The 55,825-nt window shown below is 71.5% G+C and carries 50 protein-coding genes (2 of these 50 running past the window's edge); 31 read left to right on the top strand and 19 right to left on the bottom strand.

The genetic code is table 11. The features are described from left to right. On the bottom strand, positions 1–502 hold the 5' portion of the coding sequence (locus ACZ4IF_RS26505; RefSeq protein ID WP_359499480.1) for a hypothetical protein. It extends 2 nt beyond the left edge of the window; the window shows 502 of its 504 coding nt (coding positions 1–502); it begins with the start codon at positions 500–502; its stop codon straddles the left edge of the window (only 1 of its three bases is visible, at position 1). 136 nt (positions 503–638) lie between these two features. Between ACZ4IF_RS26505 and ACZ4IF_RS26500 the strand changes: the two genes are divergently transcribed. Next, the gene (locus ACZ4IF_RS26500) at positions 639–1,193 is read left to right on the top strand and encodes a SigE family RNA polymerase sigma factor (protein WP_467567276.1); all 555 of its coding nucleotides are present in this window, start codon (positions 639–641) and stop codon (positions 1,191–1,193) included. Continuing rightward, positions 1,190–2,392, top strand: a complete 1,203-nt coding sequence (locus ACZ4IF_RS26495; protein WP_467567050.1) for a WD40 repeat domain-containing protein — start codon at positions 1,190–1,192, stop codon at positions 2,390–2,392. Before ACZ4IF_RS26500 ends, ACZ4IF_RS26495 begins: the two co-directional genes overlap by 4 nt. A 1-nt stretch (position 2,393) precedes the next feature. On the opposite strand, the gene dapA is transcribed toward ACZ4IF_RS26495, so the two are convergent. After that, positions 2,394–3,320 (bottom strand): 4-hydroxy-tetrahydrodipicolinate synthase, encoded by a 927-nt coding sequence (gene dapA / locus ACZ4IF_RS26490; protein WP_467567047.1) that lies wholly within the window; start codon positions 3,318–3,320, stop codon positions 2,394–2,396. 192 nt (positions 3,321–3,512) lie between these two features. On the opposite strand from dapA, the gene ACZ4IF_RS26485 reads away from it, so the two are divergent. The 5 genes from ACZ4IF_RS26485 (at position 3,513) to ACZ4IF_RS26465 (ending at position 6,718) form a co-directional block, all read left to right on the top strand. Beyond that, a complete protein-coding gene (locus ACZ4IF_RS26485; protein ID WP_467567044.1) occupies positions 3,513–3,647 on the top strand; it encodes a hypothetical protein in 135 nt (44 codons plus the stop codon). Continuing rightward, positions 3,644–4,321 (top strand): hypothetical protein, encoded by a 678-nt coding sequence (locus ACZ4IF_RS26480; RefSeq protein ID WP_467567041.1) that lies wholly within the window; start codon positions 3,644–3,646, stop codon positions 4,319–4,321. The genes ACZ4IF_RS26485 and ACZ4IF_RS26480 overlap by 4 nt, the downstream gene beginning before the upstream one ends. A gap of 89 nt (positions 4,322–4,410) precedes the next feature. Next, on the top strand, positions 4,411–5,115 hold the full coding sequence (locus ACZ4IF_RS26475; RefSeq protein ID WP_467567038.1) for an antibiotic biosynthesis monooxygenase: 705 nt from the start codon (positions 4,411–4,413) through the stop codon (positions 5,113–5,115). A gap of 151 nt (positions 5,116–5,266) precedes the next feature. Then, the gene (locus ACZ4IF_RS26470) at positions 5,267–5,974 is read left to right on the top strand and encodes an ArsR/SmtB family transcription factor (protein WP_467567035.1); all 708 of its coding nucleotides are present in this window, start codon (positions 5,267–5,269) and stop codon (positions 5,972–5,974) included. 12 nt (positions 5,975–5,986) lie between these two features. Beyond that, entirely contained in the window at positions 5,987–6,718 is a 732-nt protein-coding gene (locus ACZ4IF_RS26465; RefSeq protein WP_467567032.1) for an SRPBCC family protein, read from the top strand. Between the two features lie 118 nt (positions 6,719–6,836). On the opposite strand, the gene ACZ4IF_RS26460 is transcribed toward ACZ4IF_RS26465, so the two are convergent. Next, positions 6,837–8,663 carry an endonuclease/exonuclease/phosphatase family protein gene (locus tag ACZ4IF_RS26460; RefSeq protein WP_467567029.1) on the bottom strand — a complete coding sequence of 609 codons (1,827 nt, stop codon included), beginning with the start codon at positions 8,661–8,663 and terminating at the stop codon, positions 6,837–6,839. A gap of 417 nt (positions 8,664–9,080) precedes the next feature. Between ACZ4IF_RS26460 and ACZ4IF_RS26455 the strand changes: the two genes are divergently transcribed. The 5 genes from ACZ4IF_RS26455 to ACZ4IF_RS26435 all read left to right on the top strand — a co-directional run bounded on the left by ACZ4IF_RS26455 (position 9,081) and on the right by ACZ4IF_RS26435 (position 16,106). Next, a complete protein-coding gene (locus tag ACZ4IF_RS26455) occupies positions 9,081–10,502 on the top strand; it encodes a hypothetical protein (RefSeq protein ID WP_467567026.1) in 1,422 nt (473 codons plus the stop codon). A 272-nt stretch (positions 10,503–10,774) separates the two neighbouring features. Continuing rightward, the gene (locus ACZ4IF_RS26450) at positions 10,775–12,226 is read left to right on the top strand and encodes an alkaline phosphatase PhoX (RefSeq protein WP_467567023.1); all 1,452 of its coding nucleotides are present in this window, start codon (positions 10,775–10,777) and stop codon (positions 12,224–12,226) included. A gap of 512 nt (positions 12,227–12,738) precedes the next feature. Then, the gene (locus ACZ4IF_RS26445; RefSeq protein ID WP_467567020.1) at positions 12,739–14,319 is read left to right on the top strand and encodes a TROVE domain-containing protein; all 1,581 of its coding nucleotides are present in this window, start codon (positions 12,739–12,741) and stop codon (positions 14,317–14,319) included. A gap of 103 nt (positions 14,320–14,422) precedes the next feature. Further along, entirely contained in the window at positions 14,423–15,076 is a 654-nt protein-coding gene (locus tag ACZ4IF_RS26440) for a GntR family transcriptional regulator (protein ID WP_467567017.1), read from the top strand. Positions 15,077–15,089: 13 nt separating this feature from the next. Beyond that, the gene (locus tag ACZ4IF_RS26435) at positions 15,090–16,106 is read left to right on the top strand and encodes a 1-aminocyclopropane-1-carboxylate deaminase (protein WP_467567014.1); all 1,017 of its coding nucleotides are present in this window, start codon (positions 15,090–15,092) and stop codon (positions 16,104–16,106) included. Here the strand turns inward: ACZ4IF_RS26435 and ACZ4IF_RS26430 are convergent. Then, positions 16,103–17,539 carry an MFS transporter gene (locus ACZ4IF_RS26430; RefSeq protein WP_467567011.1) on the bottom strand — a complete coding sequence of 479 codons (1,437 nt, stop codon included), beginning with the start codon at positions 17,537–17,539 and terminating at the stop codon, positions 16,103–16,105. The two genes, ACZ4IF_RS26435 and ACZ4IF_RS26430, sit on opposite strands and share 4 nt — an antisense overlap. 135 nt (positions 17,540–17,674) lie before the next feature. Here ACZ4IF_RS26430 and ACZ4IF_RS26425 point away from each other — a divergent pair, with 135 nt between their 5' ends. Beyond that, complete coding sequence (locus ACZ4IF_RS26425; RefSeq protein WP_467567008.1) at positions 17,675–18,241, top strand: TetR/AcrR family transcriptional regulator; 567 nt, start codon at positions 17,675–17,677, stop codon at positions 18,239–18,241. On the opposite strand, the gene ACZ4IF_RS26420 is transcribed toward ACZ4IF_RS26425, so the two are convergent. The 8 genes from ACZ4IF_RS26420 to ACZ4IF_RS26385 all read right to left on the bottom strand — a co-directional run bounded on the left by ACZ4IF_RS26420 (position 18,238) and on the right by ACZ4IF_RS26385 (position 28,574). Then, positions 18,238–20,865, bottom strand: a complete 2,628-nt coding sequence (locus ACZ4IF_RS26420; protein WP_467567005.1) for an NACHT domain-containing protein — start codon at positions 20,863–20,865, stop codon at positions 18,238–18,240. The two genes, ACZ4IF_RS26425 and ACZ4IF_RS26420, sit on opposite strands and share 4 nt — an antisense overlap. Before the next feature lie 219 nt (positions 20,866–21,084). Further along, a complete protein-coding gene (locus ACZ4IF_RS26415) occupies positions 21,085–22,290 on the bottom strand; it encodes a TerD family protein (protein WP_467567273.1) in 1,206 nt (401 codons plus the stop codon). Positions 22,291–22,411: 121 nt separating this feature from the next. After that, positions 22,412–23,401, bottom strand: coding sequence for a zinc-dependent alcohol dehydrogenase family protein (locus ACZ4IF_RS26410; protein ID WP_467567002.1), 990 nt, complete (start codon positions 23,399–23,401; stop codon positions 22,412–22,414). Continuing rightward, a complete protein-coding gene (locus tag ACZ4IF_RS26405; protein WP_359499438.1) occupies positions 23,398–24,276 on the bottom strand; it encodes a carbohydrate ABC transporter permease in 879 nt (292 codons plus the stop codon). The genes ACZ4IF_RS26410 and ACZ4IF_RS26405 overlap by 4 nt, the downstream gene beginning before the upstream one ends. Next, complete coding sequence (locus ACZ4IF_RS26400) at positions 24,273–25,211, bottom strand: carbohydrate ABC transporter permease (protein WP_467566998.1); 939 nt, start codon at positions 25,209–25,211, stop codon at positions 24,273–24,275. Before ACZ4IF_RS26400 ends, ACZ4IF_RS26405 begins: the two co-directional genes overlap by 4 nt. Then, positions 25,208–26,578, bottom strand: coding sequence for an ABC transporter substrate-binding protein (locus ACZ4IF_RS26395; RefSeq protein WP_467566994.1), 1,371 nt, complete (start codon positions 26,576–26,578; stop codon positions 25,208–25,210). Before ACZ4IF_RS26395 ends, ACZ4IF_RS26400 begins: the two co-directional genes overlap by 4 nt. Before the next feature lie 120 nt (positions 26,579–26,698). After that, positions 26,699–27,469 (bottom strand): DeoR/GlpR family DNA-binding transcription regulator, encoded by a 771-nt coding sequence (locus ACZ4IF_RS26390; RefSeq protein WP_467566991.1) that lies wholly within the window; start codon positions 27,467–27,469, stop codon positions 26,699–26,701. 295 nt (positions 27,470–27,764) lie between these two features. Next, positions 27,765–28,574: an NAD-dependent epimerase/dehydratase family protein gene (locus ACZ4IF_RS26385; protein ID WP_467566987.1), complete on the bottom strand. Its 810-nt coding sequence runs from the start codon at positions 28,572–28,574 to the stop codon at positions 27,765–27,767. A gap of 253 nt (positions 28,575–28,827) precedes the next feature. Here ACZ4IF_RS26385 and ACZ4IF_RS26380 point away from each other — a divergent pair, with 253 nt between their 5' ends. Together ACZ4IF_RS26380 and ACZ4IF_RS26375 are read left to right on the top strand one after the other, a co-directional pair. Then, complete coding sequence (locus tag ACZ4IF_RS26380) at positions 28,828–29,769, top strand: 5-dehydro-4-deoxyglucarate dehydratase (RefSeq protein WP_467566984.1); 942 nt, start codon at positions 28,828–28,830, stop codon at positions 29,767–29,769. Then, on the top strand, positions 29,766–30,941 hold the full coding sequence (locus ACZ4IF_RS26375) for a hypothetical protein (protein WP_467566981.1): 1,176 nt from the start codon (positions 29,766–29,768) through the stop codon (positions 30,939–30,941). The genes ACZ4IF_RS26380 and ACZ4IF_RS26375 overlap by 4 nt, the downstream gene beginning before the upstream one ends. 160 nt (positions 30,942–31,101) lie before the next feature. Here the strand turns inward: ACZ4IF_RS26375 and ACZ4IF_RS26370 are convergent, their stop codons facing one another. Then, on the bottom strand, positions 31,102–32,298 hold the full coding sequence (locus ACZ4IF_RS26370; RefSeq protein ID WP_467566979.1) for an MFS transporter: 1,197 nt from the start codon (positions 32,296–32,298) through the stop codon (positions 31,102–31,104). 151 nt (positions 32,299–32,449) lie between these two features. Here ACZ4IF_RS26370 and ACZ4IF_RS26365 point away from each other — a divergent pair, with 151 nt between their 5' ends. From ACZ4IF_RS26365 to ACZ4IF_RS26295, 15 genes are all read left to right on the top strand, one after another. Further along, on the top strand, positions 32,450–33,037 hold the full coding sequence (locus ACZ4IF_RS26365) for a TIGR03086 family metal-binding protein (RefSeq protein ID WP_467566976.1): 588 nt from the start codon (positions 32,450–32,452) through the stop codon (positions 33,035–33,037). A gap of 100 nt (positions 33,038–33,137) precedes the next feature. Beyond that, on the top strand, positions 33,138–33,893 hold the full coding sequence (locus tag ACZ4IF_RS26360; protein ID WP_467566973.1) for an MBL fold metallo-hydrolase: 756 nt from the start codon (positions 33,138–33,140) through the stop codon (positions 33,891–33,893). Between the two features lie 331 nt (positions 33,894–34,224). Then, positions 34,225–34,881 (top strand): GntR family transcriptional regulator, encoded by a 657-nt coding sequence (locus tag ACZ4IF_RS26355; protein WP_467566970.1) that lies wholly within the window; start codon positions 34,225–34,227, stop codon positions 34,879–34,881. Then, positions 34,878–35,786 carry a dihydrodipicolinate synthase family protein gene (locus ACZ4IF_RS26350; RefSeq protein ID WP_467566967.1) on the top strand — a complete coding sequence of 303 codons (909 nt, stop codon included), beginning with the start codon at positions 34,878–34,880 and terminating at the stop codon, positions 35,784–35,786. The genes ACZ4IF_RS26355 and ACZ4IF_RS26350 overlap by 4 nt, the downstream gene beginning before the upstream one ends. Beyond that, positions 35,783–37,504, top strand: coding sequence for an L-arabinonate dehydratase (araD, locus tag ACZ4IF_RS26345; protein WP_467566964.1), 1,722 nt, complete (start codon positions 35,783–35,785; stop codon positions 37,502–37,504). The genes ACZ4IF_RS26350 and araD overlap by 4 nt, the downstream gene beginning before the upstream one ends. A 238-nt stretch (positions 37,505–37,742) precedes the next feature. Continuing rightward, positions 37,743–38,678: a carbohydrate ABC transporter permease gene (locus ACZ4IF_RS26340; RefSeq protein WP_467566961.1), complete on the top strand. Its 936-nt coding sequence runs from the start codon at positions 37,743–37,745 to the stop codon at positions 38,676–38,678. After that, positions 38,675–39,577: a carbohydrate ABC transporter permease gene (locus ACZ4IF_RS26335; protein ID WP_467566958.1), complete on the top strand. Its 903-nt coding sequence runs from the start codon at positions 38,675–38,677 to the stop codon at positions 39,575–39,577. Before ACZ4IF_RS26340 ends, ACZ4IF_RS26335 begins: the two co-directional genes overlap by 4 nt. Beyond that, complete coding sequence (locus tag ACZ4IF_RS26330) at positions 39,574–40,770, top strand: Gfo/Idh/MocA family protein (protein WP_467566955.1); 1,197 nt, start codon at positions 39,574–39,576, stop codon at positions 40,768–40,770. The genes ACZ4IF_RS26335 and ACZ4IF_RS26330 overlap by 4 nt, the downstream gene beginning before the upstream one ends. Then, a complete protein-coding gene (locus tag ACZ4IF_RS26325; protein ID WP_467566952.1) occupies positions 40,767–41,609 on the top strand; it encodes a DUF6807 domain-containing protein in 843 nt (280 codons plus the stop codon). Before ACZ4IF_RS26330 ends, ACZ4IF_RS26325 begins: the two co-directional genes overlap by 4 nt. Further along, entirely contained in the window at positions 41,609–43,237 is a 1,629-nt protein-coding gene (locus tag ACZ4IF_RS26320) for a glycoside hydrolase family 43 protein (protein ID WP_467566949.1), read from the top strand. The genes ACZ4IF_RS26325 and ACZ4IF_RS26320 overlap by 1 nt, the downstream gene beginning before the upstream one ends. A gap of 23 nt (positions 43,238–43,260) precedes the next feature. Next, a complete protein-coding gene (locus ACZ4IF_RS26315) occupies positions 43,261–44,601 on the top strand; it encodes an ABC transporter substrate-binding protein (RefSeq protein WP_467566946.1) in 1,341 nt (446 codons plus the stop codon). A gap of 125 nt (positions 44,602–44,726) precedes the next feature. Further along, positions 44,727–45,515 (top strand): rhamnogalacturonan acetylesterase, encoded by a 789-nt coding sequence (locus ACZ4IF_RS26310; RefSeq protein WP_467566943.1) that lies wholly within the window; start codon positions 44,727–44,729, stop codon positions 45,513–45,515. 45 nt (positions 45,516–45,560) lie between these two features. Continuing rightward, entirely contained in the window at positions 45,561–46,895 is a 1,335-nt protein-coding gene (locus ACZ4IF_RS26305) for a pectate lyase family protein (protein ID WP_467566941.1), read from the top strand. A 1-nt stretch (position 46,896) separates the two neighbouring features. Next, positions 46,897–48,060, top strand: a complete 1,164-nt coding sequence (locus ACZ4IF_RS26300; RefSeq protein ID WP_467566938.1) for a pectinesterase family protein — start codon at positions 46,897–46,899, stop codon at positions 48,058–48,060. Positions 48,061–48,189: 129 nt separating this feature from the next. Further along, positions 48,190–48,981, top strand: a complete 792-nt coding sequence (locus ACZ4IF_RS26295; RefSeq protein WP_467566935.1) for an HAD family acid phosphatase — start codon at positions 48,190–48,192, stop codon at positions 48,979–48,981. A gap of 165 nt (positions 48,982–49,146) precedes the next feature. On the opposite strand, the gene ACZ4IF_RS26290 is transcribed toward ACZ4IF_RS26295, so the two are convergent. After that, the gene (locus ACZ4IF_RS26290) at positions 49,147–49,896 is read right to left on the bottom strand and encodes a hypothetical protein (RefSeq protein WP_467566932.1); all 750 of its coding nucleotides are present in this window, start codon (positions 49,894–49,896) and stop codon (positions 49,147–49,149) included. Further along, positions 49,893–50,459 (bottom strand): SigE family RNA polymerase sigma factor, encoded by a 567-nt coding sequence (locus tag ACZ4IF_RS26285; RefSeq protein WP_467566929.1) that lies wholly within the window; start codon positions 50,457–50,459, stop codon positions 49,893–49,895. Before ACZ4IF_RS26285 ends, ACZ4IF_RS26290 begins: the two co-directional genes overlap by 4 nt. Positions 50,460–50,715: 256 nt before the next feature. Here ACZ4IF_RS26285 and ACZ4IF_RS26280 point away from each other — a divergent pair, with 256 nt between their 5' ends. Beyond that, positions 50,716–52,167, top strand: a complete 1,452-nt coding sequence (locus tag ACZ4IF_RS26280) for an NCS2 family permease (RefSeq protein WP_467566926.1) — start codon at positions 50,716–50,718, stop codon at positions 52,165–52,167. Positions 52,168–52,219: 52 nt separating this feature from the next. Here the strand turns inward: ACZ4IF_RS26280 and ACZ4IF_RS26275 are convergent, their stop codons facing one another. The 4 genes in view from ACZ4IF_RS26275 to ACZ4IF_RS26260 are tightly spaced (at most 55 nt apart) and all read right to left on the bottom strand, a layout consistent with a single transcriptional unit that may run on beyond the window. After that, on the bottom strand, positions 52,220–53,671 hold the full coding sequence (locus ACZ4IF_RS26275) for a peptidoglycan D,D-transpeptidase FtsI family protein (RefSeq protein ID WP_467566923.1): 1,452 nt from the start codon (positions 53,669–53,671) through the stop codon (positions 52,220–52,222). A 55-nt stretch (positions 53,672–53,726) separates the two neighbouring features. After that, on the bottom strand, positions 53,727–54,401 hold the full coding sequence (locus ACZ4IF_RS26270) for a response regulator transcription factor (RefSeq protein WP_467566920.1): 675 nt from the start codon (positions 54,399–54,401) through the stop codon (positions 53,727–53,729). After that, positions 54,398–55,726: a sensor histidine kinase gene (locus ACZ4IF_RS26265; protein WP_467566917.1), complete on the bottom strand. Its 1,329-nt coding sequence runs from the start codon at positions 55,724–55,726 to the stop codon at positions 54,398–54,400. The genes ACZ4IF_RS26270 and ACZ4IF_RS26265 overlap by 4 nt, the downstream gene beginning before the upstream one ends. A 10-nt stretch (positions 55,727–55,736) precedes the next feature. Continuing rightward, positions 55,737–55,825: the final stretch of a hypothetical protein gene (locus tag ACZ4IF_RS26260; RefSeq protein WP_467566914.1), read on the bottom strand. 943 nt of this gene lie beyond the right edge of the window; 89 of the gene's 1,032 nt are visible here — the last part of the coding sequence; the start codon falls outside the window, past its right edge; the stop codon is at positions 55,737–55,739.

Genomic DNA, 55,825 nt, shown 5'->3' with positions numbered 1-55,825 from the left:
ATCGGGGCAGGCCCGCGGTGAACTCGGCCAGCGCCGTGAAGTCGTCCTCGCCGAGACCCAGCCGGGGACTGACGTGGCGCAGCAGCGCGGGCGCGGGGTGGCGGGCGGCGACGTACGCGTCGTCGGCCGGGCTCTGTTCGTCGTCCACCCACGCGAAGGGGCGGTCCTGCGCGTACGCGACGATCCGCTCCGTCTTCCAGTGCACTCCGTCGGGCCGCTCGGCGAACAGGGCGCCGGTGAAGTCGACGTACGGGATCTCGGGCAGCCCGATGACGGGACCGATCCAGCGGTTCGCCGCGTCCATCCAGGTGCTCGCCCAGCACAGGTCGTAGTCGAGGGCGAGGAGCGCCCGGCCGTGGTCGGGGTGCAGCCACACCCGCAGCGGCCTGCCCGGAGTCAGAGCCACCCGGATCGTCGTGTAGCCCGCGGGACGGCGCTCCGGCTGGGCCGCGTACGGGTTGAGGGGCCCGTCGACGTCGAGGAACAGCAGTGGTCGGCTCACCTCGTCACGGTAAGGGACACCCGCCGGGAGCTGCTCCGAAATTCTTCCCGGGGCCAGGCATAGCGGCGGCCGGGCCGGGGCGTCACAAGGGGCACAGGGGCGGTTCACCGGGGCCGCCGGGGAAGAGAAGGTGACGATGGATGCCGAGGCGCAGGAGAGCTTCCGACAGTTCGTGGCCAACCGGTCGTCGGCTCTGCTGAAGACCGCGGTGCTGCTCAGCGGCGGGGACCGGCACGCGGCCGAGGACCTGCTGCAGAACGCCCTGATCAAGGCCGCGGGACGCTGGCGGCAGATCGACGAACCCGAGGCGTACGTACGGCAGATCCTGTACCGGCAGCAGGTGAGCCGGTGGCGGCTGAAGTGGCCGCGACGCGAACTGAGCGTCGCGGAACCGCCCGAGACCGCGCCGGGTGCGGACCTCTCCGCCGCCGCCGAACTGCGCGTCGTGATGCGTGGGGCGCTGGCCCGGCTGACCGCACGCCAGCGCACCGTGCTGGTGCTGCGCTACTTCGAGGACCTGCCCGAGGCCGATGTGGCCCGCGTGCTGGGCTGCTCGGTCGGCACCGTGCGCTCCACGACCCACCGCTCCCTCGCCCGACTGCGCACGCTCGCGCCGGAACTGGCCGCCCTGGGCCCGGCCGGTTCCGAGCCGCCGTCCCGTGACTACCTGCCCGTGGAGGTCCGTCCATGAACGTCGAGGAACTGGTGCGCGACTCCCTGCGGGAGCAGGCCACCGAACAGCCGCCGGCCGCACCGGGGTTCGCCGACCGGGTGCTCTCGGTCCGTCGGCGCCGCCGTGTCCGCAGGCTCGCCTCCGTCGCCGCCGCCACGGCGGCCGTGGTCGCGATCGCGGTCGGGGTGCCGCTGCTGGACTCCGGCAAGAGCGATGTACGGCCGTCCGGGGATGTGGAGCAGCACTCCGATCAGTCGCCACCGCGGCAGGAGATCGCGGTGGGGCAGACGGCGCTCGCCGCGTACTACACCTGGCGGACCGTGCCGCAGACCCGCGACCGGGGCATCGGCGTCCGCACGTACTGGCTGCTCGACCCGTCGACCGGCAGGTATGTGAAGGACTCCCGGTGGGCCTATGTCGCCGTCGCACCGGGTCTGCGGACGGCCGCAGTGCTGGAGCAGACCCTGCCCGTCCGCCGGATCGGCCTGCTCGACCTCGCGACGGGGGAGGTCGAGCGGTGGATCCCGGTCGAGCACCGGGTCGGCGCACTCGACTTCTCCTACGACGGGACCAGGCTCCTGGCCACGACGTACGACGAGAACCCCGATGTGCGCGGCAAGGTCGAGAACGCCAAGGGCGGCCAGGACTGGGGACCCGCGTTCGCCCAGTCGAGCCGGACCGGCTTCTACGACCTCGACGTGGCCTCCGGCGAGGGCGCCTGGACCGGGGTCGCGTCCGACCGCAACGACCTCGCGCGCGGGGACTTCTGCTACAGCCGCACCGGCGATCAGGTGTACGCGCGCGTCATCGGCGAGCGGGACGGGATGCAGCAGTTCTACGACCTCGACGGCGGCAAGATCGCTGCCCCGGCGGACGAGAAGTACCTGCGGGCGGACGTCGGCGCCCGGCTGTCCCCGAACGGCCGGCTCGCCGCGCTCGGTCTGGCGAAGGAGGTCGCCCCCGGGAAGTCGTACTCCTCGATCCGCGATCCCCGCACCGGCAAGGAGATCACCAAGGTCCGCGGCGGCGACCTGCTCGCCTGGGTTGACGACCGGCGGCTCATCGCCTGGGAGCGGGTGACCGGCCTGGACGAGCCGTACCGGGCCCGGCTGGTGCTGGTGACGATCGGCAGCGACAGGATCGTGCCGTTGAGCGGGGTCCAGAAGAAGATGTACGACGAGCTGAAGGCGTGGCAGCCCGTCTTCGCCCGCCGCTGAATCAACCCGCCGTGAGCTCGTCGTACACCGCGCGCAGTCCGTCGGCCGCCTCCCGGCCGGCGGGCCGCAGTGGCGGCCTGACCGGCCCCGCGGGCAGACCCAGTGCGCCGAGCAGCGCCTTGGCGGTGACCGCGCCGGGCAGGCCGGCCGCCATCATCGCCTCGACCAGCGGGACGGCCCGGCGCTGGAGGCGGCCCGCCTCCGCCGTGTCGCCCGCGTCGAACGCGTCGAGGATCGCCCGGAACTGACGGGGCGCCGCGTTCGCGACGGTGCTGATGTACCCGCTCGCGCCGATCGCGCGCAGCGCGAGGACGTACTCGTCGCAGCCGGCGTAGTACGCCAGCCCGGTGCGGGCCAGCACCTTCTGGGTGCCCAGCAGGTCGTACGCGCAGTCCTTGACCGCCACGATCCTCGGGTGCCGGGCGAGCCGGATCATGGTGTCCGGCTCGATCCGGGTGCCGGTGCGTCCTGGGATGTCGTACAGCGCGAGGGGCAGCCCGACGGCGTCCGCGATGTCCAGGAAGTGGGCCTCCAACGCGTCCTGCGGGGGCCTGCTGTAGTAGGGGGAGACCACCAACAGGCCGTCCGCTCCTGCCTTTTCGGCCTGATGCGACAGTTCGACCGTGTGCCGCGTGTCGGCGGTCCCCACCCCCGCCACGAGCGCCGCCCGGTCGCCCACCGCCTCGCGCACCGCCCGCACCAGCGAGGCCTTCTCCGCATCCGTCGTGGTCGGGGACTCACCGGTGGTGCCGGACAGCACCAGCCCGTCGCAGCCCTCGGTGACCAGCCGGTCGGCGAGCCGCTGGGCGCCGTCGAGGTCGAGCGTGCCGCTGTCCGTGAAGGGCGTGATCATGGCGCACAGAGCGCGGCCGAACGGTGCGGCGCGCGCCGGTGCCGGCGTCGTGGAGTCGGTCGTGGCAGTGGTCATGACGGTAGTCTCGGCACCTCGACCGTGAAGCTCCACTTAATTCTTCTACGAAGTACATGCAACAGACGCTAAGGAGTGTCGGATCCGTCCGCCGGGCGTGCGCCCGCGAGAAGCAGCGGCCCTGGTGCCAACTCGCCCTGTTGTGGGTCACTATGGCCGGACGGCAGTCGTCGGCAGATCGCGGGAGGCGTCATGAGGCTGGGCAAGGCACTCGCCACCGGAGTCGCGGAAGAACAGGACCGGACGCAGGAGGACGGACTGCGGCTGCGCGAGGCGGTCGAGGAGCCGGAGACGTCCGTGCCCGAAGAGGTCACGGCCGGCCGATGAGGCTGCGGCTCCCCGAGGAACGCCCGACGGAGCCGCCGACCGGATACAAGATCGCCCACCCGATGCTGTCCCAGGACGGCACCCGGGCCGGGTTCACCGGTGTGTCGCTGGGCGGTGCGCTGCCGTACGGAGTGCTGGACGAGGCGCGCTGCGTCTACGGACGGAGGCACCGGGCACCGCACCGCCGCTGTGACTGCGGTTTCCACTGTGTGCACGACCGGGCCGCCGCCGAGGCGCTGTCGTGCACCGCCGAGCACCGGGCGGCCGTGCTTCTCGAAGTCGCCGTCCTGGGCGCCTACATCCGCTTCGAGCGGGGTTTCCGCTACGCCCGCCAGCGGGTACGGACCGCGACCGTCGGCCCGTGCGCCTGCGGTGCGGTGGCCGGTGCCCTCGCCGACGCCGGCTGGGGGAGGCCGGGCTGGCGCGCGCTCGCGGCGGCGTGCGCGGGCTGTGTGCGCGGGCGTACGTCCGTGTCGCTCGCCGCCTTCGCCCGGCTGGCCGGGGACGGGCTGCGGGTCGTGGCGGGTCGCGGTGTGCAGCCCGCCACGGAGCTGCCCGAGGGGCTCGGTGTCCCCGAACTCGTGGCGGAGGCCGCCCTGTTGCAGGCCCGGCTCGACTGGTTCCAGACGCAGTTGACCCGGCTCGACGAACGGCCGGCCGGCGGGGAGGAGTGAGGGAGGCTCCGGGACGGGCTTGACCTCGACCATGGTCGAGGTCGAAGGGTGGTCGGTACGTCCTTGACGGCCGACCACCGGAGGCCCGTATGACCCGTCGTACCCACACACACCCCGACCCCGCCGACCCGCGCGTCGGCGCGCCCTTCTTCAGCGTCTGGAGGCTGGGCACGCCGCTGCGCCGGCAGCAGGCGGCCGAAGCCGTCGCCCGGGCCTGGGAGCGCCGCCCCTGGCCCGCCGACGGGCTGCTCGGTCACCATGTGTACGCCGGGCACGACGCCTCCGGTCTGCTGCACTACGCGCAGTGGACGAGCGAACAGGCCCACGAGGCCTATGTGAAGACGCACCGTCAGGAGCGCTTCGACGAGATCGACATCTCCGTCCCCGGCATCGAACGGCTGGGGCCCGGCCGTTTCCGGCGCTACCGCAGTGTCGGTCCGGCGGACCGTGACGGACGTGTCCCCGGCTGCCTCGTGATCGTCGACGTGGAGTTCGAGAGCCCGGACCCAGTCCGGCAGCGTGCCTGGGTCGACGCCGTCCTCGAAGCGCTGGAGGGCGAGCCGAACCCGCATCCCGGCGGCATCGGCGCCCACTTCCACCTCGGCGCCGACGGCACCCGGGTCCTCAACTACGCCGAGTGGGAGAGCGCCGAGGCCCACATCGAGGCCCTCGCCGCGCCCGGCGACGGGATCGGCTCGGCGACGGCCCTGTGGGAGCGGGTCCAGGCCTGGCCGGGGCTGAGGAGCAGCACGGTCACCCGGTACGAGCACCTCTTCGGGCTCGTACCGGACTGACCTCCACGCCGTCGGCCCACGGCTCGACCGGCCGTGCCGGCGCGGGGCGCCGCCGGAGGCCCACGGCTCGCCTCGCCCGCGCGGTCACCGCCGACTCACCGAACATTTCATCCGTCTGGACAAAAAAAGTTTTCGGTGAGACGGTGGGGTCATGTTGGACGTGACCGTGATCGAGGACGCAGAGGCCGCCGCCGTCTCGCTGGACCCCGTACGGGCCCGGCTGCTGGCCGAGCTGGCCGCCGGGCCCGCGTCGGCAGCCATGCTGGCCGGCAAAGTCGGACTGCCCCGGCAGAAGGTGAACTACCACCTCAAGGCGCTGGAGCGGCACGGCCTGGTCGAGCTGGCGGGGGAGCGCCGCAAGGGCAACGTCACCGAGCGGCTCATGCGCGCGACCGCCGCCTCGTACGTCATCTCACCCCTCGCCCTGTCCGCCGTGCAGCCCGATCCGGACCGCTTCCGCGACCAGCTGTCCGCACGCTGGCTGCTCGCCCTCGGCGCCCGGCTGGTCCGGGACGTCGGCTCACTGATCACCGGCGCGGCGAAGGCCCGCAAACGGCTGGCGACCTACGCGCTGGACGGCGAGGTCCGCTTCGCCTCGGCCGCCGACCGCGCGGCCTTCGTCCAGGAGCTGACGGCCGGAGTGAGCGCCCTGATCCGCAAGTACGACGTTCCCGGCGCCGACGGCGGACGGGACCACCGGATCGTCGTCGCCCTCCATCCCACGGTCAAGGACCCCGCCGAGACCGGCACCGCCACGACGGACCCCGCGGTGACGGAGGCGGCGGTCGCGGAGACCGCGATCGCCGAGGCCGCCGACACCGGCCGGCCCACCTCCGAGAACGACCCCAAGACCCACTGAGCAGGAGCCCCCATGTCCAAGGAATTCGAGATCGCCCGCGAGTACGAGGTCGACGCCACGCCCGAGCAGGTGTGGGACGCCCTCACCACCGGTACCGGGGGCTGGCTGTGGCCCATGGAGTTCGACGGCGAGCGTCGTGTCGGCCCCTTCGGTTCCACCCTCACCAACTGGGACCCGCCGCACCGGCTGACCTCCCGCAGCGAGGACGTCGGGTTCCCCACCCAGAGCCTCAACCAGCTGGACAACACCATCGAGCCGCGCGACGAGGGCCGCCGGGCCTGGGTGCGCTACGTGCACAGCGGGATCTTCACCGACGACTGGGACAACCAGTACGACGGCGCGAGCAAGCACACCGACTTCTACCTGCACACCCTGCGCCAGTACCTCACGCACTTCGCGCCCCGGCCGGTCGCGTTCACGACGCTCAACGGGCCCGAGGCCTCGCAGGCGTCCGACGCGTTCACCGCCGTGGGCCGGGCCCTGGGGCTGTCCGACGACACGGCCGAGGGGGCCAAGGTGACCGCCCGGGGGCCCGGCGGCCGGGCCCTGGACGCGGTGGTCGACTACCGCAACCCGTACTTCATCGGCCTGCGCACCGACGACGCCCTCATCCGCTTCTTCGGACGCAACCACTGGGGCGCGCCGGTCGGCATCAGCGTCCACGACTTCGCGGCGGACGCCGACGCCGGGCGCGACGAAGCCGCCTGGCAGGGCTGGCTGAACGGCGTGTTCGACACCCCGTAGACGCGCCGGGGCCGGCCCCCGCGGGGAACCGGCCCGTGCCGCGGTGTCGCCACCGTGAGCGGACAGGGCAGGAGCCCGGCCCCCCGGACGACGGGGCCGGGCTCCTGCCCGCGCCGGACTACGGCCGGAACCGCAGCACCTGCGGGTCGTGGTCGCTGATCTGGTCGTGGAACTCCGAGTTGATGTGCACGCTGTCGTACTCGAAGTCGCAGTCCCGGCGGATCGAGGGGCTGACCAGGATCTGGTCGAGGACCTGGCTGTTGCCCTGGTAGTCGTAGGTGTAACGCTCGCTCTTCGGCAGCGACTTGATCGCCGACCAGAGCTCGCCGTCACCCTCCAGGATCTTCACGGTGTCCGAGAACTCGAAGTCGTTCATGTCGCCGAGGGCGATGACGTCCGCGTTCTTCTGCGCCTTCAGGATCTCGTCCACGAAGGTGTTCACCAGCGTCGCCTGCGCGTGGCGCTGGGTCTCCGAGCTGCGCGTCGGCGGCTGGTACTGCGAGGTCAGACCCTGGTCGCCGCCCTTGGAGTTGAGATGGTTGGCGATCACGAAGACGGTCCTGCCGCGGAAGACGAACTCGCCCGCGAGCGGCTTGCGGCTGCTCTTCCACGCCTCGTCGGCCGGGGCGATCCGGCCCGGGGACGCGGTCAGCTGCGCCTTGCCGTGCACCTTGGTGACGCCCACCGCGGTCGTCGAGTCGCCGCCCGTGCGGTCGGTGAAGGACACCCGCTCGGGGTTGAAGAGGAAGACCTGGCGGATGTTGCCGCCGGGCTCGCCGCCGTCCTGGTCGTTGACCGGGTCTATGGAGCGCCAGTCGTACGTGGGGCCGCCCGCCGCGACGATCGCGTCGATCAGCTTGTTCACCGTCTGGTCGGCCGCGACCGTGCCGTCGTCCGTCGCGCCGTTGTTGTCCTGGATCTCCTCCAGGGACACGATGTCGGGCGAGCGGAGGTTGTTCACGATCGCGGACGCGTGGGCGGCGAAAGTGGCGTCGCCCGGGTCCAGGTTCTCGACGTTGTAGGTCGCGACCGCCAGCTCGCCGCGCGCCTGCTTCTTCGTCGTCTCCCGCTCCAGGCCGCCCTGCTCCAGGGTGCCGAGCTGCCCGGCGACGAGCGTGTAGCCGCCGAACTGGTTGAAGTCGAGCGGGCCCGTGGTGTCACCGGTGAGCTCGTCGCCCACATTCGCGACCGGGAAGTCGGCCGTCGAGCCCAGGGACTGGATCTGGATCCGGCCCGTGTTCTGCGAGGTGTACGAGCCGTACACCGAGCCGCCTCGGTGGTTGGCGTGCTCGTGCGGCTTCACCGTGACCCACAGCTCGCTGTACGGGTCGGTGCCGGTGACCACGCGGGCGTCGCTGACCTGGACGTTCATGCCCTCGAGGGACTCGTAGTAATCCAGGGCGTACTTCGCCGGCTCCAGGGTCAGGGCGTTGATCGAACCGCTCGCGGCGGTGTCGCCCGCGGGCGCGTAGGCGTCCGGCACGGACCGGGCGTCGACGACCGTCGCGGCCGGGACGGCGTTGCCGCTGGAGACGACGGTCACCGTCGGCTTGGTGATCTCCGTCAGTGACTGGTTGCCGCTGGTGGCGCCGCCCGGGACGTACTCCGAGACCGTGCCCGTCACCGTGACCGAGTCGCCGACCGCGACCTTCGGGGTGGAGCTGGTGAAGACGAACACGCCCTCACTGGTCGCCGGGTCGTCGTCCGGGGTGGCGTCCTGGATCCAGAAGCCCTTGGACGAGCCGTAGGTGCGCACACCGGTGACGATGCCGGCCACGTCCGTGACCTTCTGGCCCGCGAGCGGGGAGATCCGGGTGGATCCCTGGATGTCGTGGATGTGGACGGTGTCCGCGTGAGCGGGCGTGGTGAGCACCACGGCGGAAAGGGTGGAACAGACCGCGGCGACGGTCAGCGCGCCTGTGCGCGCGGTTCTCCTGCTCGGCAAGGGAATCCCTCCGGGGACGTACGTGAGCGCCGGGACGAGGGTGGAGCTGTGGTCGAACGCGTCCTGCGTGCGGGCCGGTGACGCGCGTAGAAGCCGGCGGATCGCTGACCCGTTCGACTTCTACGCGCGTCAATCTCGTGTGTGGCAGGGGGAGTTGTCAAGGTTTCCGTGGTGTACGGGGGTTGTCGGGGACATGAACCAGGCGGCATGGGTGGAAATCCGTCTAGGCTGAGCGGTCGGCACGGATTCCCCGGCGGCCCTCGGATCCTCGCGTCCGGGGACACCTCCTCGGGTCCGGTGCTGCGACAGGAGGCGTTCCGCTCCCGTTTTCGGGCGCTGTGCTGCTTCTTGTCGCTGTTCGCCGCTGTTTCTACGATTGCCCTGCTTGTCCTGGTTGTTCGGAGGAGAACCCAGCCGATGTCAGACAGCTCCCCCCTGCCGCCGGTGCGGCTGCACTCCGAAGCGGAGCTGGCGCGGGACGCGCTCGCCACCCCGCTGCTCTCCCGCGCCGCCCGGCTGGCCCGCTGGGCGGGTCCGGACACACGGGTCGGCGCGGGGGGCGAGCTCGTCGAGGAGCAGCTCCCCGAGGCCGCCTCCCTCCTCGGACTGACCGGGGACGACGCGGCGGCCTTCGCCGCCGCGGCCTGGGGGATGGCCGTCGACACCGGGCTCGTCGAGATCGTGGACGAGGAGGAGGGCACCGTCGGTCCGGGCGAGGACCTCGCCCTTCTCACCTCCGGCGCCCCGCAGGACGTCCTCGGCGTATGGCTCGCCCTGCTCGACACGGTGCTCGCCGACGCGAGCGTGCCCGACCTCGACGACCTCGTCGACGCCATGGGGGAGAGCGGCGAACTCGACCTCACCTCCCTCGACTGGGACCCCGAGGCGGAGGCCGAGTTCCTCGAAGGGGTGCTCGGCAACCTGTACCTGCTCACCGTGAGCGACGACGGGGCCGGCGACGGGACGGTGCCGCTGCCCGCGCTCGCCGCGTCGGTGATCGTGCCCGACGACATGGGCGAGCCCAGCAACGACGTCCTGGAACAGGTGTCGGATGCGATGATGCGGCTCGACGACCAGTTCCGGCTGCTGGAACCCGCCGGGCTCGTCGACTTCCAGCCCGTCGACGAGGCGCTCATGGCGGACGCCGAGGACCCGGCCGCCGACGACGAGACGGACGTGTCCCGGTACGGGATGGTCCGGCTGACCCCGCTCGGCCTGTACGGCCTGCGTGCCCGGCTCCTCGAAGCGGGCCTCGACGCACCCGCGGTCGGTGACCTCGCCGACAAGGGGGCGGACGCGCTGCTCGACGGCACGGCCGTGTTCCCGCCGACGGCGGCGCAGGCCGAGACCGAGCAGTGGCTCGCCCGCCGCGAACCGCTGCCCGCCGCACACGAGTTGCTCGCCGCCGCCCGTGGCGGCGACGCCGGTGGGCCGCTGCGACGGCTGCGCTGTCAGCAGGCGCTCTCCCTGGTCGGGATGGAGGCCGAGCCCGCACTGCGGGACGTCCTCGACGACCCGGAGCTCGGAGGCCTCGCCCGGGTCTGGCTCTCCGAACACGGTGTGCCCGACGTGCCCCCGCCGTCCGAGGCGATGGTCTTCTGGCTCACCGTCGACACGGTGGCGGCCCAGCTCGCCGCCGAGGGCAACTCCGCGGAACTCCAGGCCCTCGTGGAGGGACTGGCCCAGCAGCACAGCGGCTTCTTCGCCACGGCCTGGCGGGTCGACCATCCGGCCACCGCGGACGTCCTGGAGGCCATGGGGCGCCTGCACCCCGACAAGAAGGTCGCCAAGGAGGCCCGCAAGGCCGCGTTCAAGGCGCGCTCGCAGCAGGGCGGTTAGCGGCACGCGCGCTACGTCGGGCGCGACCCCGCCGAGGGGCGCGCCCGGCGCAGGCGCCGTCGTGGAGTGGTCGGCCGGTGCGACCGAGCGGCCGGTGAGGGCACGGGAGGGGGCGGGATGCCTCCGGGGTCCCGGTGGATTCATGGAAGCGGGACCGGTGAAGTCGGCCGGTGTTCAACTCCCGTTCAGGCACGGGCGGGAGCGTGTGGCCGCAACCGAGGTCGCCACCGCCCCCCACGACAGTCCCCCTCCACCGTCACAGGAGACACCACATGTCGCTCACCCGCAGGGACTTCGCCAGACGATCCGCGATCACCGGTGCCGGAGTCGCGCTGGCCGGCAGCGTAGGCGCGCTGGCCACCGCTCCGAACGCCCTCGCCTCCACGGAGACGGACGCCGACGGCGCGGGCGAGGCTTCGGGGGCGAAGCACGGAGGGGTCGGCTACGGTCCGCTGCTCCCCGACCCCGACGGCCTGCTCGCCCTGCCCGCCGGGTTCTCCTACCGCGTGATCACCTACAGCGGCAGGACCAAGCTGGAGTCCGGCGAGTTCACGCCCTCCAACCACGACGGCACGTCCACCTTCCGCGGTCCGCGCGGCGCCACCCTCCTGGTCAACAACCACGAGCTCAAGGGCCCCCGCGCCGACTGGCCGCACCCCGTTCCGCTCACCGAGGGCCTGGTCTACGACCCGGCCGCGTCCGGCGGCTGCACCGTCGTCGAGGTGCGGCACGACAAGGTCGCCGAGTGGGTCGGCATCGCGGGCACCTCCACCAACTGCGCCGGCGGAAACACCCCGTGGGGCACCTGGCTCACCTGCGAGGAGACCGAGGACAAGGCCGGCCAGAACGGCATGACCAAGGACCACGGGTACGTCTTCGAGGTCGACCCCGTGGACCGCCGCCGCAACCACGGCCCCAAGCCGATCAAGGCGCTGGGCCGCTACGCCCACGAGGCCGTCGTCGTCGACCCCAAGCGTGGTCGCCTCTACCTCACCGAGGACGCCGCGGGCCCGAACGGCCTCCTCTACCGCTGGACCCCGCCGCAGGGCTTCGAGCACGGCCACGGGCAGCTCGCCACCCTCGCCGACGACGCCGGCTCGCTCCAGGCCTTCAAGTGCTTCGACTCCGGCGGCAAGTTCGTCGACGACCTCTCCCGCGCCACGAAGATCGGCACGGTCTACGGCGTGGACTGGGTGGACGTGCCCGACCGTGACGCGAAGACCACCTCGGTGCGCAAGCAGTTCACCGACGGCCAGGTCACCCGCGCCCGCAAGCTCGAAGGCATGTGGTGGAGCGACGGCGGCGCCTACATCGTCTCCTCGTACGCCCGCGACGAGAGTCCCGTCCAGCACGACGGCGCCGTCTGGTTCTACGACCCCAAGCGCCGCACACTGACGCTGAAGGTCCTGATCGGCGTCAACCCCGACCCGTCGGTCGACGGCGCCTTCGACGGCCCCGACAACATCACCGTCTCCCCCTACGGCGGCCTCGTCATCGCCGAGGACGGCGAGGGCGTCCAGCACCTCTTCGGGGCCACGGACAGCGGCCGTACCTACCCGATCGCCCGCAACGAGCTGAACATCGGCAGCGAGGAAGAGCCCGAGTACAGCGAGTTCACCGGCGTCACCTTCTCGCCCGACGGCAGCACCCTCTTCGCCAACATCCAGGACCCGGGCATCATGCTCGCCATCACCGGCCCCTGGAAGCGCCAGAAGCGCGGCTGAACTCCCTCGGACGACAGCACGCATTAATTCGCTCGCCCGGCCCGTGGCCGCCCTCCTAAAGTGATGCATGTCCAGGTGCGAAGGCAGGACCTACTTCCACTCATAATGGGGCGGCCGCGGGTTCGAGTCCCGCCACCGGTACAACGCGCCGGTGTAGCTCAGGGGTTAGAGCACCTTGTCGGTTCCGCCGACCTCGATCTCTGGACACCACAACTTCATGCACCTCCCGGTGCGCGGGCTGCGGCTACTTCTTCTCCCAAAAGAATCCAGAGCCGCCGCCGACTTGATCTCGGGAGGCGCAGCACAAGGTGGGTGCCCGGTGCGCAGGCAGCGGATACTTCAGGGACCTGGTCAAGGAATTGGTGCGGGTTCGAGTCCCGTCATCGGTTCAGGGCCGGTGTGGCGGAAATGGCAGACGCGCCAGGTTATAGCCCGTCGCCGATATCGACCTCGGTCACCTTCCTTTTGTTGTGCCTCCCTCCGAAACATCCATGAATTCGGGGGAATTCATCATGGCGCGATTCAATCGCAAGGGCGTGCGGGCGCAGCCCGTCTCGCGGGTCACCTCCACAGGCCGCGTGCTGCGTACGTACGAGGGCGGCCGGGGCCGCGAGCGTGACGCGCGCTCCGAGCTGTTTCTACTGGCGATGTCCCACTTTGCCGCGGACACCTTCTACGAGCGGACCCAGGACCGCGACGACCGTTTCGCACGGCTCGTGCGGCAGCTCGCCGTGGAGGACCCGGCGTGGACCGCCGGTCTGCTCGGCTGGCTGCGCGGCGAGGGCAACCTGCGGACCGCCTCGATCGTGGGCGCCGCCGAGTACGTGAAGGCACGGCTGGACGCGGGTGCCACCGACGGCCCCTCGAACCGCCAGGTCGTGGCCACCGTGCTCCGCCGGCCGGACGAGCCGGGCGAGCTGCTCGCCTACTGGACCGCCACGTACGGCCGCAATGTGCCGAAGCCCGTGAAGCGCGGTGTCGCCGACGCCGTACGTCGTCTCTACAGCGGAAAGTCGCTGCTGAAGTACGACACGGCGTCCAAGGGCTACCGCTTCGGCGACATCCTCAACCTGGTGCACGCGGCGCCGGACCCGGACAAGCCGTGGCAGGGCGAGCTGTTCCGCTACGCGCTGGACCGGCGGCACAACCCGGACGCGGCGGTGCCGCCCGCGTCGGACCGTGTGCTGACCGCGCACCGCGAGCTGATGGCGCTGCCCGTCGCCGAGCGGCGTGCCGTCGTGACGGCGCCCGACGGTGCCGAGCGGCTCGCGGCCGCCGGCATCACGTGGGAGGCGCTGGCCGGCTGGCTCCAGGGGCCGATGGACAAGGCGGCCTGGGAGGCCGTGATCCCGTCCATGGGTGTGATGGCGCTGGTGCGCAACCTGCGCAACTTCGACGAGGCCGGGGTGTCCGACGAGATGGCCGAGCAGGTCGCCGCGCGGATCAGCGACCCGGCGGAGGTGGCGCGTTCGCGGCAGTTCCCGTTCCGCTACCTCGCCGCGTACCGGCACGCGCCCTCGCTGCGCTGGTCGTACCCGCTGGAGCGGGGCCTCGGTCACTCGCTGGCCAACGTGCCCGCGCTGCCCGGCCGGACGCTGGTGCTCGTGGACCGCTCGGGGTCGATGTTCTACTCGCGGATGTCCGACCGCTCCGAGCTCAACAGGGCCGACGCGGCGGCGATCTTCGGTACGGCGCTCGCGCTGCGGGCGGCCGACGCGGACCTGGTCGAGTTCGGCACCACGAGCAGCAGGGTGAAGTACCGCAGGGGCGAGTCGGTGCTCAAGGTGCTGGAGCGCTTCGGCGACCTCGGCGGCACCGACACGAGCGCGGCGGTGCGCAAGCACTACCGGAAGCACGACCGGGTCCTGATCGTCACCGACGAGCAGGCCGCGTACAGCCACTACGGCGACCCGACCGAGCAGGTCCCGGCGGACGTGCCGGTCTACACCTGGAACCTCGCCGGATACCGGCCGGGTCACGGTCCCTCCGGGCGCCCCGGCCGGCACACCTTCGGAGGGCTGTCGGACGCGGCCTTCCGGATGGTGCCGCTGCTGGAGAGCAGCCGGGACGCCGACTGGCCGTGGGCGGGGTGACGGCCGGGCTGTCTGCCTGACGGCATGAGGGGAGCGGGGTCCGCACATCGGTGCGGACCCCGCTCTTGTCGGTCCGGCGGACTGACATCTAACATTTCAGTTCATGGAGGCCATGCGACCCGTGCCGCGGACCCTGCTCAGGGACCGCGCCTACGAAGCGATCCGCGACGCCATCGTGGCCGGGGAGATCGAGCCGGGCGCGGTGGTCCGCGACGCCGAACTCGCCGAGCGGCTCGGGCTGTCCCGGGCCCCCGTGCGGGAGGCCTTCGCGCGGCTGGTCGACGAAGGCCTGCTGGAGACCAAGCCGCAGAGCTACACACGGGTGACCCCGGTCGTGGCCGCCGACGTGCGGGACGCGGCGGCGGTGGTCGGCGCCATGCACGAGCTGGTGACCCGGGCGGCCGTGCCCAGGCTGCGGGACGCCGACGTGGACGCCATGCGCGCGGCCAACGACCGGTTCGCCGCCGCCGTGCGCGCGGGAGACGTGGACGCGGCCCTGGGCGCCGACGACGCACTGCACGACGTCCTCGTCCGGGTGAGCGGCAACCGTGCCGCGGCCGCCACCGTCACCCGCTACACCCCGCTCATCCGCCGTCTGGAACGCCGGCGCTTCGGCGAGGGTGGCAGCTGCCGCTCGGCGGGACTGCACGAGCGACTGATCGAAGCCTGCGCGTCCGGTGACGCGGAGGGCGCGGTCCGTGTGACGGCGGAGATCTGGCGAGGCCTGGAGGAGCTCGCCGACGAAGACACCCACTGATCCGGGAGGCCCCATGTCCCTTTCCTCGTACGCCCGTTATCCGCTGCTCTTCGGTCCCTCCCCGGTGCACAGGCTGGAGCGGCTGACCGGGCACCTCGGCGGGGCCGAGCTGTGGGCCAAGCGGGAGGACTGCAACTCCGGTGTCGCGTACGGCGGGAACAAGACCCGCAAGCTGGAGTACCTGGTCGCCGACGCGCTGGCCGAGGGCTGCGACACGCTCGTCTCGATCGGCGGGGTGCAGTCCAACCACACCCGCCAGGTCGCCGCCTGCGCCGCCCGCGCGGGACTCAAGTGCGTGCTGGTCCAGGAGAGTTGGGTGGAGTGGCCGGACTCCGTCTACGACAAGGTCGGCAACATCCTGATCAGCCGGCTCGTCGGGGCCGACGTGCGGCTCGTGCGGGCCGGGTTCGGGATCGGCTTCAAGGAGAGCTGGGAGCAGGCACTGCGCGAGGTCGAGGAGTCGGGCGGCAAGCCCTACGCCGTTCCCGCCGGCGCCTCGGACCACCGGCTCGGCGGGCTCGGCTTCGCGAACTGGGCGTACGAGGTCGCGGAGCAGGAGAGGGAGTTGGGGACCTTCTTCGACACCGTGGTGGTGTGCTCGGTGACCGGGTCGACCCAGGCGGGCATGATCGCCGGGTTCGCCGCCCTGGAGGAGGCGGGCGGAAGGCCGCGGCGCGTCCTCGGGATCGACGCGTCGGCGGAGCCCGCCCGCACCCGGGAACAGATCGCGAGGATCGCGCGCGACACCGCCCGGCTCATCGGCGTACGGAGGGAACTCACCGAGGCGGACGTCGAGCTCGACGAGCGCTATCACGCGGGTACGTACGGGATCCCCGACGAGACGACGCTGGAGGCGATGCGGCTCGCCGCGCGGACCGAGGGCATGGTCACCGACCCCGTCTACGAGGGGAAGTCGATGGCCGGGATGATCGACCTCGTCGCGCGCGGTGAGCTGGACCGGGACTCCACCGTGCTCTACGCCCATCTCGGCGGGCAGCCGGCCCTGAACGCGTACAGCGCCCTCTTCTAGACGGCGTGCCGCCGTCCCTTGATCACGATCGCCGACACCAGCAGCGCGGCCAGCGCGATCAGCGAGCCGATGCCGAACGCGCGGGCCGCGCCCGCGGTGAGGATCTCGGCCGGGGAGCCGGTCGTGTGCCGGGTCGCCGTGCCGAACACCGTGACCAGGACGGAGAGCCCGAGGGTGCCGCCGAGCCACTGAAGGGTCTGGAGCAGGCCGGAGGCGGCACCCGCCTCGTGGGGCTCGACGCGCGCGAGGATGGTCGCGTTCAGGGGCATGAAGCTCAGGCCGACACCCACGCCGAGCAGCAGCAGCGGGCCGAGCAGCCCCGCCAGGTAGCCGTCGCCCGGCGCCAGCCGCCACAGCCAGGCTCCCGCGGCGACGAGCAGGGCCATGCCGGTGAGCAGCACCGGCTTGGCGCCGAGGCGCTGGAGCAGTCGCGGCACGCACCGCACGGTCGTGAACATGGCCAGTGTCATGGGCAGGAAGGCGAAGCCCGCGCGCAGCGGGCTGTACTCCAGCACCCGCTGGCTGAACAGGGTGAGGAAGTAGAACGCGCCGAACATGCCCGCGGGCAGCAGCAGGACGCCCGCGTAGCCGCCCGCCCGGTCGCGGTCGGCGAACAGGCGCAGCGGCATGACGGGTTGCCGCGCGCGCGACTCGATCAGGGCGAAGCCCGCGAGCAGCACGCCCGCGGCGCCGAAGCCGAACTGTGCCTGGGCGTCGCTCCAGCCCTGGTCCGACACCCGGATGAACGCGTAGACGAGGGAGGTCGTCCCGGTCGTGCCGGTGAGTGCTCCCGCGGCGTCGAACCGGCCCGCGTGGCGTGGGGTCTCGGCCGCGAAGCGGGGGAGGGCGAGGGCCACCGCGAGGCCGAGGGGCACATTGATGAGCAGGGCCCAGCGCCAGGACGCCCACGAGGTGAGCATGCCGCCGAGGACCAGCCCGACCGAGGCGCCGATGCCCGCCATGGAGGAGTAGACGCCGAGGGCGTGGTGGCGACGGGGGCCGTCCGGGAAGTTCGTGGTGATCAGGGCGAGGGTGCTCGGAGCGATGAGGGCGGCGCCGACGCCCTGCAGCGCGCGGGCGGCGAGCAGCCAGCCGTTCCCGGTGGCGAGTCCGCCGAGCAGGGAGGAGGCGGCGAAGAGGAGTACGCCCGTGGTGAGTGTGCGGCGGCGTCCCGCGATGTCGCCGACCCTTCCGCCGAGGAGGAGCAGACCGCCGAAGGTGAGGGTGTAGGCGTTGAGGACCCAGGACAGGCCGGTCGGGGTGAAGCGCAGGTCCGTCTGGATGTCGGGCAGGGCGACGTTGACGACGGTGGAGTCGACGCCGACCATCAGGTACGCGGTGACGATGACGAGGAGGGCGGGGCCGAGCCCGGCGGTTCCGGGTGGCGCGGAGGGTGCGCCGGCAGTGGTGGACGGTGCGGACGGGGTGGACATGGGATGCTCCCTGTCTCTTGTCCCCGACGGATGCGTGCGGGCAGCACCGACCGCCCGCGAAGATAAGCGGGGACTGTCTCCGTTTAGTCCTCGTTAAGATACGGAGACGGTCCCCGGTTGGCAAGGAGTATCTGAATGGCGCAGGTCAAGCCGATGCGGGCGGACGCGCGGCGGAACTACGAGCGACTGCTGAAGGAGGCCGCGCTCGCCTTCGCCGAGCACGGGGAGAACGCGTCCCTCGACGACATCGCCAAACGCGCCGGCGTCGGGTCCGGGACGCTGTACCGGCACTTCCCCAACCGGCAGGCGCTGTTGGAGGCCGTGTACGTCGACCGCATCGAGGAGATCGCGGCCCGCGCCGACGCTCTCGCCGCCGAACTCCCGCCCGGCGCGGCGCTGGTGGAGTGGCTGAACGAACTGAGCGAAGGCATGATCCAGGTCCGCGGCCTCAAGGCGCTCCTCGGATCGGCGGTCACCGACGGCAGCTCCGCCGTGGTCACGGCCTGCGGCAACTCGGTGAAAGGGGCCGCGGGCCGCCTGGTCGGCGCGGCCCAGCGGGAGGGCACCCTGCGCGCCGACGTGGAGTCGATCGACATCCTGCGCCTGGCCCACGGCGTCGCCACGGCGTCGGAACTGGCGAACGGCGAAGGCAAGCACATCCGGCGCTACCTGTCCCTGCTGACGGAGGGCCTGCGTCCCTAGAGCCCCGAAGCCGGACGCGGCCGACCGACCCACGGCTGCGCGCCACCGTCGCCCGCTGCCGACGGGTCGGGTGGCGGACCGAGCGGTTCGTCGAGGACTCGTACGGACCGTGGAAGCGTGTCCGTGCCGGAGACCGGCACCTCGAAGTACACGGTGGCCAGTCGGGGGAACTCGCCCAGCCACTCCCAGGTGCACCCAGGATCGACCTCCACCCACAGGTCGCGGAGACTGCCCGGATCGCACGCGCGCAGGAACGCCTCCGGGGTGAACGGGCCCGAGATCTTGATGTGGGGCCGTCCGCCGAAGCTCCGCAGCGCCCGCAGTTCGTCGGGGCTGGAGACGGGAAAGTACAGGTACTCGTCACTCAGGTGCGCGATGACCTCCTCGCCGTAGCGGTCGCAGTCGAACCGGCTCCAGACCCGGGCCAGTTCGGCGCGGACCCGGATGTCGAGCAGCTCCCCGTACGCGGCCAGCACGGGGATCGCGGGGTCCGTGCCGATCCGTGTAGCGGTCAGAACGGTGAAGTACGCCTCGTCCGGCGTCAGTCCCTCCGGTCCGGGAAGCAGATCCAGGACCACCGGGCCGACGTCGGCGAGGGCGCGCGCCTGTTCAGCCGACTGCGGCGGGATCAGGTCCGCCGCGCGTCGCTGCACCTCGGCCCGCACCGCCGGGTCCAGCTCCGTGGCGTGCTCCAGACAGGCCGCGGCCAGCAGATGCAGCCGGCGGCCCTCCGCCTCCGAGCCGTCGCCGCGCTCCACGAGCCCGGTGAGCAGACGCGCGCGCTCCGACATCCTTGCGTGGGCGACCGACATCCGGATGACGTCCTCCCACTGGTCGAGATGGGCGTGCTGGATCAGGAAATCGAAGTCGAGGCCCTCCACCGCGGCCTTGGCACCCAGGTAGTCCTGGAAAGTGCGGTGGATGAAGTCCATCGAGCCCTCGGTCGGCTCACGCAGCAGGCCACTGCGGATCAGCAGGTGGCGGTAGATGTCGTCAGCGGTGCCCTGCCCGGCGATCTGCGGCATCGACGGCAGGGCGTGCGCCAGAAGACGGACAGCATCGGACCGGTCCATCTCCGATCGCCCGTTGCGGATCATCCAGTACGCCAGTTTCTGGAGCAGCTGGACGTGATGGGCCTCGCCGATGCGTATGGTGCCGGGCTTGTAGATCCCCCGTTCACGGTCGCGACGGGCCAGCAGCATGGACAGGGCGGCGTCGTAGATCTCCTTGCGGCCGTCAGGCAGATAGCCGCGCCGATCCTGATGCAGGGCGCAGATCAGCGCGCACATCAGAGGGTTGGTGGCGAGCCGCCCCAGATCCTGTTTCGCGCGGATCGCACGCAGCAGGTCCTGTGCGTACTGGTCGCCGGTACCGGCGGCCTTGTGCCAGCGTTTGACGAACTCGATCACGTTGTCCCGGCTCATCGAGGCCAGGTCCAGCTCGGCGAAGTCGTCCCCGACCAGCCAGTCTTCGCGCACCGCCGACGGCCTCGACGTGACCAGCCACCGGTTGCTGGGATAGGAGCCGACCAGGTCCTGGAGCCAGCGGCGCGCTTCTTGGCGTTCGCTCTCCGGGATCTCGTCGATACCGTCGACGAGGATGAGGCCGCGCCCCGACCGCAGCACGCGGTCGAACCACCCCGTCGGCTGGAGGCTCGCGATCGGGCAGCCCACCTCGGACAGGAACTCGTCGGGTGTGGGCAGGGCCTGACCGCCCCGGGTCAGCGTGCGCAGTGGCAGGACGAAGGGCACGAGTCCGTACAGGTACAGCAGCCGTTCGTCGAGGTCCTTCTGCGCGGTGGACACGGCCAGCCACTGCACCAGCGTCGTCTTGCCGGAACCGGCCACCCCGCGCAGCAGGACCCGGTTGCGGCCCGCGAGCACCTGGTCGGCGGGGAGGAGCATCGGGTTGGTCGTGTCACCCACCGCGTCCAGGCTCAGATACGCGGCATCCAGCGGCCAGGTGCCCGGTGACTCGGACAGATCGAGGCCGAAGATGGTGAGCTTGCCGTGTTTGGAGGCGATGTACTGGGCGTAGCGTTCCTCGAACGGGGCGTCGGCGGGCGACGGGGTCCGCGCGATCAAGACATCGATCTTGGCCGACAGTTCGTCGATCCGCCGGCTCTGCTCCACCAGGGTGCGGGCGACGAAGGCCGACCTCTGGGTGAAGAAGTGCACGATGTGCAGACAGGCCGTGTCGAGCACGCTCACATAGAGGTAGACGGCGTCGCTCGACAGGCCGAGCGTGGCGGACGGGCTCTGCGCCCGCAGATGCTGCGCCAGCGCCGTGTGGCCGAGTTGGACGGCCTGCACGTCGTCCATGTCGATGCTGTCCATGGCGCGCAGTGAATCGGCGACCGCGTGGGCCACGGCCCGCAGTTCGTACGAGGGGAGCCGCTCCGCCACGCCTGTCGACTGCGCCGCGCGTCCGACCAGCTCCTTGGCGATCTTGTGCAGGTCGACTTCGGACAGGACGCGCTTCTCGCCGGTGAACGAGACGAGGCCGGAGATGCGTACCGGTCTGTCGATCAGTCCCGCTCCGGGTCCCTCGGCCACGAACAGTTTCCTGATCAGCGGTGCGACAACGCTTGACGCGAGACGAGCGCCAATGGCAGCGGGATCCATCTACCCCCCCGTCCGGTGCCTGCGGCGGTTGTCACCACGGTGGTGACTCCGTGGAGCGCACGGACTGAAGCAGACTAGGACAAGGAAGGGCATTGCGCAGGACGAACCGTCCGGGATGTGAACCACGGCGGTGGTGACCCGAAGTCACCACCGCCGTCTACGACTTGTGTTTCCCGGATGTGCCCGCGCGCTGCCCTGGCGGGCGTGGCCGGGGGTGGGTCAGAGTGCCTGGGCCGCCGGCTTCACCATGCCGCGGACCGTACGGGACTTGACGAAGTCGCCCATGGCCGTCATCTCCCACTCGCCGGAGAACTGCTTGATCAGCTTGGCCATCATGACGCCGGTCTGGGCCTCGGCGTTGGTGAGGTCGAAGCGGACCAGTTCCTCGCCCGTGGCGGCGTCGAGGAGACGGCAGTAGGCCTTGGCGACCTCGGTGAACTTCTGGCCGGAGAAGGAGTTCACCGTGAAGACCAGGCCGGTGACCTCCTGGGGCAGGCGGCCGAGGTCCACGACGATCACCTCGTCGTCGCCCCCGCCCTCGCCCGTGAGGTTGTCACCCGAGTGCTTGATCGCGCCGTTCACGATGGAGAGCTTGCCGAAGTAGCAGCTGTCGATGTGGTTGCGCTGGGGGCCGTACGCGATGACCGAGGCGTCCAGGTCGATGTCCTTGCCGCGGTACGCGGGCTCCCAGCCGAGGCCCATCTTGACCTGGGAGAGGAGCGGACGGCCGCCCTTGACCAGGGAGACGGTCTGGTTCTTCTGGAGGCTGACCCGGCCCTTGTCGAGATTGATCTTTCCGGTGCCGGGTGCGGCGGTGGGCGGAGCCGGGGGAGCGGCCGGGGCGGGCGGGGCGGCGGCCGTCCGGGGGTCCAGCGGCGGGGCCGGCGGGGTGACGGGCGGCGGGGCGATGGGCTGCGCGGGGGCCGGTGCCGGTTCCTCCACGGTCACGCCGAAGTCGGTGGCGATGCCCGCCAGGCCGTTCGCATAGCCCTGGCCGACCGCCCGGGCCTTCCAGGCGCCGTTGCGCAGGTAGATCTCCATGACCACCAGGGCCGTCTCCGTGCCCAGGCGGGGCGGGGTGAAGGTGGCCAGGACCGCGTTGTCGTCCGCATTGCGCACGGTGGCGGTGGGCTCGATGCCCTGGAAGGTCTGGCCCGCCGCGTCCGGGCTGGCCGTGACGACGATCTTCTCGATGCCCGGGGGGACCGCGGTCGTGTCGACCGTGATCGCGTCCGGGGCGGTGCCGCCGCCGGAGCGGTAGGTCACACCGGGGCCCGCGGGCTGGTTGTAGAAGATGAAGTCGTCGTCGGAGCGCACCTTGCCGTCGGCGGTGAGCAGCAGGCCCGAAACGTCGAGCCGCACCGGGGCGGTGACGTCCACCGTCACGCGGGAGACGGGGAGAGGGATGTTCGAGCCGGGGGTCATAGCTGTCATGCCGGGGATAACGAGCGGGGCCGCTTTACCGTTCCCTTACCCAAGGAATGATTCCAGCGGCCCCGTCGGTCCCGTGAGTCCCGTCGGTCCCGTCAGCCCCGCAAGAGGGCGGCTACGGAACCACGACGATCTTGCGCCCCACTCCCTTCGCGAACTGCTCCAGCGCCTGCGGGTAGCTCGTCAGCGGCAGCCGGTCGCTGATGAACACGTCCGGGTCGAGCACCCCCGTGGCGAACAGTTCCGCGGCCCGTTCGAAGCTGTGCAGCACCGCCATCGATCCGGTGATGGTGATCTCCTGGTTGTAGATGCGGTAGGGGTCGATGGTGACCCGGGTCGCGTAGTCGGCCACGCCGAACTGGAGGAAGGTGCCCGCCTTCGCCACCCGGTCCAGGCCGTCCTGGATCGCCGCCGCGTTGCCCGTCGCGTCGATCACCACGTCCCAGCCCTGCGGGCGGTCCAGTTCGTCGGCCCCCGCCGCGGCCGCCGACACGCCCAGCTGCCGGGCCGTGACCAGCCGTTGCGGATTCACGTCCACCACGTCCACGCTCGCCGCGCCCGTGCGCTTGGCGAGCTCCAGCATCATCAGGCCCATCGTGCCGGAGCCGTAGACGAGCACATGGGCGCCGAGACGGGCGTTCAGGACGTCGTAGCCGCGGACCGCGCAGGAGAGCGGCTCGACGAGGGCGGCGTCCTCGGTGCGGACGTGCTCGGGCAGCTTCACGCAGTTGGCCACGGGCGCCACCGCGTACTGGGCGGCGCCGCCCGCCGTCGTGACGCCGATCGCCGCCCATCGCTCGCACAGGTTGTTGTGGCCCGCGCGGCAGTACCGGCACTCGTAGCAGTACAGGGAGGGGTCCACCGCCACCCGGTCGCCGACCGCGAGCTCCGTGACGCGGCTGCCCACGCCGACCACCTCGCCCGCGAACTCGTGCCCGGGCACGATGGGCAGTCGGGGCGCGAACTCGCCCTGGAGGATGTGCAGGTCGGTGCCGCACAGGCCGCAGGCGGCGACCTCGACGACGACCTCGCGGGGGCCTGGCGTCGGGTCCGGGACCTCGGCGACGGCGGCCTTGCCCACGGACTCGATGACGGCGGCCTTCATTTCACGGCTCCCAACGACAGGCCCTGGACCAGCTTGTCCTGGGCGGCGAACCCCGCGGCGAGCACCGGCAGGGAGATGACGAGCGACGCGGCGCACACCTTCGCCAGGAACAGCCCCTGGCTGGTGATGAAGCCGGTCAGGAAGACGGGCGCGGTCTCCGCGACCACCCCCGTGAGCACCCGGGCGAAGAGCAGCTCGTTCCAGCTGAAGATGAAGCAGATGAGTGCCGTCGCGGCGATGCCGGGCAGGGCGATCGGGGCGACCACGCGGGCCAGGACCGTCGGCAGCCTGGCGCCGTCGATCTGCGCGGCCTCGATCACCGCGACCGGCACCTCGGCGAGGAAGGACTGCATCATCCACACCGCGATCGGCAGGTTCATGGAGGTGTAGAGGATGACCAGGAGCCAGATGTTGTCCAGCATCCCGGTGTTCTTCGCGAAGAGGTAGATCGGCAGGAGGCCCGCGACCACCGGCAGCATCTTCGTCGACAGGAAGAAGAACAGGACGTCGGTCCACTTCCGCACCGGCCGGACGGACAGCGCGTACGCGGCCGGCAGGGCCAGCAGCAGGACGCAGAGGGTGGAGACCACCGACGCCACCGTGGAGTTGACCAGCGCGGGCCACGGGCTCGCACCGCCTCCGGTGCCGAAGAACTCGCGGTAGCCGTCCAGGGTGAGCGCGGCGCCCAGGGAGGGCGGGTTGGTCGCGGCGTCCGACTCCGAGTGGAAGGACGTCAGGGCCATCCACGCGATGGGCAGGAAGAAGACGACTCCGGCCAGCCAGGCCACCAGGCCCAGGCCCGCACCCCGGGCGCGGACGGTGCTGCGGGGACCGCGGGTGCGGCGGGATCGTTCGGGTACGGCGGTGGCGCTCATGCGCGGGACACCTCCTCGCGGAACAGGGACGACACCACGCGCAGGGCGAAGGTCGCGATGATGATCGAGCCGATGACGACCAGGACGCCCGCGGCCGACGCGAGGCCGTTCTCGTGGGCCTGGTAGAAGCTCTGGTAGACGGTGTAGGGCAGGTTCGCGGTGCCCAGACCGCCGGAGGTGAGGGTGAAGACCGCGTCGAAGTTCTGCACGATGTAGATCGACCCCAGGAGCGCGCCCAGTTCGAGATAGCGGCGCAGGTGGGGGAGGGTGAGGTGGCGGAAGATCTGCCAGTCGCTCGCACCGTCCACCCGCGCGGCCTCGATCTGCTGATGGTCGCGGCTCTGCAGCCCGGCCAGCAGGATCAGCATCATGAACGGCGTCCACTGCCAGACCAGGGAGGCCTCGACCGCCAGCAGCGGGGTGTCCGAGATCCAGTCCGGCTGGGGGCCGCCCACGATGTGCAGGAGCCCGTTGAGCAGGCCGTACTCGGGGTTGTAGAGCACGTGCTTCCAGAGCAGCGCCGCCGCCACCGGGACCACCAGGAAGGGCGCGATCAACAGGGTGCGGACGATGCCGCGGCCCCGGAACCTGCGGTCCAGGAGCAGGGCGAGGCCGAGGCCCACGACCAGGCTGACCAGTACCACGGTGACGGTCAGCACGATCGTCGTCCAGACCGAGTGCCGCAGGTCGGCGTCGGTCAGGACGTCGGAGTAGTTGCCGAGGCCGGTGAAGTGCCGGGCCTTCGGGTAGAGGGCGTTCCAGTCGAAGAAGGAGATCACCAGCGTGGCCACGAAGGGCAGCTGGGTCACGGCGATCATGAAGATCAGGGCGGGCAGCAGCGGGGCGCGGGTGGCCCAGGCGCGCAGCCGGGAGGACGGCCTGCGCAAGGTGCGTACGGGTGTCGCGGCCACGGGGGCCGTCGTCGTGGCGGTCATCGTCCCTCGTACTCCTTGGCGATCTTCTCGGCGAGCTTCTGGGACTTGCTCAGGGCCGAGTCGACGGACTGGCGTCCGGCGATGGCCGCGCTGATCTCCTGCGAGACCTTGGTGCCGAGGTCGGTGAACTCGGGGATGCCGACGAACTGGATGCCGGGCGCGGGACGCGGCTGCACCCCGGGGTCGCGCGGCCGGGCCCCTTCGATGGCCTCGCGGGTCATGTCCTGGAAGGCGGCGGCCTCCTTGCGGTAGGCGGCGTTCGTGTAGGTCGAGGCGCGCTTGCCCGCCGGGACGTTGGACCAGCCGGTGGTGTCCCCGACCAGCTGCTCGTACCGCTTGCTGGACGCCCAGGAGATGAACTTCCAGGCCTTGTCGGAGTTGTGGGAGGCCTTCTGCATGCCCCAGGCCCAGGTGTAGAGCCAGCCGGAGGAGTCGGTCTTCTCGACCGGTGCCGGGACGTAGCCGAGCTTGCCCTTGACCGGGGAGTCGGCCGCCTCCAGCAGGCCGGCCGCCGACGTGGCGTCGTACCACATGGCCGTCTTGCCCTGCGTCATGTTGTTGAGGCACTCGGCGAATCCGGACTGGGCCGCGCCCGACTCGCCGTGCTCGCGGACGAGGTTCACATAGAACTTGGTCGCCTTCTCGAACTCGGGGGAGTCGAGGCGCGCCTTCCAGTCCTTGTCGAACCAGGTGCCGCCGAAGGTGTTCACGACGGTGGTGAGGGGAGCCATCAACTCGCCCCAGCCGGGCAGGCCGCGCAGACAGATGCCCTTCATGCCGGACTCCGCGCCGTCGGCCCGTGCGGCCAGTTCGCCCACCTGTTCCCAGGTGGGGTGCGCGGGCATCGTGAGCCCCTTCTTCGCGAACACGTCCTTGCGGTACATCAGGAAGGACGACTCGCCGTAGAACGGCTGCCCGTAGAGCTTGCCGTCGTCGGCCGTCAGGGACTGCCGCATCGGCTTCAGGATGTCCTGCTCGTCGTACGCGCCGTCGTCGCGCACGTACGAGTCCATCTCGTGCAGCCAGCCGTTCCTGGCATAGATCGGTATCTCGTAGTTGCTCAGCGTGGCGACGTCGTACTGGCCCGCCTGGTTGGCGAAGTCCTGGCTGATCTTGTCGCGCACGTCGTTCTCCGGCAGCACGGTGAAGTTCACCTTGATGCCGGTCTCTTCGGTGAAGTGCGCCTTGGTGAGCTTCTGGAGCTCCACCATCTGAGGGTTGTTGACCATCAGGACGTTGATGGAGTTGCCTCCGGAGCCCGCGCCACCCGCTCCGGTCCAGCAGCCGGAGAGCAGCGGGGTGAGCAGCGTCCCTGCGGCGACCGCGGCGAGCAGTGCGCGCGGCCTCCGTCGGCTCGGGGTTCGCATGGATCACTCCTGGACGTATGGGGAGATAAGGGGCGCGGCCGGGCGCGGACGGGCCCCTGGGGAGGGTCGGTTGGGTTTCTGGATGTGACGAGAGGAGGGGAGGGCGGGTGAGTTGGGTTCTCAGACTCGGATGACCTGAGGGCCTTGCAGGGAGTAGCGGTGCGCCTCGGACGCCGGGAGCAGCGTGCTGGTGACGATCGCCTCCAGGGCGCTGACGTCGGCGAACCGGCAGAAGCTGACCGCGCCGAACTTGGTGTGCACGCCCGCGAAGACGGTGCGCCGGGAGGCCCGGATCGCCTGCGCCTTGACCTCGCTGACCGCCGGGTCGGGGGTGGTGAGGCCGTGCTCGCGGGAGATGCCGTTCGCACCGATGTAGGCGAGGTCGATGACGAAGCCGGCGAGCATCTTCGTCGTCCAGTGGTCCACGGTCGCGAGCGTCCCGGGACGGACCCGGCCACCGAGCAGCAGGACGCTGGTGTGGTCCGCCTCGGCGAGCGCGCCGGCCGTGGCCAGGGACGCGGTGACCACCGTCAGCGGCCGGTCCCTGGGCAGTGCCTCGGCGATGAGCTGCGGGGTGAAGCCCTCGTCGACGAACACGGTCTCGGCGTCCCCGAGCAGCTCGGCCGCCGCGGCCGCGATCCTGCGCTTCTCGGGCACATGGCTCGTGGTGCGGAAGGCGAGTGTGGTCTCGAAGCCGGCGCTCTCCACGGGATAGGCGCCGCCGTGGGTGCGGCGCACCAGACCGTGGTCCTCCAGGGTGCGCAGATCGCGCCGCACGGTCTCCTTGGCGACGCCCAGTTCGGCGGCGAGGGCGGTGACGTCGACCGAGCCCGCGCGGCGTGCGGCCCGGACGATCTCGCGCTGCCGTTCCTCCGCCGTCATCGCCGTCATGGCCGTCACCCGCTCCCTCGCGCTCCGTCGCACACTGCCCGTTCGGGCCCGGCGGGCCCTTGAGGGAAGTTCTACAGCGGGTTTTCGCCACTGACCAGGTCTGTTGCGTGCCCGATGGTGCCCGGTCGTGCCCGTTTCGCGCGACCGCTGCCCGCGGCGGACCTGGGGCGGAGCGGGGGTCGTGGGGAGATCGGGCAGGGTGCGTGCCCGAACGCGGGAGCGGGCGGGCCCGTTCGGTGCCCGCCCGCTCCCGGGTCGTCGTCCTGTGCCGCTGTGCCGCTGTGCCGAGCCGCTGTCAGTACGGCCAGATCGGCGGGCGGGTGGTGAAGTGGCCGCCCAGGTGGGCGTGGTCCGGGTTGTCCGGGTCGAGCTCGCCCTGCTCGGCGATCAGCTTCTCCGCGTACGGCTCGGAGTCGTCCCGCGGCTCGTAGCCCATTGCCCGCGCGGTCGACAGGTCCCACCACAGGCGGGTGTTGGCGGACGAGCCGTAGACGACGGTGTGCCGCACGTCCTCGGCGGTCAGTGCCGCGTGGAAGAGGCGGGCCCCGTCCTCGGGGCTCATCCAGACGGAGAGCATGCGTACGCTCGTCGGCTCGGCGAAGCAGGAGCCGATCCGCACCGAGACGGTCTCCAGGCCGTGCTTGTCCCAGTAGAACTGCGCGAGGTCCTCGCCGAACGACTTGGACAGTCCGTAGAAGGTGTCGGGGCGGCGCGGGGTGTCGATCGGGATGAGCGGGTCCTCGCCCTGGGGGCGCGGGGTGAATCCCACCGCGTGGTTGGAGGAGGCGAACACGATCCGGCGTACGCCCTCTTCGCGCGCCGCCTCGTACAGGTTGTACGTCCCCTCGATGTTCGCCTTGAGGATCTTGTCGAAGGAGGCTTCCAGGGAGATGCCCGCGAGGTGGATGATCGCGTCGACACCCCGGACCGCCTCGCGCAGCGCCGCCCGGTCGGAGAGGTCCGCGGTGATCGCGCCCGGCTCGCCCTCGACGGGCAGCAGGTCGAGGAGGCGCAGCTCGTAGCCGTACTCCGGCAGCAGTCCCCGCATCAGGGTGCCGAGTCCGCCGGCGGCGCCGGTGAGCAGAACGGTGCGGGGAGCGGGCATGCGGGTGTCTCCTCGGTGCGGGGCGATGTGCCACGACGGGCGGCCGTATTCATGTACGACATTCACATCCGTGGACACGCTAGGGAGTGCCGACCTGCCCCGTCAAGTGTCGCGCGGAGGTGGCGAATCCGCTGCGGTGTTGCGGGTTTGCGCGCTTGACCCGTCCCGAGGTCGCGAATTAGCGTGGGCGCGTTCAGAAATATAGACGTGGATCAGAAACGTGCACCGGTGAGCACTTGTCTAGGGAGAGCCCGTGACCTCAGCCCCTCTCGCCGCTCGACTGAGTATCCCGAGCGGGCCGTTGTTCTTCCCCGTCACCGCGTACGGCCCCGACGGCTCCGTCGACCTCGACGTCTACCGCGAACACGTGCGGCGCGGTGTCGAGGCCGGAGCCGCGGCCGTCTTCGCCTGCTGCGGCACGGGTGAGTTCCACGCGCTCACGCCGGAGGAGTTCGAGGCGTGCGTACGGGCGGCGGTGGAGGCGGCCGCGGGACGCGTGCCCGTCGTCGCGGGCGCCGGATACGGGACCGCGCTGGCCGTCCGCTACGCGCGGCTGGCGGAGGCCGCCGGGGCCGACGGGCTGCTCGCCATGCCGCCCTACCTCGTCGTGGCCGGCCAGGAGGGACTGCTGCGGCACTACCGCGAGATCGCCGCCGCCACCTCGCTCGACATCGTCGTCTACCAGCGCGACAACGCCGTCTTCACGCCGGAGACCGTCGTCGAACTGGCCCGCACGGACGGCATCATCGGCTTCAAGGACGGGCTCGGCGACCTCGATCTGATGCAGCGCATCGTGAGCGCCGTGCGCACCGAGGTCCCGGGCGACTTCCTGTACTTCAACGGACTGCCGACGGCGGAGCTGACCGGGCTCGCCTACCGGGGCGTGGGCATCACGCTCTACTCGTCCGCGGTGTTCTGCTTCGCCCCCGAGATCGCGCAGGCCTTCCACCGCGCGCTGAACACCGGGGACGACGAGACGGTGAACCGGCTGCTCGACGGCTTCTACCGACCCTTCGTCGACCTGCGGGCCCTGGGCCGGGGCTACGCCGTCGCACTCGTCAAGGCGGGCGTACGGCTGCGGGGCCTGGACGTGGGCGAGGTACGGCCGCCGCTGCACGAACCGGCCGAGGACCACGTCAAGCAGCTGGCACAGCTGATCGAGCGCGGCCACGCGCTGCTGGAGGGGGGCCTGTGAAGACGTCCGCCTTCCTCTACCCGTGGGACGTCAACGGAGACCCGGAGGCCGCCGCGCGCACGGCCGGACTCGGCGTCCGGCAGGTCACGCTCGCCTCCGCCTACCACTCCACGCGGGCCCTGACGCCCCGGCATCCCCGGCACCGCGTCGTCACCGCCTCGCACGCGGCCGTGCTGTACCCGGCGGACGACGCGCGCTGGCGGGGGCGCATCCCGCGCCCGTACGCGGCCGGCGACTGGGCGCCCGGGGACGCGTTCGGGACGGCCGCCGCCGAGCTCGCCGACGCCGGCCTGGAGGTCCACACATGGGTGGTCCTCGCGCACAACTCCCGTATGGGAGCGGACCATCCGTCGACGTCCGTGGTCAACGCGTACGGCGACCGCTACCCCTGGGCCCCGTGCATCGCGCAGCCCGCGACGCGGGCCTACCTCGTCGACCTCGCCGCGGAGGCCGCCGTGCGCCCCGGAGCGCACGGCACGGAGCTGGAGTCGCTGGGCTGGTACGGGCTGGCCCACCTGCACGCACACGACAAGATCGGCGGGGTGGCGCTCGGCGACGCCGGCCAGTACCTGATGTCGCTGTGCTTCTGTCCGGCATGCCTCGACGGCTACGCCGGACAGGGCCTCGACGCACGGCGGCTGCCGTCCGCCGTACGGGAGGCGCTGGACGCGGTATGGCGAGGCGCGCCGTCGGACGGCGGCTGGGCCGGGGTCGAGAAGCTGCTCGGAGCTCAGGCGGCGGCGGGCACGCGCGCGTGGCGCGACGCGGTCGCCGGGGAACTCCAGGAGGCGGCGGTCGCGGCGGTGCGGGCCGCGGCGCCCGACAGGTTCCAGGTGCTGCTGCACGCGGACCCGGTGTCCTACCACTGCGGCGCGAACGTCGGTGTGGATCCCGCACGCATCCTGTCCGTGGCGGACGGGGTGGTCGTCCCGTGCACCGGCGGCGCGGGGCTGCTCACTCCCTTCGCCGAGGCCCGCCCGCCCGGCCGGGAGAGCGTGCTGGCCGCCAACTTCACCGTCGTGTCGGGGATGGGCGGACACCCGGGGACGCTCGCCGCGGACGCGGAGCGGGCGGCGGCGCTCGGCGCGACCGAACTCCGCCTCTACCACGCCGGGCTGGCGTCGGACGCGGACCTGGCCGCGGTACGGGAGGCCCTGGCGGGGCTGATCTAGGGGCAGCGCCGCAGAGGCTCCGGCGTCCGGGGGCGGGCCGGCTCGTCCCAGCCCGTCCGGCGCTTGAGGGCGAGGCCGGTCAGGCCGATGCGGGCGTCCGGGGCGGCAGCCGCCAGGGGAGGCGGGACGGACAGAGGCGGCAGGGGCGAGCCACCCGGTCCTACCCCGGCACCGGCGCCCCGGACCGCCGCAGCAACGGCCCCACCGTGACCAGGCGGGCGACCCCCAGCGCCACCAGCAGCACCCGGTGGTCGACCAGCTCGACCAGCCCGGCACCGACGGCCAGCCCCACGGCGTTGGGCGCGTACAGCAACGTGCCCGCCGTCGCGGTGACACGGCCGAGCAGATGACCGGGAGTCTCCCGCTGGATCGCGGTGTACGCCGCGACCAGGACGCACGGCAGCCCGACGCCGACGGCGACGCACGAGCCGAGCACCACGGCGTCGGAGGGGACCGCGCGCAACGCGACCGCGACGGCGGTGAGCGCGATCCCGTACCCGGCGAACCGCCGTTCGCCCAGACGGCGCAGGAGCGGCCCGGAGGCCAGCCCGACGGCGACGGAACCGACGCCCTGGGCGACGTACAGCACGCCCACGTACGCGGGGGAGTGCCCCAGCCCCTCGGCCACGGCGTAGACCGTCGCGCCGTTGAGCCCCGCGAAGAGCATGGTCGTGCCCCCGGCCACGACCAGGGTCCGCAGATCGCCGTGGCGCCACAGGGCACGCGCGCCCAGCGCCGTGCGGGCCCGCCACCCCTCCGTCGTCCCCCTGGGCGGCGGGATCTCATGGACGCGCAGCAGCGCGAACACGCCCGCCGCCGCGGCGAACGTCACCGCGTCCAGCAGCGCGACCGGTGCGCCCCCGTACGCCGCGTACAGGCCCGCCCCGGTGAGCGGGGCGACCAGCTTCATGCCCTCGTTGACCGCCATGCGCAGACCGTTGAAGTCGCCGAGGAGCGGGGTGCCGACCGCGGAGGCGAGCAGGGCGGACTCGGCCGCGTCGTGCACGACCCCCGTCGCGCCGTAGACCAGGAGCACCGCGAACAGGACCCACAGGCGGTCCGGCGCGTCCACGGCGAGCAGCAGGGGCAGCAGCGCGGCGAGGGCCAGGTTCGAGGTGATCAGGAGCGGTCTGCGGCGGGTGCGGTCGGCGAGGGTGCCGAGCGCGGGGCCGATCAGCGTCGGGGCCCACAGCGTGAAGACGCACAGGGCCGCCAGGCCGTCCGAGCCGGTCAGGTCCTTGACCCAGATACCGCAGACCAGCCACATCGCCGACGATCCGAAACCGGAGATCACCGCTCCGGAGAGGTACAGCGCCGCGTTGCGGTCGCTCAGCACTCGGGTCACTGTCCATGTCATGGCCGGTGATCGTGGTTCTAAGGCGGCACCCCGGGCATCGGGCGATCGCCCTAGGGTCCGGCCTGCGCGGGCCGGACCGGCGCGCCGCCGATGAGTTCCGGGCGCGACTCCGGTCCACCCTTCAGTGGACTCGAATGCTGAGGAGAAGTGGATGAGCGTCGAGATGTTCGACCTCGGGCCGCAGGCCCTGATCGTGGCGCGGCTCGCGGAGGGCGTGATGGACGGGCAGCTCGACAACGAGACGCCCTGTCCGAGGTACCCGGTGCACACCATGCTGGGACATCTGGCCGGACTGTCCGTGGCCTTCCGCGACGCGGGCCGCAAGGAACTGGGTCCCACGACGGACACCAGCCCCGACACCTCGCTGCCGGACATCGCGGCCGGCTGGCGGGAGACCCTGCCGAAGGCGCTCGACGAGCTCGCCGAGGCCTGGCGGGACCCGGCGGCCTGGACGGGCGGGACCCGGGCGGGCGGAGTGCCGCTGCCGGGCGCGGTGGCCGCCGCCGTCGTCGCCGACGAACTGGTGGTGCACGGCTGGGACCTCGCCCGCGCCACCGGCCAGGCGTACGACCCTGACCCCGTCGCCCTCCAGGCGTCGTACGGGTTCCTCGCCGCCGCGGCCGAGGACCCGAGCAGGGGCGGGGGCATCTTCGGTCCCGTGGTGCCGGTGCCCGACGACGCGCCGCTCCTCGACCGGGTGCTCGGGCTGAGCGGCCGCGACCCCGGCTGGAAGGCGTAGCGCGCCCGCGACCCCGACCGGAAGGCCTGGCGCGCCCGCGTGCGGCGGTCCCGGGGGACATGCTGGGCCCCGCGGCGCGGGCCGCGCGTACGCTCCCCGCATGGCCATCGCCCTCACGGTCCTCGGCACCGCATCCCCGCACCCGCAGCCCGGCCGTCCCTGTTCCGGCCATCTGCTCCGGGGCGGGGGCGCCGAGGTGTGGGTCGACGCGGGGCCCGGCACCTTCGCCGAATTGCAGAGGCACACGGATCCGACTCGGCTGGACGCGATATGGGTCTCGCATCTGCACGCCGATCACTACGCCGACCTGACGGCCGCCCTGTACGGGTTCGCCCACGGAGGACTCACGCTTCCCGCGCCCCTGCCCGTGTACGGGCCGCCGGATCTCGCACGGCGGCTCGCCGGCTTCTTCGGGCAGCCCGATATCGGCTTCATGGCCGGGGTGTTCGACTTCAGGACCCTGTACGACGGCCACGAGGAGCGCGTGGGCGACCTGGTGCTGCGGACCAGGGCCGTCGTGCACGACGTCGAGGCCTACGGGCTGCGGGCCGAGTGCGGCGGCAGCGTCCTCGCCTATTCCGGAGACAGCGGGCCGTGCCCCGGGCTCGACGAACTCGCCTCCGGCGCGGACCTGTTCCTGTGCGAGGCGGACATCGACCGGCATGGCGAAAGCGAACGCCCGGTGCACCTCACGCCGGAGGACGCCGGCGCGGTCGCCCGGCGGGCCGGGGTCGGCGAGTTGCTCGTCACCCACGTGGGGCCGACGCTGACGCCGCAGACGGCGACCACGCGCGCCGCGGACGCCTTCGGCGGCCGGACCGCGACCGCCCGCGAGGGCGGCACCCGAGCCTTCTGACCGCACGCCGGCCGTTCCGCCTCGAAGCCGCACCTCTGAACACCTCGTGCGCAACGGCGAGTCCGGCCGGGACGCGCACCCCTGAACACCTCGTGCGCAACGGTTGGTCCGGCCGCGACGTGGCACTCCTGAACAGCCCGTGCGCCGCGCCCCCGACTCGCCGGGCACCTCCCCCCGGCCCGCCGGTCACCCCAACTTCTTTTGTCCGAAGCGTTGACGAAACACGGCACCGCTCTTACCTTCATCGCGTCGTACTTCGTACGTCATATATGAGACGCGATACGCGAGATCCGATACACGCGATCCGACACGTGAGATCCGAGAGGCGCGCATGACCTCTGTGCCCACCCCGATTCCGTCCCGCACGCAATTCGTGCTGGAGGGGATCAAACACCGCATCCTCACCGGGCAGTTGACGCCCGGACAGGCCCTGGTCGAGACCGAGCTCGCCGCGCAGTTCGGGGTGTCGAAGACACCGGTGCGCGAGGCGCTCAAGACACTGGCCGGTACCGGTCTTGTCGTGATGAGCCAGTACAAGGGCGTCACGGTGCGCATGGTGGATGCGGACATGGCGCGCGAGGTGTACGACGTGCGGCTGCTCCTCGAACCGGAGGCGCTGCGCCGGGCGGTGCGCCGTGGGGCCTCCCTCGACGCCGCGCGGGACGCGCTGACCCGCGCCGACGGGGCCGCCGACACCGCCGAACGCTCGCTCGCCAACCGGGAGTTCCACCGCGCCTTGTACGTGCCCTGCGGCAATCCGCTGCTCGGCCGGATGCTCGACGAGGTGCGCGACCAGGCCGCCCTGGTCTCCACGGTCGCCTGGGCCGCGAACCCGTCCTGGGAACGCGAGGCCAGCGAGCACCGGGAGATCCTGCGGCTCGCTCTCGACGGTGACGCCGACGGCGCGGCCGGGGCGCTGCACGCCCACATCGCGTCGTTCGTGCAACGGGCCTTCCCCCAGGGCCAGGAAGAGGATGGACAGGAATGACAGCGACGTACGAGACCCAGCGGGCGGCGCTCGCCGAGGTCGTGGCGATCCCCGTGACCCCGTTCGCCGAGGACGGCACGATCGACCGCGACACTCACCGGGCCCTGCTGCGTCGGCTGCTCGACGGCGGAGTCAGAACCCTGACGCCGAACGGCAACACGGGGGAGTTCTACGCGCTGACGCCCGAGGAGCGGCAACTCGTCACCGAGCTGACCGTCGAGGAGGCGGGGGACCGGGCCGCCGTCCTCGTCGGCGTCGGACACGACGTGCCCACCGCGATCGCCTCGGCGCGGCACGCACGGGAACTCGGCGCGCAGATGGTGATGGTCCATCAGCCGGTGCACCCGTACGTCTCGGAGGGCGGCTGGGTCGACTACCACCGGGCCATCGCCGAGGCCGTGCCGGAACTCGGCGTCGTCCCCTACCTCCGCAACCCGCTGCTGGAGGGTGCGCGCCTGGCCGAACTCGCCGACGTCTGCCCGAACGTCGTCGGGGTGAAGTACGCCGTGCCGGACGCCGCGCGCTTCGCCGCCTTCGCGCGGGACGCCGGACTCGAACGCTTCGTCTGGGTGGCCGGACTCGCCGAGCCCTACGCACCCTCGTACTTCTCGGCCGGTGCCACCGGCTTCACCTCGGGGCTCGTCAACGTCGCCCCCGCGGTCTCCCTGAACATGATCGAAGCGCTTCGAGCCGGGGACTATCCGGCCGCCATGAAGGTCTGGGAACAGATCCGCCGCTTCGAGGAGCTCCGCGCGGCCAACGGCTCGGCGAACAACGTCACCGTGGTCAAGGAGGCGCTGGCCTCGCTCGGCCTGTGCCGCCGTGACGTCCGCCCGCCGAGCAAGCCGCTGCCCGGACCCGAGCGCGCGGAAGTGGCGGCCATCGCCGCGGGGTGGTCCATATGAAGCGCCCGGAGGACCTCAGAAGCCACCAGTGGTACGGCACGGACGGGCTCCGCTCGTTCAGCCACCGGGCCCGGACGCGGCAGCTCGGCTATCTGCCCGAGGAGCACCTCGGCAAGCCGGTCGTCGCCATCCTCAACACCTGGAGCGACATCAACCCCTGCCACGTGCACCTGCGCGACCGCGCGCAGGCCGTGAAACGCGGTGTGTGGCAGGCCGGCGGGTTCCCGCTCGAATTCCCGGTGTCGACGCTCAGCGAGACCTTCCAGAAGCCGACCCCGATGCTCTACCGCAACATGCTCGCGATGGAGACCGAGGAACTGCTGCGGTCGTACCCGGTCGACGGCGCGGTGCTGATGGGCGGCTGCGACAAGTCGACTCCCGCCCTGCTGATGGGCGCGGCCTCCGTCGATCTGCCGACCGTGTTCGTGCCTGCCGGGCCGATGCTTCCCGGGCACTGGCGCGACGAGGTCCTCGGCTCCGGCACGGACATGTGGAAGTACTGGGACGACAAGCGAGCCGGGCTCATCGGGGACTGCGAGATGAGCGAACTGGAGAGCGGGCTCGCCAGGTCACCGGGGCACTGCATGACCATGGGGACGGCGTCCACGCTCACCGCCGCCGCCGAGGCCCTCGGCGTCACCGTGCCCGGCGCGTCGAGCATCCCCGCAGTCGACTCCGGACACGACCGGATGGCCGCCGCGTCCGGGCTCAGGATCGTCGAACTCGTCCGCAAGGACCGCAAGTTGTCCGACATCCTGACGGCCGACGCCTTCGCGGACGCGGTGACCTGCGTCCTCGGCCTCGGCGGCTCCACCAACGCCGTGATCCATCTGATCGCCATGGCAGGCCGGGCCGGCGTTCCCCTCACCCTCGACGACTTCGACCGCATCGCGCGGACCGTGCCGGTGCTCGCCGACGTCCGGCCCGGCGGACAGAAGTACCTGATGGAGGACTTCCACTTCGCCGGCGGCCTGCCCGGGTTCCTGTCGCGGATCACCGACCTGCTGCACCTCGACCGGCCGACCGTGTCGTACGACAGCATGCGCGAACAGCTCGACGGCGCACGTGTGCAAAACGACGACGTCATCCGCACCCGCGACAACCCGGTCGCGTCGGAGGGAGGGGTCGCCGTGCTGCGCGGCAACCTCTGCCCCGACGGTGCCGTCATCAAGCACATCGCCGCCGAACCGCACCTGCTCAAGCACACCGGTCCCGCGGTCGTGTTCGACGACTACCGGACCATGCAGCGCACCATCAACGACCCCGGGCTCGGCATCACGGCCGACAGCGTGCTGGTGCTGCGCAACGCCGGCCCCAAGGGCGGCCCGGGCATGCCCGAGTACGGGATGCTGCCCATCCCCGACCACCTGCTGAAGCAGGGCGTCCGGGACATGGTGCGGATCTCCGACGCCCGGATGAGCGGCACCAGTTACGGCGCGTGCGTGCTGCACGTGGCGCCCGAGTCGTACGTCGGCGGGCCGCTCGCCCTGGTGCGCAGCGGTGACACGATCACCCTCGACGTCGAGGCCCGCACCCTTCGGCTCCACGTGGACGACGAGGAGCTGGAGAACCGCAGGGCGCGCTGGACGCCGCCGCCCGCCCGGTACGAGCGCGGTTACGGCGCGCTCTACAACGACCAGATCACACAGGCCGACACCGGCTGCGACTTCGAGTTCCTGGCCAGGCCGGGGAAGGTGCCGGACCCGTACGCCGGGTGACCCCGAGCGGGCGCGGGGATGCCCGTCCCGCACCCGGGGACCCCGATCCGCACCCGGGGTCCCCGGACCACACCCGGGGTCCCCGGACCGCACGTCCGCACGGCCGCACGGCCGACATCCCGAACGAGATCCGCGAAGCGCTTCAACCAGATGCATGCAGCAAGCGCTTCCTGCACAGTCCGTGAACGACCGGTCGCACCTACCGAACAGACCCACCGCAAGCGAACGGAGAACAGTCATGGCCCAAGCCGCAGCCGTGGCGAAACCGCCCGCGCCGGCCCGGCGACGCCGTGCCTCCGCGACGCCGCGCAGGCTCCCGTATCTGCTGATCGCCCCGGCGGCGCTGCTGATGCTGGGCTTCATCGCCTACCCCGTCATCAGCGTCTTCTACTACAGCCTGCAGAACTACAACCCCACCAAGCCCTGGCGCAACGGCTACGCGGGCTTCGACAACTTCGTGCACGCCTTCACCGACGACCCCCAGTTCTGGGACACGCTGACCTTCAGCGCCAAGTGGGTCGTCGTCGAGGTGGGCCTGCAGCTGCTGTTCGGCCTCGCGCTCGCGCTGATCGTCAACCAGACCTTCGTGGGACGGGCGGTCGGCCGCGCGCTGGTCTTCTCGCCGTGGGCCGTCTCGGGCGTGCTGACCTCCGCGATCTGGGTGCTGCTCTACAACTCCCAGACGGGCATCACCCGTTACCTCGCCGACGCGGGCATCGGACAGTACGGCACCAGCTGGCTCTCCGACACCTCCACCGTCTTCCCGGCCGCGGTGGTCGCCGATCTGTGGCGCGGCGTGCCGTTCTTCGCGATCCTCATCCTCGCCGACCTCCAGTCCGTCTCCAAGGATCTGTACGAGGCCGCCGAGGTCGACGGCGCGGGCCGGGTCCGGCAGTTCCTGCACATCACACTGCCGCACCTCAAGGACGCCATCGTCCTGTCCACACTGCTGCGCGCGGTGTGGGAGTTCAACAACGTCGACCTGCTCTACACGCTGACCGGCGGAGGCCCCGCGGGCGAGACGACGACACTGCCGCTCTACATCGCGAACACCAGTGTCGACGCCCACAACTTCGGCTACGCGTCGGCCCTGACCACGGTCGCGTTCGTGATTCTGCTCTTCTGCTCGATCGTCTACCTGCGACTGAGCAAGTTCGGAGGCGGGGACAAGTGATCACCAAGGACGCCGGGACGATCGCTCCGGCCGCACCCGCACCGGTGGCCGACGAACCCCGGCCGGCCGTACGGAGGACGGGGCGGGCCTGGGACGAGGTGCCCCGCTGGCAGATCTACCTCCCGCTGTCGGTCTACCTGCTCTTCACCCTCGTCCCCTTCTACTGGATCCTGCTGTTCGCGCTCCGCCCGGCCGGCTCCACCTCGCTCGTGCCGTGGCCCATGACCTTCGACCACTTCGACAAGGTGTGGACCGAGCGCAGCTTCGGGACCTACTTCCAGAACAGCGTGCTCATCGCGCTCGCCACCCTGGTGCTGACGACCGTCGTCGCCCTCGCCGGCGGATACGCCCTCGCCCGCTTCGACTTCAGGATCAAGCGCGGCTTCATGCTGGCGCTGCTGTGCTCCCAGTTCGTGCCGGGGGCGCTGCTCCTCGTGCCGCTCTTCCAGATCTTCGCCAAGCTCCAGATGATCAACTCGCTGGGCAGCGTCATCATCGCCGAGACGGTCTTCCAGCTGCCGCTGTCGATGATCCTCATCAGCGGGTTCATCAGGAACGTGCCCTACTCCCTGGAGGAGGCCGCCTGGGTCGACGGCTGCGACCGCTTCAAGGCCTTCCGGATCGTCGTGCTCCCGCTGCTGCGGCCCGGCCTGATCGCCGTCGGCTCCTTCGCCTTCGTGCACGCCTGGAACCACTTCCTGTTCGCCCTGATGTTCCTCAGCGACCAGGGCAAGCAGACCATCCCGGTCGGCCTCAACACCCTGATGAGCTCGGACAGCGTCGACCTCGGCGCGCTCGCCGCCGGCGGCATCATCGCCGCCGTCCCCGTCGTCATCGTCTTCGCCTTCATCCAGAAGTGGCTGATCACAGGATTCAGCGCGGGGGCGGTGAAGGGATGAGCCACCAGCCTCGGGCGTCCGCCGCCGGCGGGCCGACGAGCCCGCCCGCCCGGGACCTGCCGCTGCCCGTCGTCCTCGCCGGCGCCCGCGGCCACGGCGACTGGCACCTGCGCAACATCCGCCGTCTTCAGGACAAGGGCCTCGTACGGCTCGCCGGGATCTGCGAGCTGACCCCGCTCACGGACGCGGAGCTGGACGGCCGGCAGGTCCAGCAGTCCGCCGACTTCGGCGCCCTCCTCGACTCCACCCGCGCGGCGATCGCCGTGATCTGCACCCCCATCCCCACCCACACCGACCTGGCGCTGACCGCCGCGGGCAAGGGCGTGCACCTGCTGCTGGAGAAGCCGCCCGCCCCCTCGTACGCGGAGTTCCGCAGGATGGCCGACGGGGTCGCCGCGGCCGGCGTCGCCTGCCAGATCGGCTTCCAGTCGCTCGGCTCGCACGCCGTGCCCGCCGTCCGGGAACTGATCGCCGCGGGTGCGATCGGCCGGGTGCTCGGGATCGGCGGGGCCGGAGCGTGGGCACGGGACGAGGCGTACTACCGGCGTGCGCCGTGGGCGGGCAAGCGCCGCCTGAACGGTGTGGACGTCGTCGACGGCGTGCTGACGAACCCCCTCGCCCACGCCGTCGCCACGGCGCTCGCCCTCGACGGTGCCACCCGCGCCGAGGACGTCGCCGGGATCGAGACCGAGCTGCTGCGCGCCAACGACATCGAGTCCGACGACACCTCGTGCGTGCGCGTCACCACGGCCGGCGGCCGGATCACCGTGGCCGCGACCCTGTGCGCCGAACGCCCCGACGAGCCGTACGTCGTGGTGCACGGCAGCGCCGGGCGGATCACCTTCTGGTACAAGCAGGACCGCGTTCTCGTGCAGCGCTCCGGGCACGGCCCCGAGGAGACCGACTTCGGCCGGACGGACCTGCTGGAGAACCTGGTCGCCCATCTGACGGACGGCACGGACCTGCTGGTCACACCCGAGTCGACGGGTGCCTTCATGAAGGTCGTTGAAGCGATTCGACAGGCGCCCGATCCCCGCGCCCTGCCCGCGGACAGCTGGACCCGGGTGCCCGGTGAGAACCGCCGGGTCGTGCGCGGCGTCGACGGCCTGGTCGCGGCGGCCGCCGACACCCTCGCCCTCTACTCCGAGCTGGGCGCCGTCTGGGCGCCGCCGAAGGAGGTGAGCACCGGATGAACGAGGAGTCGCTGGTCCTGCGCGTGGCGGGCCGCCCCGTCGGCCGCTATCTCACCCGGCCCGCACTGCCCGCCCGGCTGTCGCCGCGCCCGTACCTGCACCCCGTCACCACGCTGGCCGGCACCGCCGTCACCGAGCTGTGCCCCGCCGACCACGCCCACCACCTCGGCGTCGGTGTCGCCGTACCCGACGTCGAGGGGCACAACTTCTGGGGCGGGCGCACCTATGTCCGCGACCGGGGCCCCACCGAACTCGACAACCACGGCGCTCAGCGGCACACCGCCTTCCAGCTGCGCGACCCCGACGGCTTCGTCGAGGAACTGCGCTGGGTGGCCGCGGGCGGCGAACTGCTGCGCGAGCGGCGCACGGTGGCGACCACCGCACTGACCGGGTCCGCCTGGGCGCTGGACTTCACCTTCTCGCTGACGAACACCACGCGGGGCACGCTGTCCATCGGCAGTCCGGCCACCAACGGGCGGCCCGGCGCGGCCTACGGCGGCTTCTTCTGGCGCGCCCGCAAGGAGGCCGAGGCACCACGGGTGTTCACCGCCGACGCCGAGGGCGTGACCGCGGTGCACGGCCGGCGCGCCGACTGGCTCGCCCTCGCGGGCGCCACCTGGACGCTCGTCTTCGCCGGCGCCACCACGGCGACGCGCCACGACCCGTGGTTCGTGCGCGCCGCCGAGTACCCGGGGGTGGGTTCCTCGCTCGCCCACGAGGAGCGGCTGCCCGTCGCCGCCGGTGACACGGTCGTGCGGCGGATCGTCACCGTCGTCGCCGACGGCCGGCTCGACCGGGCCGAGGCCGCAGCGCTCGTCCGCAAGGCGGTGAGTCCCTGATGGCCCTGCCCTCCGCCGACCTCGGTGACGGGACCTACCGCAACCCCGTCCTGGACGCCGACTGGTCCGACCCCGACATCCTGCGGGTCGGCGACGACTTCTACCTCACCGCCTCCAGTTTCGGCCGTGCTCCGGGGCTGCCGCTGCTGCACTCCCGCGACCTGGTCAACTGGACGCTCGTCGGACACGCCCTGCCCCGCCTGGAGCCCGCGGCGGGCTTCCGCACCCCCCGGCACGACTGCGGGGTGTGGGCCCCGTCGCTGCGGCACCACGACGACCGCTTCTGGATCTTCTGGGGCGACCCCGACCACGGTGTCTTCCAGGTCAACGCCCCCGAGATCCGGGGTCCTTGGACCCGTCCGCACCTGGTCAAGGAGGGCAAGGGGCTCATCGACGCCTGTCCGCTGTGGGACGAGGAGACCGGCGAGGCCTATCTCGTGCACGCGTGGGCCAAGTCCCGTTCGGGCATCAAGAACAGGCTCACGGGTCACCGCATGCGCCCCGACGGCACGGGTCTGCTCGACGAGGGGAAGGTCGTCGTCGACGCCGACCGGATCCCCGGCTGGTTCACCCTCGAAGGCCCGAAACTCTACCGGCACGACGGCTGGTTCTGGATCTTCGCGCCCGCCGGGGGAGTGGAGACCGGCTGGCAGGGCGTCTTCCGCTCACGCGGCTTCTTCGGTCCGTACGAGGAGCGAGTCGTCCTGGAGCAGGGCGACACCGACGTCAACGGCCCGCACCAGGGCGGCTGGGTGCGCACCGGCGGCGGCGAGGACTGGTTCGTGCACTTCCAGCAGCGCGGCCCCTACGGGCGGGTCGTCCACCTGCAGCCGATGCGCTGGGAGGAGGACGGCACCCCGGCCGGCGGAGCCTGGCCGGTGATCGGCGACAGGGGAGCGCCGGTCGAGGTGCACCGGAAGCCCGCTCTGCCGCCGCAGCCGCCGTCCGCCCCCGCCACGGACGACGACTTCCCCGGGGGCCGCTTCGGGCGCCAGTGGCAGTGGACGGCCAACCCGCAGGACGGCTGGGCCACCCAGCACTCCGGGGACGGGCTGCGGCTGAGCTGTGTGCGCACGGCCGACGCGCACGACCTGCGCAGACTGCCGCACGTGCTCACCCAGCGGCTGCCCGGCGGCGCAGCCTGCGTCGAGGTCGGGCTGCGGCTCGACAGCGAGGAGCCGGGCGCCCGGGCCGGACTCGCCGTGCTCGGGGACGCGTTCGGCTGGATCGGGCTCCAGCGGGAGGCCGACGGATCGGTGCGGCTCGTGCACCGGTTCGCCGAGCCGGCCGCCGAGCACGAGCGCGACGCCGCGCACTCCCGGGTGGCACCCGAAGGACGGGCCCGGCTGTGGATCGAGATCGGCGCGGGCGCCCGCTGCCGCTTCTCGTACGACGTGGGCGACGGCCGGGAGTCCTCGGGACAGGTCTTCGCCGCCACGCCCTGGCGCTGGGTCGGGGCCCTGCTCGGGCTCTTCGCGCTGGCCCCGGTGGGCGCGGGTCATGCCGGTGCCGCCACGTTCACGCAGTTCCGTGTCACCGCGGCCCCTGAGGGCCGCTCCCGACGCACGTACACCGGTGCGGCGACACCGTGGTCGCCGCACACCCACAAGACCCCACAACCCCGTTGAATCCAGAAGAAGAGAGCCGACCAATGAAGATCAGCATCCGTAGAAGCAGGCGTGCCGCGACGGCCGTCGCCCTGGGTTCCGTGCTCGCGCTGACCGCCACCGCCTGCGGCGACGACGGCAGTGGCTCGGCCGGTGACAAGGGCGGCGAGGGCTCCGGCAAGGGCGAGATCACCTTCTGGGACAACAACGGCGGTGTCCGCACCGACATCTGGAAGCAGATCATCGCCGACTTCGAGAAGAAGTACCCGGACATCAAGGTGAACTACGTCGGCATCCCCGCGGCGAGCGCCCAGTCCAAGTACGACACCGCCATCCAGGGCGGCGGCCTGCCCGACGTCGGCGGTGTGGGCACGGCGATGCTCGCCGAGGTCGCCGTCCAGGGCGCGCTGGAGCCGCTGGACAGCCGGGTCGAGAAGAGCTCGCTGAACGGCAGGCTCAGCAAGAACCTGCTCGACAGCAGCCGGGCCGCGGGCGGCGGCGACACGCTCTACCAGGTGCCGACCTCCGCCAACAACGGCACGCTGTGGTACCGCACCGACCTGTTCGAGAAGGCCGGTCTGGACGCCCCGACGACCTGGTCGAAGTTCTACTCGGCGGCCGACAAGCTCACCGCCAAGGGCAAGAACGCGTTCGGCTTCACCATCCGGGGCGGCGAGGGCGCGATCGCGCCGGCCCTGGACGCGGTGTACGGCCAGACGGGCATCACCTCGTTCTGGAACGGCGACAAGACCACCGTCAACGATCCGAAGAACGTGGCCGCGCTGGAGAAGTACGTGGCCCTGTACAAGAAGGACACCCCGTCCGCGGACGTCAACAACGACTTCACCAAGATGGTCGCCCAGTGGGACAGCGGCACCATCGGCATGCTGAGCCACAACCTCGGTTCCTACCAGGACCACCTGAAGGCCCTCGGCGCGGACAAGTTCCGCGGTATCCCGAACCCGACGCAGGACGACGGCACGCGCGTCCAGGTGTCCAACCCCGTCGACGGGCTGAGCCTGTTCAAGTCGAGCAAGAACAAGGCCGCCGCCTGGAAGTTCATCGAGTTCGCGCTCTCGGCCGAGGAGAACTCCAAGTTCAACGAGTCCGCGGGCCAGGTGCCGGCGAACACCGACGCGGCCAAGGACGCATGGATCCAGCAGGCCGAGCCGACCAAGCTGGCGGCCGAGGCGCTCAACGGGACCGGCACCAAGATCGTGCAGCTGCCGTACTACCTGCCGGACTGGAACACCATCTCCAAGGCCGACAATGAGCCGAACTTCCAGAAGCTGCTGCTCGGCAAGATGACCGCGAAGCAGTTCCTGGACACGCTGGCCGACCAGCTCAACGCCGCGCAGGCGGACTGGAAGAAGAACCACGGATGACCCGCCCGGACGCGCGGTGAAGCGACTGCGCGGCCGTCGTCCGACCGTCGGGCCGGCCGGTCGCGCAGTGCCCCGCGTCCCTGTCGGGGGCGCGGATCCCACCCCCTGTTGAAAGGCACGACGAGATGTCCCTCAGCCGAAGACAGGTCACCTCGGCGGCGCTCGCCGCCGTCCCCCTCGCCCTCGCGGCCACCGGCACGGCCCGGGCCGCGCACCGGCGTCGCACCCTCTACATCGCCGGCGACTCCACCGCCGCCCAGAAGTACGCCGACGCGGCGCCCGAGACCGGCTGGGGCACGGCCCTGCCGTTCTTCCTGCACGACGGTCTCGCCGTCGCCAACCATGCGGTGAACGGCCGCAGTTCGAAGAGCTTCATCGACGAGGGCCGGCTGGACGTCGTCCTCGACGCGATCCGCCCCGGCGACCTCCTCGTCGTCCAGTTCGGCCACAACGACGAGAAGAGCGCCGACCCCACCCGCTCCACCGAGCCCTGGACGACGTACCAGGACCACTTGCGCCAGTACCTCGACGGTGCGCGGGCCCGGGGCGCGCGTCCGGTGCTCGCGACGCCCGTCGAACGCAGGAAGTTCGACGCGGACGGCAACGCCGTGCCGACCCACGGCGACTACCCGGCGTCGATGCGCGCGCTCGCCGCGGACGAGCACGTCGCACTGCTCGACATCCAGGCGCTGTCCCTCGCCCTGTGGCAGCGCCTCGGTGCCGAGGAGACGAAGAAGTACTTCAACTGGACCGCGACCGAGCAGGACAACACGCACTTCAACCCGCCCGGCGCGATCGCCGTGGCCCGTCTCGTCGCCGCCGCGCTGCTGCGCCGCGGGGTGCTCGCGCCCCGGGATGTGCGCCGCCTCGACGACGAGATCCCCGAGTCCTGGATCACCTGGCCCACGGCCTGACCGAGCACCACCCGCCACCCGACCCGACGGGAAGAGAGCCGCACCATGAACGCACACGAATGGCATGGGCATGTCACGATACGACGTTCGGCGACACGTGCCGCGGCGCTGATCGGCTGCACCGCCCTCGTCCTCGCCGTCACCGGCACCACCGCCGAGGCCCGCTCCGCCGACCCCGCCCGCCAGACCCTCGCGGCCCGCGACGGATGGGCCTCCGCGGGCACCGGCACCACCGGCGGATCCACCGCCGACGCCGCGCACGTCTACACCGTCACCACCTGGGACGGGTTCAAGGCCGCCCTGGCCGCCGGAGGCACCGCCCCGAAGATCATCAAGGTGAAGGGCACCATCGACGCCAACGCCGACGGCTGCGACTCCTTCGCCGCCGACGGCTACGACTTCGACGTCTATCTGCAGAAGTACTCGCCGGAGAACTGGGGTTACGACACCGACCTGTCGGCCGAACCCGACGACAGCCCCGAGGGACTGCGCCGCGCCTCCGCCGCCCGCCAGGACACCGCCATCAAGGCCTCCGTCCCCGCCGACACGACGCTGATCGGCATCGGCGAGGACGCGGGCTTCAAGGGCGCCAGCCTCCAGATCAAGGACGTCGACAACGTCATCGTCCGCAACCTCGCCTTCGAGAGCCCCCTCGACTGCTTCCCGCAGTGGGACCCCACCGACGGCGACACCGGGAACTGGAACTCCGAGTACGACAGCGCCGTGGTGTACGGCTCCACACACGTCTGGCTGGACCACAACACGTTCACCGACGGGGAGCACCCGGACAGCACCCTGCCGACGTACTACGGCCGGATCTACGAACAGCACGACGGAGAACTCGACATCGTCAAGGGCGCGGACTACGTGACCGCCTCCTGGAACGTGTTCGCGGACCACGACAAGACGATCCTGATCGGCAACAGCGACAGCGCGGCGACCGCCGCCGTCGACCGGGGGCACCTGAAGGCCACGTTCCACCACAACCTGTTCGCCGGTCTCGTCGAGCGCGCGCCCCGCGTCCGCTTCGGCCAGGTCGACTCCTACAACAACCACTTCGTGGCCGACTCCACGTACTCCTACAGCTTCGGCATCGGCATGGAGTCCCAGCTCGTGGCCGAGCACAACGCGTTCACGCTGCCCGAGCAGATCAGCGCCGCGACGATCCTGAAGAAGTGGAAGGAGGCGCCGCTCACCGCCGCCGACAACTACGTCAACGGCAGGAAGACCGACCTGATCGCCGTGCACAACGCGGAGATCCCGGCCGAGACGCTCCGGTCCGGTGCCGGCTGGACTCCCACCCTGCGCACGAAGGTCGACCCACCGAAGGCCGTCCCGGGCCTCGTCGACCACCGGGCGGGCGCCGGAAGGATCTGCTGACATGGCCGGGCACCCGTTCGGCAGACGGGCGTTCGTCGCCGCGAGCAGCGGAGCCGTGCTGGCTCCGCTGCTCGCGGCCCCCGCGACCGCCGCGCCCCGGTCGGCGGCACGGCGTCACGGCAGGCCCTTCGGGCGGTACGGGTCGCCGTCCGCGCGGCTCACCGAGCGGACCCTGTACGTCCATCCCGGCGGCCTCGGCGACCACACCACCGTCCAGGCCGCGGTGAACGCCGCGACGGGCGCCCGGCACACACTGGTCATCGCACCCGGTGTGTACCGCGAGACCGTCTCGGTCGGGGTCACCGACCCGGCCACCGGCCTGCCCGGCGTCGCGGGCACCGGGATGACGTGGATCGGCGCCTCCGAGGACCCGCACGACGTCGTCGTCGTGTACGACAACGCGGGCGGCACACCGAAGCCGGACGGTTCGGGCACCTACGGCACCTCCGGCTCGGCCACGACCACCGTGCGCACCGACGGCTTCACGGCCCGCTGGGTCACCTTCGCCAACGACTGGCTGCGCGCGGACCACCCCGGCATCACCGGCACCCAGGCCGTCGCGGTCAAGGTCCAGGGCGACCGTTCTGCCTTCCACCACTGCCGGTTCCTGGGCCATCAGGACACGCTGTACGCCGACTCGATCGCGCTCGGCACCTTCGCCCGCCAGTACTACCGCGACTGCTACGTCGAGGGCGACGTCGACTTCGTCTTCGGCCGGGCCACGGCGGTGTACGAGCACTGCCACTTCCACACGCTCGACCGCACCGACCTGGCGTCCGCCCCGTACGGCTTCGTCTTCGCGCCGTCCACCGCGGTCGCCGCTCCGCACGGCTACCTGGTCGTCCGCGGCCGGATCACCAGCGCAGCCCCCGACGGGTACTACAAACTGGCCCGCCCCTGGGTGCCCAGCTCGGACACCACCGCCCGGCCGATGCTGACGGTGCGCGAGACCCGTCTGGACGCCGGGACCGACGCGGTCGCGCCCTACGCCGACATGTCGTCCGCCCACCCGTGGCAGAACCAGCGCTTCGCCGAGTACCGCAACGCGGGACCGGGTGCGGCCGTCACGGTCCCCGCCAACCGGCCCCAACTCACCCCCGAGGAGGCCGAGTCCGCCACCCGCGAGACACATCTCGGCGACTGGGCACCCTGGAAGGACCACTGATCCGCCGGCGCCCGCCGGCGGTGACGGCGCCGGGTTCTCCGGTGCCGCCGGGGCCCGTTGCCTGTGGAGTATGTATCGATCGGGCAACGGGCCTCGCGTTCCCCTGGGTGACGCGCGTAGAAACCTGTCATGCATAAGCCACGCATCGCGGCCATCGCCGCCGCCTGTGCCGTCGCCGGCGCCGCCCTGTACGGCGCCGGTGCGGCCACCGCCGGTCAGTCGACCGCGAACTCGACCCACGAGCCCTACAACATCGGGGTCCTGGCCAAGGACATCGACACCTACTACGGCACGACGCTCGACAGCAACGGCGTGTACCAGGCCTCCCCGGACAGCCCGTACGCCAAGGACCTGGCGCGCATCGAGTCCGACGCCGAGCGCTACATCGACAAGGCGGCGCACAAGGCCCGCCACCACGGCGAGAAGCCCGCGGTCGTCTTCGACGTCGACGACACGCTGCTGCTCTCCCTCGACTACGAGAAGAAGACCAACTACACGTACAACTCGGCCTCCTGGGCCGCGTACGTAGCCCAGGCCGACCGTCCGGCGGTCTTCGGCACCCCCGCACTCGTCGAGTACGCGCGGTCCAAGGGCGTCGAGGTCTTCTACAACTCGGGCCTGAAGGAGTCGCAGCGCGCCGACGCCGTCAAGAACCTCAAGAAGGTCGGCGCCGACGTCAACCTCGACGCCGACCACATGTTCCTCAAGGACGCGGCCAACCCGCCCGCCTACCTGAGCGACTGTGCCACGGCCACCGCCTGGAACTGCACGACCGTGCAGTACAAGTCCGGCACCCGCAAGCACATCGAGTCCCTCGGGTACGAGATCGTCGCCAACTTCGGCGACCAGTACTCCGACCTCGACGGCGGCTACGCCGACAGGACGTACAAGCTCCCGAACCCGACGTACTTCGTGAGCTGAGCCCTCCTGGGAGACGAACGCCCCCGCCGGTCGTCACCGGCGGGGGCGTTCTCTGCTGACCGAGGGGGGCTCAGGCCAGCAGGTCCACACAAGGGAAAGGACGTCGGAATCGAACGTCCGGTTGTTCCCCAGGGCGGTCTCTTCGCAAGTGATGTCCGGGCCGGTTCACGAAGCGCCGTCGGAGGTCGTCCCGTCGTCCGCGAAGTCACCGGCGACGGCGGACCGTCCGCCGCCCGACACGGCCGTGGCCGTGTACCGGTCGTCCTTCGCGTCCCGGCCGCCGCGCTCGTGGTCGTACTGCCCCGCGAAGACCCACTCGCCGGGCCAGACCGTACGCCCCGGCTTCAGAACCCAGGTGTAGACGAGGAAGCCGTCCCGCTCCCGGACGGTGGTCGTGAAGTCGTCCTCGGGCAGTGACCGCCAGGCACCCGTTTCGCTCACCCCACCGGTCTGCCGGATCCTCAACCGGACCGTGAGCGCCGACAGTTGCCGGCTCGTCCTCACCGTCACACTGCTCTGCGCCCAGAAGTCGTTGCTGTGCGGGTCGACCGAGCCGTCGGACCACAGCGGACCGTCCTCGCTCCCGGCGGCCGGCGTGCGGCCCGTCGTGTACGGCGACGGTTCGGGGGTCGGCGAGACCGCGACGGTCCGCTGCGGCGTCCCGTCCCGCACCGCCGAGGCGACGGCGTAACCGCCCACCGCGAGGACTCCGGCGACGGCCGCCGTGGCACCCACGACCCGGACCCATCCGAGCAGAGGCCCAGCCGCCCCGCGCCGTGCGGGCCGCCGCTCCCGAACGCCGGCCATGCCGCGCTCCACCCGGGCCAGGATGTGCGCGCGGTCGGGCTCGTGCGCCTCGGCGGCGTCCCGCAGCCCGGCGCGCAGCTCGTCGTGCACGTCCCGCGCCCTCCTCATCGGTCCGACCCTCCGGCTCCACCCGCGGGCAGCGCTCCCGCATGCAGCCGCACCGGCGTCCCGTCGGTGCCGAGGAGCCGCTTCAGCTCCGCCATGCCCTTCGAGGTCTGGCTCTTCACCGTACCCACGGACACACCGAGGGCGAGGGCCGTGTCCTTCTCCGAGAGGTCGAACGCGTGCCGCAGCACGACGCAGGCCCGCTTGCGGAACGGCAGTCTGCGCAGCGCCTCCTGGACGTCGATCGCACCCGGCACATCGGGGTTCTCGGCCCTGTCCTCACGGCTCGACCAGAACAGCGTGATCCGCCGCCGCTCGCGCACCGCGCTGCGGATGCGGCTGCGGGCGAGATGGGCGACCACACCGCGCGCGTACGCCACCGGGTGGTCCGCCGCGCGCACCCGGTCCCAGCGGTGCCACAGGGCGAGCAGCGCGTCCGCCGCCAGATCGTCCGCGACGTCCGGTTCGCCCGTCAACAGGGCTGCGAGGCGGGAGAGTTCGGCGTAGTGCCGCTCGAAGAAGGCGTGGAACTCCACAGAGGCGTTGTCGTCGAGGACCGTGCCCACGGGTGACCTCTCCTCGCTGCGGCTCCGGGCACCGGTGCAGGTGCGTGGTCATGCCACCCCGTGTGCCACCCGTGACGAAGTGACGTGTCCGTGGGGCGGGATGCGAGAGCGTATCAGCGTCCGTACGGAGCTTCGAACGCCGTATGGCAGGCCGAACTCGATTCCGTAACACGGAGAAAACCTGAAACCGGTGCGACGCGGGAACAATCCAGCCAGCATCCGCACACCCAGCACGCAGGCATCGAGGAGCAACGCCATGTCCGAATCCCAGAAGGTGGCCGACCGGCCAAGTGCCGCGCCCCCCGCGGCGAACAGCGTCGACGGGTTCTTCAAGATATCCGCCCGGGGCTCCACCTTCGGCCGGGAGATACGCGGCGGCTTCGCCACGTTCTTCACGATGGCCTACATCCTTGTCCTGAACCCGATCATTCTGGGCAGCGCCAAGGACAAGTTCGGGCACCAGCTCGACGCCGTCCAACTGACCACCGCCACCGCCCTGGTGGCCGCCGTCATGACCGTCGTCATGGGCATCGGCGGCAACCTCCCGCTCGCACTCGCCGCGGGCCTCGGCCTCAACGCGGTCGTCGCCTTCCAGATCGCCCCGCTGATGAGCTGGGACGACGCGATGGGCCTGATCGTCCTGGAGGGCCTGCTGATCTGCGTACTGGTGGTGACGGGCCTGCGTGAAGCGGTCATGCACGCCATCCCGCAACCGCTGAAGCAGGCGATCAGTGTCGGCATCGGTCTGTTCATCGCCTTCATCGGCTTCGTCGACGCCGGATTCGTCACCCGCATCCCGGACGTCGCGAGCACCACGGTCCCGGTGCAGCTCGGCGGCACCGGCACGCTGACCGGCTGGCCGGTCCTCGTCTTCTGTCTCGGCGTGCTGCTGACCATCGGTCTGCTCGCCCGCAAGGTCAAGGGCGCGATCCTGATCAGCATCGTGACCATGACGATCGTGGCGATCGTCATCAACTCCGCGGCCGACATCAAGAGCTGGGGACTGACCACGCCGAAGCTCCCCGACGACGTGGTGGCCTCACCGGACTTCGGACTGCTCGGTCACTTCAGCCTGTTCGGTGCCTTCGGAGAGACCGGCGCGATCACGGTCGTCCTGCTGATCTTCACGCTCGTCCTGTCCGACTTCTTCGACACGATGGGCACCGTCGTCGGCATCAGCGCCGAGGCCGGCCTGCTGGACGAGGAGGGCAAGGTGCCCGACCTCGGCCGGGTCCTGCTCATCGACGGCGCCGCCGCGGTGGCCGGCGGTGCCGCCTCGGCCTCCTCCTCGACCTCGTACATCGAGTCGGCGGCGGGCGTCGGCGAGGGAGCCCGTACCGGCTTCGCGAACCTGGTCACCGGCGCGCTCTTCGCGCTCGCGCTGTTCCTGACCCCGCTGCTCACGATCGTCCCGCTGCAGGCCGCCGCGCCCGCGCTCGTCGCAGTCGGCTTCCTGATGATGACCCAGGTCAAGCACATCGACTGGGACAGGTACGAGATCGCCATCCCCGCCTTCCTGACCATCGCCGTGATGCCGTTCACCTACTCGATCACGAACGGCATCGGCGCGGGCTTCCTGGCCTACGTCCTGATCAAGACGGTCCTCGGCAAGGCGAAGGAGGTCCACTGGCTGCTGTGGGCCTCCTCGGCACTGTTCCTCGTGTACTTCGCGATCGACCCGATCGAGCAGATCCTCGGCGTGAAGTGACGACGAGGGCCCCGCACCCGGACGGGGGTGCGGGGCCCTTCGCGGGTGGCGCTCAGCCCTTCAGCGCGGCCCGCATCGCGGCCTTCGCGACCGGCGCCGCCAGGCCGTTGCCGCTGACCTCGGAACGGGTCGCGTCGGACTGCTCGACCATCACCGCGACGGCGACCTCCTTGCCGGTGGAGTCGGACTTCGCGTACGACGTGAACCAGGCGTAGGGCGTCTCGCTGTTGTTCTCGCCGTGCTGGGCCGTGCCGGTCTTGCCGCCCACGGTCGCGCCGGAGATCCTGGCGTTCGTGCCCGTGCCGTCCTCGACGACCGTCTGCATCGCCGACTGGAGCTGCTGCGCCGTGGACGAGCTGACGATCTCCTTCGTCCGCGTGTTGTCGTCGTAGTTCTTCAGGACGTCCCCGTCGGCGTCGCTGGTCTGCGCCACCATGTGCGGCGAGACCAGCTTGCCGTCGTTGGCGATCGCGGCGGACACCATGGCCATCTGGAGCGGCGTCGCCGTCACGTCGAACTGGCCGATGCCGGTCAGCGCCGTCGAGGACCTGTCCATGCCCGAGGGGTACACGCTGGCGTAGGCCCGCACCGGCACGTCCTGCTCCTCGTCGTTGAAGCCGAACTTCTCCGCCATCGCCCTGACCTTGTCCTGGCCCAGGTCGACGGCCATCTTCGCGAAGACGTTGTTGCAGGAGTACTGGAGCGCGACGCGGATGGAGGCGTCCTCGCAGGGGGCCGAGCTGTTCTCGTTCTTCAGGACGCGGCTCGTGCCCGGCAGTGTGTACGGGTCGGGGCTGTCCGTCTTCGCGTCCACGTCCGAGTACAGCCCGTCCTCCAGCGCGGCGGCCGCGACGACCAGCTTGAACGTCGAGCCCGGCGGCAGCGGCTGCCGCAGCGCGCGGTTGACCAGCGGCTTGTCGGCGTCCTTCTTCAGCTTCTGCCAGACGCTGTCGTTGCCCGCGGAGATCGTCGTCGGGTCGTACGACGGTGTGGAGACGGCCGCGAGGATCTTGCCCGTCTTCGGGTCGATCGCGACGGCTCCGCCCTTCTTGTCGCCGAGCGCGTCGTACACCGCCTTCTGCACGTCCGGGTCGATCGTCGTGATCACGTCACCCGGGTCGGCGTGCTTGTTGGTGAGCGCGTCCAGCGGGTTCTTCAGCTGAGTGTCCGTACCGTCCAGCAGATCACGGTAGATGCCCTCCAGCTGGGTCGCCCCGTACACCTGCGAGCTGTACCCGGTGACCGCCGCGTACAGGCTGCCGTCCTTGTACGTCCGCTTGTACTTGAGGTCGCCGCCCTTCGTCGGCGCGGAACCGGTGATCGCGTCGCCGGCCACGATGATGTTCCCGAGCGGGTTCGCGTACAGCGAGATCGCGTTCCGCCGGTTGTCCTTGTCTTCCGCGAGCGCCTTGCCGTCGTAGAACTGCACCCAGGTCGCCCTGACCAGCAGCGCGAGCACGAGCAGCAGAGAGAAGACGGCGGCCCGCCTGATCGTCTTGTTCATCCCGCTCAGAAGGACGAGTGGAGGCGGGCGGATCGTTCCCTTCCGCCCCGGTTTCTCATCCACCCTTCATGAAGCCGGCCTCGTAGGCGGCGATCACCGCCTGGGTGCGGTCCCGCGTTCCCGTCTTCGCCAGCACCGCCGCCACGTGCGACTTCACCGTGGCCGGCCCCACTCCCATGCGCGCGGCGATCTCGGCGTTGGTGAGCCCCGTCGCCATCAGCCGCAGCACGTCCCCCTCCCGCGCGGTGAGCTTCGCCACCCACGGCGGTGGCGCGGGACGGTGCCGGGCGTGTCCGGCGGCCAGCGCGCGCACCGCCGACGGGAACAGCAGCGTGTCGCTGCGCGCCACCAGCCGCACGGCCTGCACGAGCGCGTCCGCGTCGGCCCGCTTGAGCAGGAACCCCGCGGCTCCGGCGCGCAGCGCCTCGTACACATGGGCGTCGTTCTCGAAGGTGGTCACGACGACGATGCGCGGGGGGTCCGGCAGGGTCGCGAGGATCTGCTCGGTGGCGCGGATGCCGTCGACCTCGGGCATCCGCACGTCCATGAGCACGACGTCCGGGGCCAGCTCCCGCACGACCGACACGGCCTCGGCGCCGGTGGCCGCCTCGCCGACCACCTCCAGGCCGGGCTCGGCTTCGAGGATCACGCGCAGGGCGGTGCGCACCATGCGCTCGTCGTCGGCGACGACGATGCGCAGGGGAGCGGTGCCGGGGGACGGGCCGGTCATGCGGGCTCCTCGCTTCTCTCGGCGGGCGGTCGTACGGGCAGGCGCACGGCCAGGCGCCACAGCCCATCGGCGGGGCCGGCCTCGGCCGTGCCGCCGAGGAGGCGGGCACGGTCGGCGATGCCGCGCAGACCGTGCCCGCCGCCGGGACGGGGCGCGGGGACCGCCGCGGACACCGGGTTCTCGGCGGTCATGCGCAGCTCCGTGCGCGGCCCGTCGCCGGTGAGCGCGATCCGCAGCGTGACACAGGTGCCGGGACCGGCGTGCTTCAGCGCGTTGCTCAGTGCCTCCTGCACGATGCGGTACGCCTCACGCGACACCAGCGGCGGCAGGGTCTCCGGGCGCACCTCGACGGCGGCCGTGACGCGCAGGCCGCCGGCGCGGGTGCGGCGCAGCAGGCCGTCGAGGTCGGCGTCGAGTGTGGGGGTGGCGGGCTCCCTGGGGCCGGGCCCCGGCTCCGCTTCCGGGCCGGGCCGCCCCTCCCGGTCGTCGCCCTCCCGCAACATGCCGAGGACCGCGTCCAGTTCGCCGACCGTGCGCCGCGTGGTGTCCTCGATGGCGGCGAGCGCCTCCCGGACGAAGTCCGGGTCGGAGTCGAGGACCCGGCGGGCGGCGCTCGCCTGGAGGGTGACCGCGCTGAGGGCATGACCGACCGAGTCGTGCAGCTCGCGGGCGAGGCGGTTGCGCACGGCGAGGTCGGCGGCCCGGCGTTCGGCCGCCGCGAGCCGGTCCTCGGGCGTGGGGCCGAGCAGTCGGGGCGCCCAGCGGGCCAGCAGCCCGCCGGACCCGGCGGCGCAGCCCGCGAGCGCGATCAGCGTGGCGATCCCGGCGACCGGGGAGAGCGCCAACGCCCAGCCGTGGTCGAGGACTTCGGGCAGTCCCAGGCGTGAGTCGCGCAGCAGGGAGACGGCGGGCAGCGCGATCAGGACGGCCGCGAACGGCGGTACGGCCAGCGACATCCCGCTGATGATCCCGCCGAACCCGAGGTGCAGGGTGAACCAGCCCGCGGCCCGCCGACGGGCCGCCCAGGTCCGCGCGGGACCCTCGGCGAGCACGTCGCCGCCGATGCCGCACAGGGCGCGCACCGCGGCCACCGACATCGGCCGGGTCGGCGGGAACAGCGCGGTGATCGCGGCGAGCGGCAACCCGACGGCGAACGAGAGGAGTTGGAGCGGCAGCGAGTCGAACACGTGCTGCGAGCCGGTGGCGGGCCCGACGATCACCTCGCCGACCAGCACGTACGGCATGGCGAGTGCGCCGCCGAGGATCAGGTGGACCCATCGCCGACGGGCCCGCCTGCCGAACAGGAAGCGGGCGACCCCCCTCACGCGGCCCCCCTCACGCGGTACGCCGCGGTGGCCCGGCGGCAGCGGACCGCTCCGCGAAGAAGTACGCGCCGAGGGTGACCACGAGCACGCCGACGATCA

The sequence above is a fragment of the Streptomyces sp. NPDC025784 genome (assembly GCF_055558435.1).
This window is presented reverse-complemented; position numbering and strand designations above follow the sequence as displayed.

Excerpts from the sequence above, each read along its gene's own strand:
- ACZ4IF_RS26455 (WP_467567026.1), top strand. The coding sequence starts at position 9,081 with ATGTCAGACAGCTCCCCCCTGCCGCCGGTGCGGCTGCACTCCGAAGCG.
- ACZ4IF_RS26495 (WP_467567050.1), top strand. The coding sequence starts at position 1,190 with ATGAACGTCGAGGAACTGGTGCGCGACTCCCTGCGGGAGCAGGCCACC.
- ACZ4IF_RS26340 (WP_467566961.1), top strand. The coding sequence starts at position 37,743 with ATGGCCCAAGCCGCAGCCGTGGCGAAACCGCCCGCGCCGGCCCGGCGA.
- ACZ4IF_RS26325 (WP_467566952.1), top strand. The coding sequence starts at position 40,767 with ATGAACGAGGAGTCGCTGGTCCTGCGCGTGGCGGGCCGCCCCGTCGGC.
- ACZ4IF_RS26290 (WP_467566932.1), bottom strand. The coding sequence starts at position 49,896 with ATGAGGAGGGCGCGGGACGTGCACGACGAGCTGCGCGCCGGGCTGCGG.
- ACZ4IF_RS26395 (WP_467566994.1), bottom strand. The coding sequence starts at position 26,578 with ATGCGAACCCCGAGCCGACGGAGGCCGCGCGCACTGCTCGCCGCGGTC.
- ACZ4IF_RS26330 (WP_467566955.1), top strand. The coding sequence starts at position 39,574 with ATGAGCCACCAGCCTCGGGCGTCCGCCGCCGGCGGGCCGACGAGCCCG.
- ACZ4IF_RS26305 (WP_467566941.1), top strand. The coding sequence starts at position 45,561 with ATGAACGCACACGAATGGCATGGGCATGTCACGATACGACGTTCGGCG.
- ACZ4IF_RS26430 (WP_467567011.1), bottom strand. The coding sequence starts at position 17,539 with ATGTCCACCCCGTCCGCACCGTCCACCACTGCCGGCGCACCCTCCGCG.
- ACZ4IF_RS26400 (WP_467566998.1), bottom strand. The coding sequence starts at position 25,211 with ATGACCGCCACGACGACGGCCCCCGTGGCCGCGACACCCGTACGCACC.
- ACZ4IF_RS26300 (WP_467566938.1), top strand. The coding sequence starts at position 46,897 with ATGGCCGGGCACCCGTTCGGCAGACGGGCGTTCGTCGCCGCGAGCAGC.
- ACZ4IF_RS26475 (WP_467567038.1), top strand. The coding sequence starts at position 4,411 with ATGACCCGTCGTACCCACACACACCCCGACCCCGCCGACCCGCGCGTC.
- ACZ4IF_RS26275 (WP_467566923.1), bottom strand. The coding sequence starts at position 53,671 with ATGAACAAGACGATCAGGCGGGCCGCCGTCTTCTCTCTGCTGCTCGTG.
- ACZ4IF_RS26360 (WP_467566973.1), top strand. The coding sequence starts at position 33,138 with ATGGCCATCGCCCTCACGGTCCTCGGCACCGCATCCCCGCACCCGCAG.
- ACZ4IF_RS26280 (WP_467566926.1), top strand. The coding sequence starts at position 50,716 with ATGTCCGAATCCCAGAAGGTGGCCGACCGGCCAAGTGCCGCGCCCCCC.
- ACZ4IF_RS26390 (WP_467566991.1), bottom strand. The coding sequence starts at position 27,469 with ATGACGGCGATGACGGCGGAGGAACGGCAGCGCGAGATCGTCCGGGCC.
- ACZ4IF_RS26385 (WP_467566987.1), bottom strand. The coding sequence starts at position 28,574 with ATGCCCGCTCCCCGCACCGTTCTGCTCACCGGCGCCGCCGGCGGACTC.
- ACZ4IF_RS26485 (WP_467567044.1), top strand. The coding sequence starts at position 3,513 with ATGAGGCTGGGCAAGGCACTCGCCACCGGAGTCGCGGAAGAACAGGAC.
- ACZ4IF_RS26350 (WP_467566967.1), top strand. The coding sequence starts at position 34,878 with ATGACAGCGACGTACGAGACCCAGCGGGCGGCGCTCGCCGAGGTCGTG.
- ACZ4IF_RS26405 (WP_359499438.1), bottom strand. The coding sequence starts at position 24,276 with ATGAGCGCCACCGCCGTACCCGAACGATCCCGCCGCACCCGCGGTCCC.
- ACZ4IF_RS26425 (WP_467567008.1), top strand. The coding sequence starts at position 17,675 with ATGGCGCAGGTCAAGCCGATGCGGGCGGACGCGCGGCGGAACTACGAG.
- ACZ4IF_RS26450 (WP_467567023.1), top strand. The coding sequence starts at position 10,775 with ATGTCGCTCACCCGCAGGGACTTCGCCAGACGATCCGCGATCACCGGT.
- ACZ4IF_RS26480 (WP_467567041.1), top strand. The coding sequence starts at position 3,644 with ATGAGGCTGCGGCTCCCCGAGGAACGCCCGACGGAGCCGCCGACCGGA.
- ACZ4IF_RS26410 (WP_467567002.1), bottom strand. The coding sequence starts at position 23,401 with ATGAAGGCCGCCGTCATCGAGTCCGTGGGCAAGGCCGCCGTCGCCGAG.
- ACZ4IF_RS26435 (WP_467567014.1), top strand. The coding sequence starts at position 15,090 with ATGTCCCTTTCCTCGTACGCCCGTTATCCGCTGCTCTTCGGTCCCTCC.
- ACZ4IF_RS26415 (WP_467567273.1), bottom strand. The coding sequence starts at position 22,290 with ATGACCCCCGGCTCGAACATCCCTCTCCCCGTCTCCCGCGTGACGGTG.
- dapA (WP_467567047.1), bottom strand. The coding sequence starts at position 3,320 with ATGACCACTGCCACGACCGACTCCACGACGCCGGCACCGGCGCGCGCC.
- ACZ4IF_RS26315 (WP_467566946.1), top strand. The coding sequence starts at position 43,261 with ATGAAGATCAGCATCCGTAGAAGCAGGCGTGCCGCGACGGCCGTCGCC.
- ACZ4IF_RS26370 (WP_467566979.1), bottom strand. The coding sequence starts at position 32,298 with ATGACATGGACAGTGACCCGAGTGCTGAGCGACCGCAACGCGGCGCTG.
- ACZ4IF_RS26320 (WP_467566949.1), top strand. The coding sequence starts at position 41,609 with ATGGCCCTGCCCTCCGCCGACCTCGGTGACGGGACCTACCGCAACCCC.
- ACZ4IF_RS26465 (WP_467567032.1), top strand. The coding sequence starts at position 5,987 with ATGTCCAAGGAATTCGAGATCGCCCGCGAGTACGAGGTCGACGCCACG.
- ACZ4IF_RS26310 (WP_467566943.1), top strand. The coding sequence starts at position 44,727 with ATGTCCCTCAGCCGAAGACAGGTCACCTCGGCGGCGCTCGCCGCCGTC.
- ACZ4IF_RS26355 (WP_467566970.1), top strand. The coding sequence starts at position 34,225 with ATGACCTCTGTGCCCACCCCGATTCCGTCCCGCACGCAATTCGTGCTG.
- ACZ4IF_RS26440 (WP_467567017.1), top strand. The coding sequence starts at position 14,423 with ATGGAGGCCATGCGACCCGTGCCGCGGACCCTGCTCAGGGACCGCGCC.
- ACZ4IF_RS26365 (WP_467566976.1), top strand. The coding sequence starts at position 32,450 with ATGAGCGTCGAGATGTTCGACCTCGGGCCGCAGGCCCTGATCGTGGCG.
- ACZ4IF_RS26270 (WP_467566920.1), bottom strand. The coding sequence starts at position 54,401 with ATGACCGGCCCGTCCCCCGGCACCGCTCCCCTGCGCATCGTCGTCGCC.
- ACZ4IF_RS26445 (WP_467567020.1), top strand. The coding sequence starts at position 12,739 with ATGGCGCGATTCAATCGCAAGGGCGTGCGGGCGCAGCCCGTCTCGCGG.
- ACZ4IF_RS26420 (WP_467567005.1), bottom strand. The coding sequence starts at position 20,865 with ATGGATCCCGCTGCCATTGGCGCTCGTCTCGCGTCAAGCGTTGTCGCA.
- ACZ4IF_RS26295 (WP_467566935.1), top strand. The coding sequence starts at position 48,190 with ATGCATAAGCCACGCATCGCGGCCATCGCCGCCGCCTGTGCCGTCGCC.
- ACZ4IF_RS26500 (WP_467567276.1), top strand. The coding sequence starts at position 639 with ATGGATGCCGAGGCGCAGGAGAGCTTCCGACAGTTCGTGGCCAACCGG.
- araD (WP_467566964.1), top strand. The coding sequence starts at position 35,783 with ATGAAGCGCCCGGAGGACCTCAGAAGCCACCAGTGGTACGGCACGGAC.
- ACZ4IF_RS26470 (WP_467567035.1), top strand. The coding sequence starts at position 5,267 with ATGTTGGACGTGACCGTGATCGAGGACGCAGAGGCCGCCGCCGTCTCG.